General features: G+C 72.5%; 46 protein-coding genes and 5 pseudogenes (1 of these 51 running past the window's edge). 30 read left to right on the forward strand and 21 right to left on the reverse strand.

Annotated elements, in window-relative coordinates:
* Window positions 1-285: 285 nt before the first annotated feature.
* Window positions 286-945 carry a mycothiol-dependent nitroreductase Rv2466c family protein gene (locus ABVB68_RS20035; protein WP_353602442.1) on the reverse strand — a complete coding sequence of 220 codons (660 nt, stop codon included), beginning with the start codon at window positions 943-945 and terminating at the stop codon, window positions 286-288.
* A gap of 141 nt (window positions 946-1,086) precedes the next feature.
* Between ABVB68_RS20035 and pepN (ABVB68_RS20040) the strand changes: the two genes are divergently transcribed.
* The gene (pepN, locus tag ABVB68_RS20040; protein WP_353602443.1) at window positions 1,087-3,669 is read left to right on the forward strand and encodes an aminopeptidase N; all 2,583 of its coding nucleotides are present in this window, start codon (window positions 1,087-1,089) and stop codon (window positions 3,667-3,669) included.
* 207 nt (window positions 3,670-3,876) lie between these two features.
* Window positions 3,877-4,914, forward strand: a complete 1,038-nt coding sequence (locus ABVB68_RS20045) for a hypothetical protein (protein WP_353602444.1) — start codon at window positions 3,877-3,879, stop codon at window positions 4,912-4,914.
* Between the two features lie 77 nt (window positions 4,915-4,991).
* Here ABVB68_RS20045 and ABVB68_RS20050 read toward each other — a convergent pair whose 3' ends face one another.
* The 5 genes from ABVB68_RS20050 to ABVB68_RS20070 form a co-directional block, all read right to left on the reverse strand.
* A complete protein-coding gene (locus ABVB68_RS20050; protein ID WP_353602445.1) occupies window positions 4,992-5,495 on the reverse strand; it encodes a DinB family protein in 504 nt (167 codons plus the stop codon).
* Window positions 5,496-5,542: 47 nt separating this feature from the next.
* Complete coding sequence (locus ABVB68_RS20055) at window positions 5,543-6,769, reverse strand: glycosyltransferase (RefSeq protein ID WP_353602446.1); 1,227 nt, start codon at window positions 6,767-6,769, stop codon at window positions 5,543-5,545.
* A 117-nt stretch (window positions 6,770-6,886) separates the two neighbouring features.
* Entirely contained in the window at window positions 6,887-8,029 is a 1,143-nt protein-coding gene (locus tag ABVB68_RS20060; protein WP_353602447.1) for a serine hydrolase domain-containing protein, read from the reverse strand.
* A gap of 94 nt (window positions 8,030-8,123) precedes the next feature.
* Window positions 8,124-9,875 (reverse strand): TIGR03767 family metallophosphoesterase, encoded by a 1,752-nt coding sequence (locus tag ABVB68_RS20065; RefSeq protein WP_353602448.1) that lies wholly within the window; start codon window positions 9,873-9,875, stop codon window positions 8,124-8,126.
* 211 nt (window positions 9,876-10,086) lie between these two features.
* A complete protein-coding gene (locus ABVB68_RS20070; RefSeq protein ID WP_353602449.1) occupies window positions 10,087-10,557 on the reverse strand; it encodes an NUDIX hydrolase in 471 nt (156 codons plus the stop codon).
* A 103-nt stretch (window positions 10,558-10,660) separates the two neighbouring features.
* On the opposite strand from ABVB68_RS20070, the pseudogene ABVB68_RS20075 reads away from it, so the two are divergent.
* Window positions 10,661-10,989, forward strand: a pseudogene (locus ABVB68_RS20075) (CGNR zinc finger domain-containing protein); the annotation flags it as partial.
* A 154-nt stretch (window positions 10,990-11,143) separates the two neighbouring features.
* A complete protein-coding gene (locus ABVB68_RS20080; protein WP_353602450.1) occupies window positions 11,144-14,446 on the forward strand; it encodes a S8 family serine peptidase in 3,303 nt (1,100 codons plus the stop codon).
* 263 nt (window positions 14,447-14,709) lie between these two features.
* Here ABVB68_RS20080 and ABVB68_RS20085 read toward each other — a convergent pair whose 3' ends face one another.
* Window positions 14,710-16,077 carry a hypothetical protein gene (locus tag ABVB68_RS20085; protein WP_353602451.1) on the reverse strand — a complete coding sequence of 456 codons (1,368 nt, stop codon included), beginning with the start codon at window positions 16,075-16,077 and terminating at the stop codon, window positions 14,710-14,712.
* A 1-nt stretch (window position 16,078) separates the two neighbouring features.
* Complete coding sequence (locus ABVB68_RS20090) at window positions 16,079-16,627, reverse strand: RNA polymerase sigma factor (protein ID WP_503006201.1); 549 nt, start codon at window positions 16,625-16,627, stop codon at window positions 16,079-16,081.
* A gap of 342 nt (window positions 16,628-16,969) precedes the next feature.
* Here ABVB68_RS20090 and ABVB68_RS20095 point away from each other — a divergent pair, with 342 nt between their 5' ends.
* Window positions 16,970-17,989, forward strand: coding sequence for an aspartate-semialdehyde dehydrogenase (locus tag ABVB68_RS20095; protein ID WP_353602452.1), 1,020 nt, complete (start codon window positions 16,970-16,972; stop codon window positions 17,987-17,989).
* A 300-nt stretch (window positions 17,990-18,289) separates the two neighbouring features.
* On the opposite strand, the gene pepN (ABVB68_RS20100) is transcribed toward ABVB68_RS20095, so the two are convergent.
* On the reverse strand, window positions 18,290-20,863 hold the full coding sequence (gene pepN, locus ABVB68_RS20100) for an aminopeptidase N (protein ID WP_353602453.1): 2,574 nt from the start codon (window positions 20,861-20,863) through the stop codon (window positions 18,290-18,292).
* A 112-nt stretch (window positions 20,864-20,975) separates the two neighbouring features.
* Between pepN (ABVB68_RS20100) and ABVB68_RS20105 the strand changes: the two genes are divergently transcribed.
* Entirely contained in the window at window positions 20,976-21,470 is a 495-nt protein-coding gene (locus ABVB68_RS20105) for a DUF1203 domain-containing protein (protein WP_353602454.1), read from the forward strand.
* 77 nt (window positions 21,471-21,547) lie between these two features.
* Here the strand turns inward: ABVB68_RS20105 and ABVB68_RS20110 are convergent.
* Both ABVB68_RS20110 and ABVB68_RS20115 read right to left on the reverse strand, forming a co-directional pair.
* Window positions 21,548-21,904: pseudogene (locus tag ABVB68_RS20110) on the reverse strand (LysR substrate-binding domain-containing protein); the annotation flags it as partial.
* A 2-nt stretch (window positions 21,905-21,906) separates the two neighbouring features.
* A pseudogene (locus ABVB68_RS20115) lies at window positions 21,907-22,215 on the reverse strand (EamA family transporter); the annotation flags it as partial.
* Window positions 22,216-22,408: 193 nt separating this feature from the next.
* Between ABVB68_RS20115 and ABVB68_RS20120 the strand changes: the two are divergent.
* Complete coding sequence (locus ABVB68_RS20120; protein ID WP_353602455.1) at window positions 22,409-22,906, forward strand: MarR family winged helix-turn-helix transcriptional regulator; 498 nt, start codon at window positions 22,409-22,411, stop codon at window positions 22,904-22,906.
* Window positions 22,907-23,033: 127 nt separating this feature from the next.
* Here the strand turns inward: ABVB68_RS20120 and ABVB68_RS20125 are convergent, their stop codons facing one another.
* The 4 genes from ABVB68_RS20125 to ABVB68_RS20140 all read right to left on the reverse strand — a co-directional run bounded on the left by ABVB68_RS20125 (window position 23,034) and on the right by ABVB68_RS20140 (window position 27,383).
* Entirely contained in the window at window positions 23,034-23,315 is a 282-nt protein-coding gene (locus ABVB68_RS20125; protein ID WP_353602456.1) for a hypothetical protein, read from the reverse strand.
* Window positions 23,316-23,500: 185 nt separating this feature from the next.
* Window positions 23,501-25,618, reverse strand: a complete 2,118-nt coding sequence (gene malQ, locus ABVB68_RS20130) for a 4-alpha-glucanotransferase (protein WP_353602457.1) — start codon at window positions 25,616-25,618, stop codon at window positions 23,501-23,503.
* A complete protein-coding gene (locus tag ABVB68_RS20135; protein WP_353602458.1) occupies window positions 25,619-25,864 on the reverse strand; it encodes a hypothetical protein in 246 nt (81 codons plus the stop codon).
* Window positions 25,865-26,846: 982 nt separating this feature from the next.
* Entirely contained in the window at window positions 26,847-27,383 is a 537-nt protein-coding gene (locus ABVB68_RS20140) for an HNH endonuclease (RefSeq protein ID WP_353602459.1), read from the reverse strand.
* Window positions 27,384-27,699: 316 nt separating this feature from the next.
* Between ABVB68_RS20140 and ABVB68_RS20145 the strand changes: the two genes are divergently transcribed.
* From ABVB68_RS20145 to ABVB68_RS20195, 11 genes are all read left to right on the forward strand, one after another.
* Entirely contained in the window at window positions 27,700-28,812 is a 1,113-nt protein-coding gene (locus tag ABVB68_RS20145; RefSeq protein ID WP_353602460.1) for a mechanosensitive ion channel family protein, read from the forward strand.
* A 234-nt stretch (window positions 28,813-29,046) separates the two neighbouring features.
* The gene (locus ABVB68_RS20150) at window positions 29,047-29,874 is read left to right on the forward strand and encodes a hypothetical protein (protein ID WP_353602461.1); all 828 of its coding nucleotides are present in this window, start codon (window positions 29,047-29,049) and stop codon (window positions 29,872-29,874) included.
* Between the two features lie 327 nt (window positions 29,875-30,201).
* Window positions 30,202-31,413 (forward strand): ROK family transcriptional regulator, encoded by a 1,212-nt coding sequence (locus ABVB68_RS20155; protein WP_353602462.1) that lies wholly within the window; start codon window positions 30,202-30,204, stop codon window positions 31,411-31,413.
* Window positions 31,414-31,551: 138 nt separating this feature from the next.
* Window positions 31,552-32,895, forward strand: a complete 1,344-nt coding sequence (locus ABVB68_RS20160) for an ABC transporter substrate-binding protein (protein ID WP_353602463.1) — start codon at window positions 31,552-31,554, stop codon at window positions 32,893-32,895.
* 3 nt (window positions 32,896-32,898) lie between these two features.
* Window positions 32,899-33,867, forward strand: a complete 969-nt coding sequence (locus ABVB68_RS20165; RefSeq protein ID WP_353602464.1) for a carbohydrate ABC transporter permease — start codon at window positions 32,899-32,901, stop codon at window positions 33,865-33,867.
* A 2-nt stretch (window positions 33,868-33,869) separates the two neighbouring features.
* The gene (locus ABVB68_RS20170) at window positions 33,870-34,766 is read left to right on the forward strand and encodes a carbohydrate ABC transporter permease (RefSeq protein ID WP_353602465.1); all 897 of its coding nucleotides are present in this window, start codon (window positions 33,870-33,872) and stop codon (window positions 34,764-34,766) included.
* 6 nt (window positions 34,767-34,772) lie between these two features.
* Window positions 34,773-36,038 (forward strand): 6-phospho-beta-glucosidase, encoded by a 1,266-nt coding sequence (locus ABVB68_RS20175; RefSeq protein ID WP_353602466.1) that lies wholly within the window; start codon window positions 34,773-34,775, stop codon window positions 36,036-36,038.
* A 92-nt stretch (window positions 36,039-36,130) separates the two neighbouring features.
* Complete coding sequence (locus tag ABVB68_RS20180; RefSeq protein WP_353602549.1) at window positions 36,131-37,093, forward strand: N-acetylglucosamine kinase; 963 nt, start codon at window positions 36,131-36,133, stop codon at window positions 37,091-37,093.
* A gap of 191 nt (window positions 37,094-37,284) precedes the next feature.
* A complete protein-coding gene (locus tag ABVB68_RS20185) occupies window positions 37,285-38,715 on the forward strand; it encodes a GlnX family signal transduction membrane protein (protein WP_503006202.1) in 1,431 nt (476 codons plus the stop codon).
* Between the two features lie 14 nt (window positions 38,716-38,729).
* The gene (locus ABVB68_RS20190; protein ID WP_353602467.1) at window positions 38,730-39,758 is read left to right on the forward strand and encodes a glutamate ABC transporter substrate-binding protein; all 1,029 of its coding nucleotides are present in this window, start codon (window positions 38,730-38,732) and stop codon (window positions 39,756-39,758) included.
* Between the two features lie 48 nt (window positions 39,759-39,806).
* The gene (locus tag ABVB68_RS20195; RefSeq protein WP_353602468.1) at window positions 39,807-41,081 is read left to right on the forward strand and encodes a coiled-coil domain-containing protein; all 1,275 of its coding nucleotides are present in this window, start codon (window positions 39,807-39,809) and stop codon (window positions 41,079-41,081) included.
* A 19-nt stretch (window positions 41,082-41,100) separates the two neighbouring features.
* Here the strand turns inward: ABVB68_RS20195 and ABVB68_RS36970 are convergent, their stop codons facing one another.
* Window positions 41,101-41,466, reverse strand: coding sequence for a hypothetical protein (locus ABVB68_RS36970; protein ID WP_503006203.1), 366 nt, complete (start codon window positions 41,464-41,466; stop codon window positions 41,101-41,103).
* Between ABVB68_RS36970 and ABVB68_RS36975 the strand changes: the two are divergent.
* The 5 genes and pseudogenes from ABVB68_RS36975 to ABVB68_RS20215 form a co-directional block, all read left to right on the forward strand.
* A pseudogene (locus ABVB68_RS36975) lies at window positions 41,441-41,560 on the forward strand (serine/threonine protein kinase); the annotation flags it as partial. The gene ABVB68_RS36970 and the pseudogene ABVB68_RS36975 overlap by 26 nt on opposite strands.
* 75 nt (window positions 41,561-41,635) lie before the next feature.
* Window positions 41,636-43,546: a serine/threonine protein kinase gene (locus ABVB68_RS20200; RefSeq protein WP_503006205.1), complete on the forward strand. Its 1,911-nt coding sequence runs from the start codon at window positions 41,636-41,638 to the stop codon at window positions 43,544-43,546.
* 3 nt (window positions 43,547-43,549) lie between these two features.
* Window positions 43,550-44,902 carry a PP2C family protein-serine/threonine phosphatase gene (locus tag ABVB68_RS20205; protein ID WP_353602470.1) on the forward strand — a complete coding sequence of 451 codons (1,353 nt, stop codon included), beginning with the start codon at window positions 43,550-43,552 and terminating at the stop codon, window positions 44,900-44,902.
* Between the two features lie 113 nt (window positions 44,903-45,015).
* Entirely contained in the window at window positions 45,016-46,359 is a 1,344-nt protein-coding gene (locus tag ABVB68_RS20210) for a vWA domain-containing protein (RefSeq protein ID WP_353602471.1), read from the forward strand.
* A 56-nt stretch (window positions 46,360-46,415) separates the two neighbouring features.
* Window positions 46,416-48,215 (forward strand): FHA domain-containing protein, encoded by a 1,800-nt coding sequence (locus ABVB68_RS20215; RefSeq protein WP_353602472.1) that lies wholly within the window; start codon window positions 46,416-46,418, stop codon window positions 48,213-48,215.
* 187 nt (window positions 48,216-48,402) lie between these two features.
* On the opposite strand, the gene ABVB68_RS20220 is transcribed toward ABVB68_RS20215, so the two are convergent.
* Window positions 48,403-49,368, reverse strand: a complete 966-nt coding sequence (locus ABVB68_RS20220; RefSeq protein ID WP_353602473.1) for a methyltransferase domain-containing protein — start codon at window positions 49,366-49,368, stop codon at window positions 48,403-48,405.
* Between the two features lie 80 nt (window positions 49,369-49,448).
* Here ABVB68_RS20220 and ABVB68_RS20225 point away from each other — a divergent pair, with 80 nt between their 5' ends.
* The gene (locus tag ABVB68_RS20225) at window positions 49,449-49,853 is read left to right on the forward strand and encodes a globin (protein ID WP_353602474.1); all 405 of its coding nucleotides are present in this window, start codon (window positions 49,449-49,451) and stop codon (window positions 49,851-49,853) included.
* A gap of 199 nt (window positions 49,854-50,052) precedes the next feature.
* Here ABVB68_RS20225 and ABVB68_RS20230 read toward each other — a convergent pair whose 3' ends face one another.
* From ABVB68_RS20230 to ettA, 3 genes are read right to left on the reverse strand one after another with little or no spacing between them, the layout of a single operon-like run.
* Window positions 50,053-50,730: a DUF8185 domain-containing protein gene (locus ABVB68_RS20230; protein ID WP_353602475.1), complete on the reverse strand. Its 678-nt coding sequence runs from the start codon at window positions 50,728-50,730 to the stop codon at window positions 50,053-50,055.
* Window positions 50,727-51,140: an acyl-CoA thioesterase gene (locus tag ABVB68_RS20235; protein ID WP_353602476.1), complete on the reverse strand. Its 414-nt coding sequence runs from the start codon at window positions 51,138-51,140 to the stop codon at window positions 50,727-50,729. The genes ABVB68_RS20230 and ABVB68_RS20235 overlap by 4 nt, the downstream gene beginning before the upstream one ends.
* 6 nt (window positions 51,141-51,146) lie before the next feature.
* On the reverse strand, window positions 51,147-52,811 hold the full coding sequence (ettA, locus tag ABVB68_RS20240) for an energy-dependent translational throttle protein EttA (protein WP_353602477.1): 1,665 nt from the start codon (window positions 52,809-52,811) through the stop codon (window positions 51,147-51,149).
* A gap of 651 nt (window positions 52,812-53,462) precedes the next feature.
* Here ettA and ABVB68_RS20245 point away from each other — a divergent pair.
* From ABVB68_RS20245 to ABVB68_RS20270, 6 genes and pseudogenes are all read left to right on the forward strand, one after another.
* Complete coding sequence (locus tag ABVB68_RS20245; protein WP_353602478.1) at window positions 53,463-53,969, forward strand: SAV_915 family protein; 507 nt, start codon at window positions 53,463-53,465, stop codon at window positions 53,967-53,969.
* Window positions 53,969-54,271, forward strand: coding sequence for a DUF6317 family protein (locus tag ABVB68_RS20250; RefSeq protein WP_353602479.1), 303 nt, complete (start codon window positions 53,969-53,971; stop codon window positions 54,269-54,271). The genes ABVB68_RS20245 and ABVB68_RS20250 overlap by 1 nt, the downstream gene beginning before the upstream one ends.
* Window positions 54,271-55,536 carry a WXG100 family type VII secretion target gene (locus tag ABVB68_RS20255; RefSeq protein ID WP_353602480.1) on the forward strand — a complete coding sequence of 422 codons (1,266 nt, stop codon included), beginning with the start codon at window positions 54,271-54,273 and terminating at the stop codon, window positions 55,534-55,536. Before ABVB68_RS20250 ends, ABVB68_RS20255 begins: the two co-directional genes overlap by 1 nt.
* Window positions 55,537-55,609: 73 nt before the next feature.
* Complete coding sequence (locus ABVB68_RS20260) at window positions 55,610-56,050, forward strand: hypothetical protein (protein ID WP_353602481.1); 441 nt, start codon at window positions 55,610-55,612, stop codon at window positions 56,048-56,050.
* A gap of 64 nt (window positions 56,051-56,114) precedes the next feature.
* A pseudogene (locus ABVB68_RS20265) lies at window positions 56,115-56,315 on the forward strand (tyrosine-type recombinase/integrase); the annotation flags it as partial.
* A gap of 151 nt (window positions 56,316-56,466) precedes the next feature.
* Window positions 56,467-57,006 carry a hypothetical protein gene (locus tag ABVB68_RS20270; protein ID WP_353602482.1) on the forward strand — a complete coding sequence of 180 codons (540 nt, stop codon included), beginning with the start codon at window positions 56,467-56,469 and terminating at the stop codon, window positions 57,004-57,006.
* 267 nt (window positions 57,007-57,273) lie between these two features.
* On the opposite strand, the gene ABVB68_RS20275 is transcribed toward ABVB68_RS20270, so the two are convergent.
* A protein-coding gene (locus ABVB68_RS20275) for a Cys-Gln thioester bond-forming surface protein (protein ID WP_353602483.1) crosses the window boundary here: on the reverse strand, window positions 57,274-57,671 show its 3' portion. Its footprint extends 988 nt past the window's final position; only the last 398 of its 1,386 coding nucleotides appear in the window; its start codon lies beyond the right edge, outside the window; its stop codon occupies window positions 57,274-57,276.

Raw genomic sequence — 57,671 nt, forward strand, 5'->3', positions numbered from 1 at the left:
TGAACTTCTACAACACTCGACGCCGACACACCGCGCTCGCAGGCCAGCCCCCGATCAGCCGACTGTCACCAACGTCATGACCGAGTACATCTAGGCGCGTGCGTGCAGTTGCAATCCATGTGCAATAAGATGCCGGTGCGGAGGGCCGCCGGCGCTCCGAGCGCCCCCCGGATCGCCCTGCCTCGTGATCGTCTTCTCACCCTTCACGGCGGCGGGCGGATGAAAGAGGACCCCCGCGAGGACGTGACTCGCGGGGTCCTCCACCGCCGGGCCGGCGGCCGGGTCCTACAGGTTGCTGAAGTCGGGGCCCTTGGTGCGGGTCCGCTTGATCTCGTAGAAGCCCGGTACGGAGGCGACCGCCAGGGTGCCGTCCCACAGACGGGCCGCCTCCTCGCCCTTGGGGGCGGGGGTGACGACCGGGCCGAAGAAGGCGATCTGCTCGCCGTCGGCGCCCGGGACCGCGATGACCGGGGTGCCGACGTCCTGACCGACCTTCTCGATGCCCTCCTTGTGGGAGGCGCGCAGTTCGGCCTCGAACTCGAAGTCCTCCTGCTCGGCGTACTCGATCAGCTCGGCGGGCAGGCCGACGTCCGCGAGCGCGCCGGCGACGGCCTCCAGGGTGGCGCCCTCGCCGTTGTTGTGGAAGCGGGTGCCGAGCGCGGTGTAGAGCGGCCCGAGGACGTCCGCCCCGTGCTTCTGCCAGGCCGCGGTCACCACGCGCACCGGCTTCCAGGCCTTGACGAGCAGCTCCCGGTAGTCCTCGGGGAGCTCGTCCAGCCTGTCCTCGTTCAGGACGGCGAGGCTCATGATGTGCCAGCGGACCTCGATGTCGCGGACCTTCTCCACCTCCAGCACCCAGCGGGAGGTCATCCAGGCCCAGGGGCACAGCGGGTCGAACCAGAAGTCGACGGGGGTCTTGTCTGACGAGGTCGTGCTCTCGGACATGGTTCTCCTCGGCCGGCGTGGTCTTTTACAGGGGCAACGACGTCCGCGCGGGCCACATTCCCTGCTGCCGCCTGTCAGGTGCACATGGCAGGATCGGTGCTGTTCAGCCACCACTGACGCGACCACGAGGGAGTGCCGCCCGTGCCCGGTGAGAATCTGTCCCGCGACGAGGCCCGGGAGCGGGCCGCACTGCTGTCCGTCGACGGGTACGACGTGTCCCTGGACCTGAGGTCCGCCGTAGGCGACGGGGACGGCGAGCCGCGCACCTTCCGCTCGGTGACCACCGTCCGCTTCCGCTGCAACGAGCCGGGCGCGTCCTCCTTCGCCGATCTGATCGCGCCGAGCGTGACCTCGGTCTCACTCAACGGCAAGGACCTGGACCCGAGCGAGGTCTTCGACGGCTCGCGGATCGCGCTGGAGGACCTGGCCGCCGAGAACGAGCTGGTGGTCGACGCCCAGTGCGCCTACTCGCGCACCGGCGAGGGCCTGCACCGCTTCGTCGACCCGGAGGACGGCGAGGTCTACCTCTACACGCAGTACGAGCCGGCCGACGCCCGCCGGGTCTTCGCCGACTTCGAGCAGCCCGATCTCAAGGCCCCCTACCGGTTCGAGGTCCGGGTGCCGGAGGGCTGGACGGCGTGGAGCAACGGAGCCGGCGAACTCGTCGACGGCGTCTGGCGGTTCGCGGAGACGAAGCCGATCTCGACGTACATCACGTGCGTGGTGGCGGGGCCGTACCACTACGTGACCGACTCCTACTCCCGCACCTTCGAGGACGGCACGAAGCTGGAGATCCCGCTGGGCGCGATGTGCCGCAAGGGCCTCGCCCCGCACTTCGACGCCGAGGACGTCTTCCTGGTCACCAAGCAGGGCCTGGACTTCTTCCACGACCACTTCGACTACCCGTACCCGTTCGGGAAGTACGACCAGGCGTTCGTGCCGGAGTACAACCTGGGCGCGATGGAGAACCCGGGTCTGGTGACCTTCCGGGAGGAGTACATCTTCCGCGGGAAGGTGACGCAGGCGTCCTACGAGGCGCGGGCCAACGTCATCCTGCACGAGATGGCGCACATGTGGTTCGGCGACCTGGTCACCATGGAGTGGTGGGACGACCTGTGGCTGAAGGAGTCCTTCGCGGACTTCATGGGCACGTACGCGAACGTCGGCGCGACCCGCTTCTCCGACGCCTGGGTGACCTTCGCCAACCGCCGCAAGGCCTGGGCCTACCGCGCGGACCAGCTGCCGTCCACGCACCCGATCACGGCGGACATCCGCGACCTGGAGGACGCGAAGCTGAACTTCGACGGCATCACCTACGCCAAGGGCGCCTCGGTGCTCAAGCAGCTGGTGGCGTACGTCGGCGAGGAGGCGTTCCTGGAGGGCGCCCGCCGCTACTTCAAGCGCAACGCGTACGGCAACACGCGCCTCGGCGACCTGCTGTCGGTGCTGGCCGAGACCAGCGGCCGGGACATGACGGTGTGGGCGCGGTCCTGGCTGCAGACGGCCGGGGTGAACTCGCTGACCCCGCAGGTGCTGCTGGACAGCACGGGCGCCCGGATCGCCGAGCTCGGAATCGTCCAGGAGGCGCCGGAGAGCCATCCGCAGCTGCGCCCGCACCGGGTCGCGGTGGGCCTGTACCGCCGTACGCCCGAGGGAGCGCTGGAGCGGTACGCGCGCGTGGAGACGGACGTGGACGGCGCGCGCACGGTCGTGGCGGAGCTGGCGGGCGCCGAGGCGCCGGAGCTGGTGCTGGTCAACGACGACGACCTCACCTACTGCAAGATCCGCTTCGACGCGACCTCGCTGGCGACCCTGCGGGGGCACCTGGGAGCGCTGTCCGACCCGCTGGCGCGTGCGCTGTGCTGGTCGGCGCTGTGGAACATGACCCGGGACGCACTGCTGCCGGCCCGGGACTTCATCGATCTCGTGCTGCGGTTCGCGGGCCGCGAGTCGGACATCGGCGTGCTGCAGATGCTGCACGCCTGGGCGCACTCGGCGCTGCTGCACTACGCGGCGCCGGCCTGGCGGGAGACCGGCGGGGCGCTGCTCGCCGAAGGGGCGCTGGGCGAGCTGCGGGCGGCCGGCCCGGGCAGCGAGCAGCAGCTGGCGTGGGCGCGGTTCTTCGCGGCCGTGGCCTCGGCCGAGCCGGACCTGAAGCTGCTGCAGGAGCTGCTGGAGGGGACGACGGCGATCGACGGCCTGGTGGTGGACCAGGAGCTGCGCTGGGCGTTCTTGGAGCCGCTGGCCGCGCACGGGGTGGCCGGCGAGCCGGCGCTGGCGGCCGAGCTGGCCCGCGACGACACCGCCTCCGGCAAGCGCCATCAGGTGCGCTGCCTGGCGTCCCGCCCGTCGGCGGCGGTCAAGGCGCAGGCGTGGGCGCAGGTGGTGGAGTCCGACGCGCTGTCGAACGCGCTGGTGGAGGCGACGATCGCGGGCTTCGACCAGCCCTCGCAGCGCGAACTGACCGCGCCCTACGCACACTTGTACTTCGCGGCGATCGAGCGGGTGTGGCGGGAGCGGTCGATCCAGATCGGCATGGACGTGGTCCGGGGCCTGTTCCCGTCCCACCAGGACCGCCGGGAGACCCTCGACGCGACGGACGCCTGGCTCGACGCGCACCGGGAGGCGGCGCCGGCGCTGCGCCGGCTGGTGCTGGAGTCGCGGGACGACCTGGCGCGGGCGCTGCGCGCACAGGAGTGCGACGCGGCGGCCGGCGACCGGTGAGCTTTGGCCTGAGCTCGCCCGGTCGGTGACCGTTACGAAATTCGGGCAAGAGCAGCCGTAACCCCTGGTCCACACCCGATCGGACCAGGGGTTTTCGGTTCCTACTCGGCACCCGAACACCTGACCTTTAGTACCGTCTTGTCCGCATTTCTCGACGACCGTGTAACAGCGGTTAAGGGGAGGACCGGGTGCGGGAAGTTCGTGGCCATGACGCACAACACCCCGCTCTCCCCCCGCCCCCTCCGCCACCTCTCCGAGGCCCACCGCCGGGTGCTGACGGCGGCTCAGCTGCGCGCCCACGGCGTGTCCGCGGCCGAACTGACCGAGCAGTGCCGCCCCGACGGCCCCTGGCGCCAACTGCTCCCCGACGTGGTCCTGCTGCACCCGGGCGCGCCGACCGGCGAGGAGCGGCTGCACGGAGCGCTGCTGTACGCCGCCCGTGAAGCGGCGCCCGCCGTCCCGGCGCAGCCGACGGCCGAGAGCCCGCACCGCCCGCTGTACGCGGAGGCGATGATCACGGGCCTCGCCGCCCTGGCCGTGTACGGCTTCTCGGCCGCGCCCCCGCCGCTCTCGCTGGACCGCGTGGACGTCCTGGTCCCGCGCTCGCGCCGGCTGCGCTCCACGGGTTTCGTCCGCGTCCTGCGCACGTCCGCCCTGCCCACGCCCCGGGTGGTGGCGGGCCTGCCGGTGGCGCCGGTGCCGCGGGCGCTGGCGGACGCGGTGGCGGAACTGGCGGACGCGGAGTCGGTACGGCGCCTGCTGACCGAGGCGGTGCGCGCCGGCCACTGCGAACCAGCCGCGGTGGTGCGGGAGTTGACGCAGGCGAAACTGCTGAACCGGCCGCACGTGGTGGACGCGGTGGACTCGCTGGTGGCGGAGGGCCGCTCGATCGCGGAGGACCGGCTCTACCGGATGGTCCGCGAGTACGGCCTGCCCGACCCGGCCTGGAACGTCGACCTGCGGCTGCCCGGCGGCCCGCACCTCGGCGGCCTGGACGCGTACTGGCCGAACCAGGCGGTCGCCGTGGAGCTCGACACCCGGGCGCCCCGCCAGGACGAGGACGCCCTGTGGTCGGAGTACGCGCGCAAGCGTGAGCACCTGGAGCGCCTGGGCATCACGGTCGTGTACATCACGCCGAAGAAGCTCAGGGACGCGATGGAACAGCAGGCGGCGGTGGTACGCACGGCGCTGATGGCGTCCGGCGACCGCGACCCGGCCGCGTACGTCGTGGTGCTGCCCCGGTAGTGACGGACCGGAGGAGCATCAGGAGGGGAGAGGAGGGGGCTCGCGGACCCGGTCCGCGGGCCCCCTCCTCACGTGCTTCAGTCGCCGGTGGTCCCGTCCAGCAACTCCCGCACGATGTCGAGGTGTCCGTTGTGCCGGGACGTCTCCTCGATGAGGTGCAGCAGCACCCAGCGCAGGTCGGGGTGGCGGTCGTCGCGCATCGTCCGCCGGGCCGCCGTGTCCAGGTCGGTGGCGGCGACCAGCTCGCGGTAGCGGGCGCTCTGCTCCTCGTACTCGGCGAGCAGCCGCTCCAGCGGGACGTCGACCGCGATCCGCATCTCGCGGTCGGGGTCCTCGTCGGTCCACGGCCCCTGGTCCTCCTCGCCGAGGAAGACCACCTGGAACCAGTAGTACTCCACCCAGCGCAGATGGTTGATCAGGCCGCACAGGGTCATGAGCGGGGAGCCCGGCAGCGGGGCCCGGCGGGCGTCCTCCGGCGAGGCACCCTCGCACTTGGCGCGGGCGGTGGCCCGGGCGTAGTCGAGGAAGGTGGTCAGCTGCGTGCGCTCGTCCCAGGAGGAGGGCGTGTCTGTTCTCTTCATCGCTCGGAACACTCGCCCACCGCACACTCGTCCGGCAACCGAATTGATCAGAGGGCGCCCTGCCCGCCGTACGCGTCGGTGCGGGCGGGGTTCGAGGTGTGCACGCCGTCGAGCAGCGTGGCGTAGGCGGCGATCATGCGGGTGCGGCTGAAGCGTTCACGGCCGCGCTCCAGGGCGGGCGCCAGTCCCGCCCGTCCGGCGACCGCCGCCGACCAGGCCGACGCGACGGCACCGGGATCGGGCGGGGTGACGAAGCCGTGGCCGGCGACGATCGCCGCGCTGTCGCCGACGTCGGTCGTGACCGGTACCGCGCCGCACATCATGCCCTCGATCAGGCACAGCGGGGCCGCCTCGCCGGTGACGGAGGTGAGGGCGACGACGTCGCCGGCCGCGTAGACGGCCTCCATGTCGTGCCGGACGCCGAGCGGGTGCACCCGCCCGGCCGGCCCCGGCTCCCCGGCGAAGGCGTCCGTCAGGTCGGCCCGCAGCCCGGGGTTGCCCGGTGTCATCCCGGCGCCGCACATCAGCACGTGCCCGCCGGGCTCCCGGGACAGCCAGGCCCGCGCCGCGCGGAGGAAGAGGGGGACGTTCTTCATCGGGGCGTGGCGGGCCGCGAAGACGATCACCGGGGCGGCGTCCGCGATGCCCAGCGCGGCCCGCACGGCACGGCGCGCCACGGGGTCCGGGCGGAAGCGGAGCAGGTCCACTCCGTTGGGGACGACGTGCAGCAGCTCGCGCGGGACGCCCACGGCCTCGTACGCCGCCCGGGTGGACTCGGCGCAGCACACGCAGGCCACCACGGTGCCGTCGGCGATCGCGGCCTTCAGCTCGTCCAGGGCGGCGCCCTGGTTCTCGGGGTCGGAGCGGTGCAGGCAGACCACGACCGGGCGGCGGGGCAGCCCGCGCTGGTTCAGCAGGGCCAGCGGCTGCTCCTTCAGGGAGAGGACCACGTCCGCCGCGGCCATCGACCGCGCGGTTTCGGCCAGCTCGGGCCCGCTGAAAGCACGCGCCGCGACCGTGCCGTCGACCAGTCCCGCGCTCCGCCCGAGCGAGGTGACGGCGACCTCGCCGGCGGTCAGGGCCCGGTAGCACCGGTCGTCCTCCATACGCTGCCGGGTGGCCTCGCGGACCACCTCGCCGTGGATGCTGAGCACCTGGTGGGACTGGCCGCCCTCGGCCAGCCCCAGGAGGACGTCGCTGTGCAGTATCCGGGCCCCACCGGAGAAGAAACCCTCGTAGACCGACAGAACCCGCAGTCCGTGTCTCGCGCGCACGCGACCACCCGCCTTGCACCTGAAATGAGCCATCCCCGTGAACAGCGGGTTAGCCGATATCAGGCGGTACGGACATTACGTACGCGTGAACGCAAAGCTACGCGAATGAAACGTTGCCTAACAGAATTCCTTTTCGATCACCGCTTCCGTGTCACCCGTCCAGTCCCCGTTGAAATTGAATGCGAGGGAATGCCCGCCGTCCGCCGTCACCACCGCCGAGGACGTGGAGCCGTGAATGCCGCCGTCATGGCCCCAGACATGGACGCCGCAGGTCAGCGTGCGTTCGATGAGACCGAGACCGTACGCCGTGTTCGGCACGCCGGGGATCTTCACGGTGGTCTTCATTTCCTTCAGCTGCGCGGCCGGCAGGAGCCTGCCGCGGAGCAGCGCGCCGTAGAAGCGGTCCAGGTCCGCCGAATTCGAGATCATTTCGCCGGCCGAGGAGGCGAGGGAGGGGTTGAGCGCCGTGACGTCGTAGGTGGGGCCCGTCGTCTCGTTGAATTTCGAGTAGGCACGGCTGCTGGGCCGCGCCACGGTGGTCCTCGTGCCGGGCAGGGAGGTGGCCCGCAGGTGCAGCGGTTCGATGATCCGGTGCCGGATCTCGGTGGCGTAGGAGTGGCCGGTCACCTTCTCGATGACCATGCCGGCGACGACGTAGTTGGTGTTGGAGTAGCTCCAGGACGCGCCCGGGGCGAACTCCGGCTCGTGCCGCATGGCGATCGAGACCAGGTCGTCCGGGGTGTGCGTGTCGTAGCGGTGCCGGAAGAACCCGTCCTTCTGGAAGTAGGCGCGGGTGAAGCCGTCGTCCGTCGTGTAGTCGTAGATCCCGCTGGTGTGGTCGAGGAGCCGGCGGACGGTGATGCGGCGGCCGTCGTGGCCGTGGCCGCGCACCACCCCGGGCAGCCACGTGTCGACCGTGTCCTCCAGGGAGAGCCGCCCCTCCGCCTCCAGTTGGAGCAGGACCGTGGCGACGAAGGTCTTGGTGATGCTGCCGACGCGGTAGCGGTCGGCGGTGGAGCGGAGCCGGTGCGTGCGCAGGTCGCCGACGCCCGCCGTCGTCGACCAGGTGCCGGCGGCGTCCCGCGCGGTGGCGGTCACCCCGGGCACCCCGGCCCCGACCGCCGCCTCGACGGCCTCGCGGGTGGCGGTGTGGCCGTGCCCGGCGGGGCCGGCGGCCCCGGTCGCCGCGACGGCCGGGGCCGCCAGGGCGGCCGAGAGCAGCAGGACGGTGGCGCCCACCGCGGTCGTACGTACGCGCATCTCTTCCCCCAACGTGTGGTGCGTGGTGCGGTCGAGGGAGGGGACCGGCAGTCCTGCGCGAAGGTTGCCCGGATGTGCGCTGGTTGAGTGAGTTTCAGCCCTTCTTCAGCACCAGCTCGGTGTTCCGGTCGGTCTCCTTGCCCGCGAACGTCCTGCTCGCGCCGGGGGCGTTGAAGGCCAGCTCGCGGAAGAGCGCGGCCAGGCCGGTCTGCGAGAGGTCGGTGAAGTCGGTGCGGTGCGGGGCCGCGGACTCGACGAGGGTGGTGAAGACGGAGAGTGTGCCGTCCTTGTTGTCGACCAGTTCGACGATCCGGGCGAGCTGCGGGTGGTCGATGTGCGAGGCGGTGGAGATCTCCCAGAAGGCGCGGCCGCCGGAGGCCCTGTGCGGGGTGACGATGTTCTTGTGGACGTGGCCGTTCACCCAGGCCACCACGTTGTCGTGCCTGGCCAGCAGGGCCACCACCTCGTCACCGGAGTGCCGGCGCTCGCCGGGACGGGCCGGGTCCGGCCGGGTGTTGGTCATCGTCTTGCTGGTGTGGTGGCTGAAGACGACGGCGTAGGAGTCCTTGTTGTCCTTCAGGGTCCTGTCCAGCCACTTCAGCTGGGCGGTGCCGACGGAGCCCTCGAAGTGGCCGCCGGCGTCGTTGGTGTCGAGGCTGATCCCGATCACGTCGCCGGAGATCCGGAAGGAGTAGTACTGGGTGCCGGCGTCGAGGTTCGCGCCGGAGTAGCCGTGGCCGACCGGGCCGGCGCCCTGGTGGGCGGGGTCCAGGTGGGCCTTGAGGTAGTCGGCCTGGGTGTAGGGGGCCCGCTTCTCGTCGGCGGTGACCGGGCGCATGGAGCGCGCGTGGGCCTTGAGGAACTCCCGGTAGCCGGCGCCCGTGGGGTCCTGGGCGTTCCTGTTGGTGTCCTGGAACTTCTTCGCCTCGGCGGCGGAGACGGTCATCAGTTTCCGGCCGCTGATGGCGGCCTCGGCGAGGTAGGGGTCGCCGTGCGAGCCGTAGACGCCGAGCTGGAGGCTGTCGTGGTTGCCGACGGTGGAGTACCAGGGCAGCTTCAGGCCCGGGCTGCGCACGTCCCGGACCGCCGCTGCCAGGAAGCCCTTCAGCTGCGGGAACCCGGCCGTCTTGTCGTGGTCGCGAAGGGCGGAGTCGGGCTGCCAGTACAGGTTCAGGCCGCTGTTCTGGACGCCCTCGTAGTGGCTGGGGTCACCGGAGTCGGGGGCGAAGCGGCCCCCGCTCATCACCTTCATGTACCACTCGAGCTCGCACAGGGCGTTGTTGTCGGTGTTGTCACCGGTGGTCATGACGAAGCCGAGCGGGGTGCCGGTGACGGGTCCGCCGCGCAGCGCGTTGACCCGCTCGACGAGCGAGATGGCGCCCTGCACGGTCAGCGCCTCCTGCGGGCGCCAGGCGTGCGGGTCGGCGGCGCGCACGAACTCCACGCGCAGCGGGTGCTGCACGTCCGTCAGGTGCATGTCGGTGAACTGCACGAACGCCGCGAGAGCCGTACGGCGGCCGGCACGGCCGGTCCTGGGCGTGGCCAGCTCGCTGCGCACGACCCGCCTCCAGCCCGGCCCGTCACCGAGGCGGCGGTAGCCGGAGCCGCCCCGGGGGGTGGCGAGGGACGCGAGCGTCGTGCCCTTGGTGTAGGGGGCGAGCGAGGCCGCCGCGGTCGGCCGCCCGGCGTGGGCGACGGGCTGACCGGTGACGGTGGCGGCCTCGCTGTCGGTGGGCCTCAGTGCGTAGCCGACGCCCGCGGAGAGCGAGACGGCTCCGGCGGCGGCGAGGACGGTACGGCGGTGTACCCCCAGGGCGGAGGTGGCGACAGAGCGTGTGCGCGGCATGGCGCGTCTCCCCGAGTGCGAACGCGGCGGCAGTGGGCCGCGGGCCGTCACAGGCGCCAACGCCCCGCTTGCTCTGGATGTTTGGCATCGGGGATGACCTGTGCGTGAACGCGGCGGCAACGCGCAGCGCCGATCACCGTACGGGGATCTCGGGGTCCCGGGCGCGGCCATGGAGTGGATCGCCGGTGGCCCGGGAGCGGTCACCCCTCGTTCATCCGCCGGGGTAGGGAGGGGCCGCCGGCCGTCCGTCGGCCGGGCGTTCGCGCCACAGCCGCAGAGCCACGTCGACCAGCCGCACGCGGGTGAGCCCGGGGACCGCGTCCAGGTCCTGCCAGGCCGCGAAGTCCGTGGAACCGCCGATCTCGTGGCGCAGTTCGCCGCCCACGACCTCCGCCTCGTAGACCAGGCGCAGGGCGTGATGGTCCGTCATCGGGGTCAGGCCCCGGCGGCGGAAGAGGCGGCGGCGGGAGTCCACGCCGAGCAGACCGGTCACCTCGATGCGGTAGCCGGTCTCCTCGGTGACCTCGCGGCGGACGGTGTCGTACGGGTCCTCGCCGTGCTCCATGCCACCCCCCGGCAGCACCCATTCGGGAGTCCCGCCCGGTCCCGGCGAGCGGGCGAGCAGAAGCTGTCGGTCGCGGACGCACACGGCGTAGGCCGCCACCCTCAAGTTCCGGCGCATGGCCGGACGTTAGCGCGTCCCGTCCGGACCGGCCGGTGAACGGGGGGAGCGGGACCGGCGCGGGGGCGGGACGTGCCCCCGCGGACGACGGAGCCGGCACCTGGAGGCACTGGAGGCCGCGGTGGGCGGATCACCGGCCGAGGCGGCGCCGCTGGTGGACGCCGTGCTGGAGCACGGGCGCATCCGGGCCCGGCTGACCGCCGCCGGTCCGGCCGAGGAGCCCGAGTTCGCCGACCCCGCGTGGCTCGTGGCCCGTGACCATCTCGACCTGCTCGGCCGGGCCCCGGAGCGGATCCGCACCTGCGCCGGCGGCGACTGCGTCCTGCGCTTCTTCGACACCTCCCGCAACGGCACCCGCCGCTGGTGCACCGTGGCCGCGTGCGGCAACCGGCCAAGGCGTCCCGGCATTACGCGCGTTCGAGGGAGAACTGATCAAATACCGGGCTATAGGCGTCCTATCCGCTCACATCACATCGCGGGTTTTCCCCATACGTTGATTTCGATTCGGTCAACAGTCCCCAAACTCGGGGACCTTCGGTAAGGCTGAGCGCTCTCGTCCGCTCGTTCCTTTACCTGAGGGATGCCGATGACCCACACCCCTGAGCGTGATCCCATACCCGGCCCGAGACGCCTGGCCCGCATAGCCGTGACCGTGGGAGTGGTGGCCGCCCTCTCCGCCGCGGGGGCGGTACCCCTGGCCCTCGCCGCGGACGCGCCGCCCGCCCCGGCCGCCGACCCCGGCGTCAAGTCCGCCCACGACAAGCTGGGTGCGGACGACGCCGCCACGCTCGCAGACGCCGAGGCCGACGGCGCCAAGAACATCACGCTGATGATCGCGACGGCCCCCGGGCAGACCGAGCAGGTCGCCGCGAAGCTGGACGCGGTCCCGGGCGGCTCGGTGGGGCGCACCTACGACAAGGTCGGCTACGTCCGCGCCACCGTGCCCACCGGCAGGGCCGACGCCGCCGTCAAGACCGCGGCGGGACTCTCCTCGGTGCACGCCATCGACCTCAAGCGGGAGATCCCGCTCGACGACCCGACGCCGAGCGCGGACACCGCCCGCACGTCCCACGGCGCGACGGGCGGCTACTCGGGACCGGGCAGGAACACCCCGGCGGAGAACCCGTACAACCCCTCCTTCGAGACCGGTGCCGTCGACTTCGTCAAGGACCACCCGAAGGCGGACGGCCGCGGGGTCACCATCGGCATCCTCGACTCCGGCGTCGACCTCGGCCACCCGGCGCTGCAGAAGACCAGCACCGGCGAACGGAAGATCGTCGACTGGGTCACCGCGACGGACCCGATCCTGGACGGCGACGGCACCTGGCGCCGGATGACCAACCCGGTCAGCGGCCCGTCGTTCAGCTACGGCGGCGCGACCTGGAAGGCGCCCGCGGGCGACTACCAGGTCAGCCTGTTCCGCGAGTCGGCCACGGCCGGCGGCGACGCCAAGGGCGACGCCAACCGCGACGGCGACACCACCGACGCCTGGGGCATCCTCTACGACCCGGCCGCCGGCACCGTACGCGTCGACCTGAACAACAACTTCGACTTCACCGACGACACGCCGATGAAGCCGTACAAGGACGGCTACCAGATCGGCTACTTCGGCACCGACGACCCGAAGACCGACGTCGTCGAGCGGCAGCCGTTCGTCGTGCAGATCCGCAAGGACGTGCCCACCGACCCCTACGGCGGCGACTGGGTCGGCAAGAAGGCCGACTTCGTCAACATCGGCGTCATCGAGTCCGAGCACGGCACCCACGTGGCCGGCATCACCTCCGCCAACGGCCTGTTCGGCGGGAGGATGAACGGCGCCGCCCCCGGCGCGAAGATCGTCTCCTCACGTGCCTGCACCTGGACCGGCGGCTGCACCAACGTCGCGCTCACCGAGGGCATGATCGACCTCGTCACCAACCGCGGTGTCGACATCGTCAACATGTCGATCGGCGGTCTGCCCGCGCTGAACGACGGCAACAACGCGCGCGCCGAGCTGTACACCCGGCTCATCGACACCTACGGCGTCCAGCTGGTGATCTCCGCGGGCAACTCCGGCCCCGGCGCCAACACCATCGGCGACCCCGGCCTCGCGGACAAGGTGATCTCGGTCGGCGCCACCATCTCCAAGGAGACCTGGGCCGCCGACTACGGCTCGGCCGTGGCGACGAGGTACGCGATGATGCCGTTCTCCTCGCGCGGGCCGCGTGAGGACGGCGGCTTCACGCCGACCCTGAGCGCGCCCGGCGCCGCGATCAACACCACCCAGACCTGGCTGCCGGGCTCCCCGGTCGCCGAGGCGGGGTACACGCTGCCGGCCGGCTACTCGATGCTCCAGGGCACCTCGATGGCCTCCCCGCAGGCCGCCGGCGCCTCCGCGCTGCTGCTGTCGGCCGCGAAGCGGGAGGGCATCGACCTGACCCCCGCCACCCTCCGCACGGCCCTGACCTCGACCGCCGACCACATCAAGGACGTGCAGGCGTACGAGGAGGGCGCGGGCCTGATCAACGTCGTCGACGCCTGGAAGTCCATCAGGGACGACGCCACCGCCCACGAGTACACCGTGAAGGCGCCGGTCGACACCGCGATCGACTACGCCCTGAAGACCCCGGGCTTCGGCACCGGCCTCTACGACCGCGAGGGCGGCCTGCAGGCGGGCCACAAGAAGACCTACGACGTCACCATCACCCGCACCTCCGGCCCGGACAAGGCCGTCCGGCACGAGCTGCACTTCGAGAACAACGCCGGGCACACCTTCCGGATCCTCGGCGACGACGTGGTGAAGCTGCCGCTGAACCAGCCCGTGACCGTCAAGGTCCAGGCCGCCCCCGCGTCGGCGGGCGTCAAGAGCGCGATCCTGGAGGTCGACGACCCGCGGACCGAGGGCATCGACCGGCAGATCCTGTCCACCGTCGTGGTCTCCTCGCCGCTGCACCACACCTACTCGGCGTCCGGCTCGGTGCAGCGCAACAGCACCCGGTCGTACTTCGTGACGGTGCCCGAGGGCGCGAAGTCGCTCGAGGTCGCGATCGGCGGGCTCAAGGACAAGAGCCAGACCCGCTTCATCGCCATCCACCCGTACGGCACTCCGGTCGACGAGACCTCGACGCCGAAGTGCTACAACAACTACCTCGACGGCAACGGCTGCAAGCCCGACGTGCGCTCGTACGCCGACCCGCAGCCCGGCGTGTGGGAGATCGAGGTCGAGGCGCGCCGCACCTCGCCGCTGCTCGACAACCCGTACCAGCTGGACGTCTCCGTCCTCGGCGCGGCCTTCGACCCGGAGACCGTGACCGTCCCCACGGCCAAGGTCGGCACCCCGGTCACCGCCTCCTGGAAGGTGACCAACGAGTACGCCGCCCTGGACGGCAAGCTGGCCGGCGGCCCGCTCGGTTCGTCCAGAACGACCCGTCCGGCGATCAAGCAGGGCGAGACGCAGACCACCACGGTGGAGGTCCCGGCCGGCGCCACGTCGCTCGACGTCGCCATCGGAGGCGTCTCGGACGCGGGCGCCGACCTCGACCTGACGGTGTACGACGCGAAGGGCACGCAGGTCGCCCAGTCCGCCGACGGCGACTCGGAAGAGGCGGTCTCCGTGCCGTCGCCGGCCGCCGGCACGTACACCATCAAGGTCGTGGGCTACTCGGTCCCGGCCGGCAGCACGGACTACGACTACCGGGACGTGTTCTTCTCCTCCGCGCTCGGTTTCGTCACGGTGGACGGCTCACCGGTCAAGCTCGGCACGGGTGACTCGGCGACGGTGACCGGCCAGGTCACGGCCACCGCCGAGGCTCCGGCCGGCCGCGAGTTCTTCGGCCGCGTGCAGCTGCTGAACGCGCGGGGCACGGTCGCGGGCACCGGCAGCGTGAAGATCGAGAAGGTCACGCCGTAACGGCCTGACCCGATCGTCCGTCAGGGCGGGTGTCCCGGTGGACGTCCGCCCGGAGGGGGCGGGTGCCCCGGTGGACGTCCACCGGGGAGGGGCGGGTGCCCCGGCACACGTACACCCGGAAGGGGCGGGTGCCCCGGCACACGTCCACCCGGAAGGGGCGGGTGCCCCGGTGGACGTCCCCCCGGAAGGGGCGGGTGCCCCGGCACACGTCCACCCGGAAGGGGCGGGCGTCCTTATGGACGCCCGCCCCTTCGTGGCCGGGCTCAGGGCGTTGTGCCGGAGGGGCACGGGGTGTGCCCGGACGCCGGCAAGGCCTCGGTGATCCGGGCACGTTCGGCGGCCACGCGGGCGTCGCCGACGGTCCACCGGGTCGCGTCCGGCCGGCCCGCACCGACCTGGACGAGCACGTGCTGTCCCTTGCGCGGTGCCGGCTCCGCCCCTCCGGCGAGCAGGAAGCCGACCTCCGCCGGTCCGTGGGCGGGCTTGTAGGACCGGATGACGCTCAGCGTGATGCGGCTCCAGGAGGAGGGGGTGCGCGGTGCCGGGCCGGGCGGTGCGGAAGGGCTGGGCGGTGCGGAGGGGCTGGGCGGTTGCGCGCCGGCTTCCACGGCGACGACGGTGCCCTCCACCACCAGCCGGGAGCAGGCCAGGTCGCGCACCGGGTCCGAGGGCCGCCCGCCCTCACCGGACGCCTCGGCCGGCGCGTCGGCGGCACTCTTCGCACCGGCGTCGTCGGCCCGCCCGCCGGACGCGTCGCCCGGGGCGTGCGTCACCAGCCAGCCGAACCCGAAGGCCAGGCAGAAGGCGGCGACCCCGGCGAACGAGCCGAGCGCCACACGCGCCGCCCGGCGGGATCGGGAGGGGCGGCCCGGGCGCCGGGATCGAGGGGAACCGGCGGCACGCGCGCCGCCGCCGAGGCGAGCTGCCCCGGAACGCTGCCCGCCAGGCGGCGAGTCCTGCGGCCCGGCCCCGCCCCCGGGCACCTCCGCCTCGCCGCCCACCACCCCGGCCTCCCACGCCGGCGCCTTCTCCACGACCCCCGGCTCGCGCGCATCCCTCGCGGACGCCGGTGCCTGTGTGCTCTTCGCGGACGCCGGTGCCTGCGTGCCCTTCGCGGACGCCGGTGCCTGCGTGCCCCTCGCGGACGCCGGTGCCTGCGTGCCCCTCGCGGACGCCGGTGTCTGCATGCCCCGCCCGGCCTCCGGTGCCCGCGTCTCCCCCTCGGGCCCCTCTGTCTGCCTCTCCCCTGTCTGCCTCTCCCCCGTCAGTGCCTCCGCCAGCCAGGTCAGCTGGTTCTTCAGCGTGGTCACGTCGGCCTCGGCCGCCCGGTGCTCGGCGCGGCGGAGCGGGTCCTGGAGGGCGTCCTGCGGCAGGGGTTCCCCGGTGATGGCGGCCATCAGGGCGTCCATGCCTTCGTGGGCCGCCACGTCGTAGGCCGCCCCGTCGTAGGCCGACCCGTCATGGGCCACCCCGTCATGGGCCGTGCCCTCGTCGGCCGCCCCCTCGCAGGCCGCGCCGTCGGCCGCCCCGTCGTAGGCCGCCCCGTCATGGGCCGTGCCCTCGTCGGCCGCCCCCTCGTAAGCCGCCCCCTCGTAGGCCGTGCCGTCCGCGCTCTCGTGTCCGGCGGTCACGTCACACCACCTCGTCCTCGTGCAGCCGTGCGCGCAGGGCGCGCACCGCCGTGTGCAGCCTGCTCTTGACCGTGCCCTCGGGGACGCCCAGCTCGGCGGCGATGTCCCGCACCTGCAGGTCGGCGAAGAAGCGCAGGACGAGCACCTGCCGCTGGGCGGCGGGCAGGGCGTCCAGGCCCCGGGCGACGGCGAGCGAGAGCAGGCTGGTCTCCTCGCCGGAGGGGTGGGCGGGCTCGCGCAGCGCGGCCAGCCGCTCCCCCAATCGCTCCTGGCGCCGCTTGGCCCGGTGCCAGTCCATGGCGAGGTGGGACGCGACCACCGCGGCCCACGCCGAAACGTCCCGCGGTGCCTCGCGGCCGCTCGCCGTCCGCTCCAGCAGCCGCAGCCTGACCTGCTGCACCCCGTCCGGCAGGTCCGACTGCGGCACCCCGCCGAGCGCGAGCACCGCCCGCACCCGGCGTTCCTGGGCCGCGTCCAGCGGATCGTCACCGGCCCGGTCCGTGCCGGTGGCGTACGCCCCTCGATCACGGCGCGCTCCTCCGCGCAGCACAAGCCACCCCCCTCGCCTCCGCCCCTACGACGCCGGGGCCGGGCGGAACGTTCGGGCCCGGCCGGAATTTCCCGGGGCCGGCGGCCGAGGCGTACGTCACACCGCCGTGTGGCCGCAATCCGGACGGGCAGGGAGCGGGACAGCACAGCTTTCGGCGTGCACCCTCCATGGAGCGAATTTCTCCAGCTCAGCGGGGTGCCCGACGGAGGTACGGAACCGGCCGCCGGGTGATCGTGTCCTCGTTCCCGGGGCGCGGCACGCAAAGAATTGGACACGCGGACCGGGGTCGGCCGCATGATGGAAAAGCCCCGGTCATGTGAGAGACGGATAGAGGGAGTCACTGTGAGGGTCGGAATCGTCGGAGCCACCGGTCAGGTCGGCACGGTCATGCGCAGGATCCTCGCGGAGCGGAACTTCCCGGTCACGCAGCTGCGCCTGTTCGCCTCGGCCCGCTCGGCCGGGACCGTGCTGGACGGCGTGACGGTGGAGGACGCGACGACCGCCGACTACACCGGCCTCGACATCGTGCTCTTCTCCGCCGGCGGCTCGACCTCCAAGGCGCTGGCCGAGAAGGTCGCCTCCCAGGGCGCCGTCGTCATCGACAACTCCTCCGCCTGGCGCAAGGACCCCGAGGTCCCGCTGGTCGTCTCCGAGGTGAACCCGCACGCCATCGCGGACCGCCCGAAGGGCATCATCGCCAACCCGAACTGCACCACCATGGCCGCGATGCCGGTGCTCAGGCCGCTGCACGAGGAGGCCGGCCTGGAGGCGCTGACCGTCGCCACGTATCAGGCGGTGTCCGGCTCCGGGCTCGCGGGCGTGGCCGAGCTGCACGGCCAGGTGCAGAAGGTGGCCGCCGAGGCGGACAAGCTCACCCATGACGGCGGCGCGGTCGACTTCCCCGAGCCGCAGGTCTACAAGCGCACCATCGCCTTCAACGTGCTGCCCCTCGCGGGCAGCATCGTCGACGACGGTCTGAACGAGACCGACGAGGAGCAGAAGCTCCGCAACGAGTCCCGCAAGATCCTGGAGATCCCCGGGCTGAAGGTCTCCGGCACCTGCGTGCGCGTCCCCGTCTTCTCGGGCCACTCCCTCCAGGTCAACGCCCGTTTCGCCCGGCCCATCTCCCCCGAGCGCGCCACCGAGGTGCTCGCGAAGGCCCCGGGCGTCGCCCTCTCCGAGATCCCGACCCCGCTGCAGGCGGCCGGTCAGGACCCGTCGTTCGTCGGCCGCATCCGCCGCGACGAGACGGTGGACAACGGCCTGGCCCTGTTCATCTCCAACGACAACCTCCGCAAGGGCGCCGCGCTGAACGCGGTCCAGATCGCGGAACTGGTGGCGGCGGAGCTGTCCGGCAAGTAACGGGCCGGGTAGCAAGGAGCCTGCGGGAAGGGGCGGCCACGACCACGTGGCCGCCCCTTCCGCGTCCTCCGGGCTGACCTGACGGGGGCACGGAGACGGGAACGGTACGGAGGTCCGCACAGGTGCGGGCGGGGACGCGGGACAGGTGCCGGCACGGTACGGAGGTCCGCACAGGTGCCGGCGGGGACGCGGGCGCTTCGCCGACGTCACCGGCGGCATGGCCCCGGCGCCGAGCGCGCGAGAGGGCGCCCGGATCGCCGGGCGCCCTCGTCCTGCTCCGCGTACGGCCTACCGGCGGCCCTACTGGGCGGCCGCGTCCGCCGCCTGGGCCTTCAGGGCGCGCTCCACGCCCGCGCGGGACTCCGAGACGAGGCGGCGCAGCGCCGCGTTCGGCTCGGCGGAGGCCAGCCAGGCGTCCGTCTTGGCCAGGGTCTCCTCGCTGACCTGGACCGACGGGTACAGGCCGATCGCGATCTGCTGGGCGATCTCGTGCGAACGGGAGTCCCAGACGCCCTTGAGGACCTCGAAGTACCGGTCCGTGTACGGCGCCAGCAGCTCGCGCTGGTCGGTCTGCACGAAGCCGCTGATCACGGCCTCCTGCACGGCGTTGGGCAGCTTGTCGGACTCGACGACCGACGCCCACGCCTCCGCCTTGGCCTCCTCCGTGGGGCGGGCCGCGCGGGCGGTGGCCGCGTGCCGCTCACCGGCCGCGGTCTTGTCCCGCTCGTACTCGGCCGTGATGTCGGCCTCGTCGAAGTGTCCGACCGCGACGAGCCGCTGCACGAACGCCCAGCGCAGCTCGGTGTCGACGACCAGGCCCTCGATGGTCGTCGCGCCGTCCAGCAGGGCGTCCAGCAGGTCCACCTGCTCCGGGGTGCGCGCGGTCGCGGCGAAGGCCCGCGCCCAGGCAAGCTGGTGGTCGCTGCCCGGCTCGGCGGCACGCAGGTGGGCCAGCGTGGCGTCGGTCCAGTGGTTCAGCAGCGCCTCGCGGGTGGCGGGGTCGGCGTAGAGGTCGATCGCGAGCTTGACCTGGCGGTGCAGCGACTGCACCACGCCGATGTCGGACTCCTTGCCGATGCCGGACAGGACCAGCGAGAGGTAGTCGCGGGTGGCCAGTTCGCCGTCCCGCGTCATGTCCCACGCGGACGCCCAGCACAGGGCGCGCGGCAGGGACGCCTCGAAGTCGCCGAGGTGCTCGGTGACGGTCTTCAGCGACTCCTCGTCCAGCCGGACCTTGGCGTAGGACAGGTCGTCGTCGTTGAGCAGGACGACCGCCGGGCGGCGCTTGCCGGTCAGCTGCGGTACGGCGGTCAGCGCCCCGTCGACGTCCAGCTCGACCCGGTCGGTGCGCACCAGCTTGCCGGAGTCGGCGTCCAGGTCGTACAGGCCGATGGCGATGCGGTGCGGGCGCAGGGTCGGCTCGCCCTTGGCGCCGGCCGGCAGGGCCGGGGCCTCCTGGCGGACGGCGAAGGAGGTGATGACCCCGTCGGCGTCGGTGGCGATCTCCGGGCGCAGGACGTTGATGCCGGCCGTCTGCAGCCACTTCTTCGACCAGGTCTTCAGATCGCGGCCGGAGGTCTCCTCCAGGGCGCCCAGCAGGTCGGACAGGCGGGTGTTGCCGAACGCGTGCCGCTTGAAGTAGGCCTGCACGCCCTGGAAGAACTCGTCCTCGCCGACGTAGGCGACGAGCTGCTTGAGCACGCTCGCGCCCTTGGCGTAGGTGATGCCGTCGAAGTTGACGAGCACGTCGTCCAGGTCGCGGATGTCCGCCATGATCGGGTGCGTGGACGGCAGCTGGTCCTGCCGGTAGGCCCAGGTCTTCATCGAGTTGGCGAACGTGGTCCACGAGTGCGGCCACTTCGAGCCGGGCGCGGCGGCCTGGCAGGCGATGGAGGTGTAGGTGGCGAACGACTCGTTCAGCCACAGGTCGTTCCACCACTCCATGGTGACCAGGTCGCCGAACCACATGTGGGCCAGCTCGTGCAGGATCGTCTCCGCGCGCACCTCGTACGCCGCGTCGGTCACCTTCGACCGGAAGACGTACTGGTCGCGGATGGTCACCGCGCCCGCGTTCTCCATCGCGCCCGCGTTGAACTCGGGCACGAACAGCTGGTCGTACTTCTCGAAGGGGTAGGCGTAGTCGAACTTCTCCTGGAACCAGTCGAAGCCCTGCCGGGTGACCTCGAAGATCGCGTCCGAGTCCAGGAACTCGGCGAGCGAGGGCCGGCAGTAGATGCCGAGCGGCACGGACTGGCCGTCCTTCTCGTACACGCTGTGCACCGAGTGGTACGGGCCGACGATGAGCGCCGTGACGTACGACGAGATGCGCGGCGTCGGCTCGAAGGCCCAGACGTTGTCCTTGGGCTCGGGCGTCGGGGAGTTGGAAATGACGGTCCAGCCCTCGGGCGCCTTCACGGTGAACCGGAAGGTGGCCTTCAGGTCCGGCTGCTCGAAGGACGCGAAGACGCGGCGGGCGTCCGGGACCTCGAACTGGGTGTAGAGGTAGGCCTGTTCGTCGACCGGGTCGACGAATCGGTGCAGGCCCTCGCCGGTGTTGGTGTACGCGCAGTCGGCGACGACCCGCAGGACGTTGCGCCCCTGCAGCAGCCCGGGCAGGGCGATCCGGGAGTCCTGGAAGACCTCGGCGGCGTCCAGCTGGTCGCCGTTGAGCACCACCTCGTGGACGGCCGGCGCCACCAGGTCGATGAACGACTCCGCGCCGCCCCGCGCGGCGTCGAAGCGCACCGTGGTCACGGACCGGTAGGTACCGCCCTCCTGCGCGCCGGAGAGGTCGAGATCGATCTCGTACGAGTCAACGGTGAGCAGCTCGGCCCGCTGCTGTGCCTCTTCGCGAGTCAGGTTTGTGCCAGGCACGCGGTCATCTCCTCGATATGTGTCGGTTGCGTCATCCTTCCATGGGACCGGTGGGGAACGCGATGTCCGGTTCCCGCCGGTGAGCGCGGCGGCGCGGCGCGACGCTGGGCACATGACGACATACACCGCACGGCCCGTCACGGCCGGGGTCCTCAAGGAGCTGCGCGAGGCCGACGACGCGGGCCGTCCGCCGCTCCCGTTCGCCGACGAGGAGGGCGGGGCACCGCTGCGCTGCTGTCTGCGCCGCAGCACCCCCGGCGAGCGGATCGTCCTGGTCTCCTACGCGCCGCTGCGCCGCTGGGCGGCCGAGACGGGTGCCGACCCCGGTGCCTACGACGAACAGGGCCCGGTCTTCGTCCACGCCGACGACTGCCCCGGCCCGGACGGGGCCGCGCTGCCCTTCACCGAGGTCCACCGCACGGTCCGCCGCTACTCGGCCGACGGCCACATCCTCGGCGGCCGCCTGGTCCGGGACGGGGCCGGCTTCGAGCCCGCCTTCGCGGAGGCCTTCGCCGACCCGAAGGTGGCCCTGCTGCACGTCCGGGCGGTGGAGTACGGCTGCTTCCTCTACGAGGTACGGCGGACCCCGGACACGTCCGCCACCTGATCACCGGGGCGGTCCGGGCGAGCGGCAGCCGTGTCGGCCAGCGCCCGGAGCACCTGATCACCGGGGCGGTCCGGGCGAGCGGCAGCCGTGTCGGCCAGCGCCCGGAGCACCCGGGCCACGGCCCGGCCCGTCTCCGCGCCCCTGCGGACCGCCGCCACCACGTGGCGCACCGGACGCTCCGCGCCCAGCTCGCGCAGGATGACACCCTCCCGGCGGCCGGCCACCATCCGCGGTACCAGGGCGACCCCCATGCCCGCCTCCACCATGGCGAGGATCGCGGTCCAGCCGGAGGCCGAGTGGCCCTGGTGGGGGCTGAAGCCGGCCGCCTCGCAGGCCCGGCGGGTGATGTCCGACCAGGGCCCGCTGCCGCCGAAGATCCAGGGCTCCCCGGCGAGGTCGGTCAGGGCCAGGGCGTCGGCACCGGCGAGGGGATGGCGTAGACCGCCACGCCGAGCAGCGAGGCCAGCAGGACGTACCGGCCGTGCCGGCGCAGCAGCGCCCGCTGCCGCCAGGCCTGCCGGGCGCCGAAGGGGGCGACGGCGATCAGGGCGATCACCCAGCGCCAGAAGGCGTGCTGGACGGGCGGGACGCTGTCGTGCAGTCCACGGGAGGTGACGAAGCTGCCGGACCAGACGACGGTGGCGAGCGCGGCGCAGGCGACACCGAGGAGCGGGGCGGCGGCCGTGCGGGCGGGGCGGGTGGGGCGTGAGTTCGAGGCGGTGGTCCGGGGCAGGACGTCGGCCACTGGGGTTCCTTCGCTGGGGCTAGGGGGATCGGGTGGGTGCGTCCCTACCGTCCCAGCGGCGAACCTGTCAGGTCCATCGAATCTTCACGACCATTCCCTTCAGGGAAACCGAATGGTCGGCGGCTGTGGACCGCCCGCGAGCCGCAGGAGCCGCTTTCTTGCCGTCGCCCCGGCCCCCGCCGATACTCACCGCATGCAGCAGCGCAAGGACCCCGTCGACGCGATCATCGATGAGTGGGCGCAGGCGCGGCCCGACCTCGACACCAGGGCGATGGAGATCTTCGGCCGGGTCTTCCGGCTCAGCCGCGCCATGGGCGACCGGCTGGAGAAGGCGTACGAGCCCTATGGCATCTCCCGCGGCGAGTTCGACGTGCTCGCCGCCCTGCGCCGGGCCGGCGAGCCGCACACCCTCTCGCCCCGCCAGTTGTCGGCCGCCCTCATGCTCACCACCGGTGGCATGACCGGCCGCCTCGACAAGCTGGAGCGGGCCGGTCTGGTACGCCGCTCCCCCGACCCGCACGACCGGCGCGCTCTGCAGGTGACGCTCACCGAGGAGGGCCTGCGGCTGATCGACGAGGCGCTCGGCGCCGGCCTGGCCGAACAGAGTGCCGCCCTGACCGCCCTGACCGCCGAGCAGACCGGCCGACTGGCCGACCTGCTGCGGGACCTGCTGGACGGCACCGCGAAGTAGCCGGACCCGGACGGGCGCCGCTCAGGAGGCTCCGGAGAACGCCGAGGGCGCCGGTCCCGTCCGGGTACGGCGGGTGCGCGTACCGGCGGGGGGACCGGCGCCCTGGGCGACGGAGACCACGGTGCGGTCAGGCCTTGACGTCGGCTCCGGGCCTGACGTTGATGTTGGACGAGGTGTCGTCCTTCTTGCGGTGGGACCGGTCCAGCGCCATGACGAGGCCGGCGATCACCACGAACAGGGCCACCGGCAGGAACACGTAGAGACCCAGCGTCTGGATGACGCTCAGGCCCGGGCCGGGGTCGTCGCCGTCGTCGCGGGCCAGCGCGAGCGCGGGAGACGACATGAGCAGCATCATCAGCGTCGTACCGGCGGCCAGGGCGCCGGCGCGCAGGGCGTTCTTCTTGTCCACGCTCTCAAGTTAGCGAACCGCCGCGCGGGGTGCGCGCGCGGGGTCCGGTAGGGGGTGCGGGGCAGGGCGGGGGTGCGGGCGCGAGATCCGGTAGGGGGTGCAGGCAAGGGCAGGACGCGGGGCGGGGCCGGGAGAAGTGCCGCGGCAGCGGCCCGGCCCTCGCGCCCCGCCTCCCCTCGCCCTCCTCAGGCCTGCGGCGGGTCCGCGGGACCGCCGTGCCGGAGGACTTCCAGCAGGGCCCGCAGGCGCGGCGAGGCCGTCAGCTCCTCCAGTGGCACCGGCCTGCCCTCGTGGTCCGCGATCGGCAGCCGCCAGTTCGGGTACTGGTCCCAGGTGCCCGGCAGGTTCTGCGGGCGGCGGTCGCCCACGCCGTCCGGCAGCCAGACGCCGAGCAGCCGGGCCGGGGTGCGCAGCAGGAAACGGTGGACGGCGCGGATCTCCTCCTCCTCGTCGGAGCCGGGCGGTCCGGCGGCCGGGCTGTCCAGCAGTCCGAGGCTGCCGAGCAGGGCGAGCCACTCCGCCGCGTCGGCGGCGGCCTCGGCGTGCTCCTCGGCCGCCGAACGGGTGAGCAGGCCGAGACGGTCGCGCAGCCCGACGTGGTCGCCGGTGAGCCGGGCGGCGGTGGGCGGCAGATCGTGGGTGGTGGCGGTGGCCAGGCAGTCGGCCCGCCAGCGCTCGGGCGGCAGCGGGTGCCCGTCGCCCTCCCAGTCCCGTTCGAACCAGAGCACGGAGGTGCCGAGCACCCCGCGCCGCTGCAGCGTCTCGCGCACGCCGGGCTCGACGGTGCCGAGGTCCTCGCCGATGACGACCGCGCCGGCCCGGGTGGCCTCCAGGGCGAGGAGGGCGAGCATGGCGTCGGCGTCGTAGCGGACGTAGGTGCCCTCGGTGGGCGGGCTGCCCTGGGGCACCCACCAGAGCCGGAACAGGCCCATGACGTGGTCGATGCGCAGGGCGCCGGCATAGCGGAAGAGGGCGCGCAGCAGCTCGCGGTAGGGGGCGTGGCCACAGGCGGCGAGCCGGTCGGGGCGCCAGGGCGGCAGGCCCCAGTCCTGTCCGCGGGCGTTGAAGGCGTCCGGTGGGGCGCCGACCGAGGTGCCGGCGGCGAACACGTCCTGCTGGGCCCAGGCGTCGGCGCCCACCGGATGCACGCCGACGGCGAGGTCGTGCACGATCCCGACGGGCATCCCGGCCTCGCGGGCGGCACGCTGGGCGGCACGGAGCTGGCCGTCGGTGAGCCAGGCGAGGCGGGCGTGGAAGTCGACGCGGTCGGCGAGCCGGGCGCGGGCACGGGCCGTCTCGGCCGAACGCGGGTCGCGCAGCCCGTCCGGCCAGCGGTGCCAGTCGGAACCGTGGACCTCGGCCAGGGCGTACCAGGTGGCGTGGTCGTCGAGCGCCTGCCCGTGGGCGGCGCGGAAGTCGTCGTAGGCGGCCTGCCGGCCGGGCCCGAGGGGGACCGCGAGGACCAGTTCCAGTGCCTCGCGCTTCAGCTCCCACACGGCGTCGCGGTCGATGAGGGCGCCCTTGTCGAGGACGGTGGCCCGCAGCCGTTCGGCCCGCTCCAGCAGTGTGTGCAGCCGCTCACGGTCCTCGACGTACCCGAACTCGCCGATCTCCTCGATCCGCAGGTGCACGGGGTCGGGGAAGCGGCGGGAGGAGGGCCGGTACGGCGACGGGTCGGTGGGGGCGCCCGGTACGGCCGCGTGCAACGGGTTGACCTGGACGAACCCGGCACCGGCGGTGCGACCGGCCCAGCCGGCCAGCTCGGCGAGGTCACCGAGGTCGCCCATGCCCCAGGAGCGGCGGGAGAGCAGCGAGTACAGCTGGACGAGGAGGCCGTAGGAGCGGCCCGGCGGGGCGGGCAGCCGGTCGGGGGCGACGACGAGGTGGGCGTGACCGGTGCGCCCGTCGGGCGCGGTCGCGGTCAGCCGGTGGACGCCGAGGGGGAGCCCGTCGGTCCCGTTCCGCTCCTCGCCCTCCTCGGTCTCCACCAGCAGCCGGGTGCCGGGGGGCAGTGCGGCGAGGGCGGCGGGGGGCTCGGCGCCGGCCCACCGGACCAGTGTCGGCGGCAGCAGGCGCTCGCGCAGTTCGCGTTCCCGCTCGGTGAGCGCGGCGCGGACGGCGTCCGGGGTGCCCGCGTCGACGCCGAGGGCGGCCAGCGCGGCGATCACGGCGGAGGCGGGGACCGCGACGGTACGGTCCGGTGCGGGGCTGTAAGAGCCGGCGACCCCGTGCAGTTCGGCGAGCCGGGACAACTCGGGGCCCGCCGTCGGGGGCGGCTCCGTGTCGTCGTACGCCGCGGCCATCTACACCCCCGCGGTGAAGAAGTCGGGGATCGGGTCGGACTCGCTGGTCAGCGAGGCGGTCTCGGCGAGCGGAGGCTCACTGGTCAGGGGCTCGGCGTCCGGCAGCGGCGGTTCGCTGGTCAGCGGCGCCTGCGTGCACGCGCTCTCGGAGCTGAAGACGCACAGCGGCGCCTCGTCGGTCTCGGCGGACTGCTCCGCCTCGGGTTTCCACTGTGCGGGGAGAAAAAGTCGGGCCGGTGCGGCCACGGGGGCCTCCTTGTGGATGCGTCGGTGGGGGCGGGTGAGGGGTGGGGGGAAAGCCAGTGCGGGTGATCGGTGGGGGCGTCGGTGTGGGTGCTCGGTCGGGGGGTCGGTGCCGTGTCGGACGGTGCGGGGGCGGTGCGGTTCTCGGTCGGGTTACGGCAGGCCTACCCCGTGACGGCGCCCGCACTCACGGCCGCCGGCGGAGCACCTGATGGAGTGGCCGTGATCCGGAACCGGCCCGGTGATCGACAGAAGGGTCGTGAAACCGCTCCGTCCCATGGGGACCGGCGGGGGCAGGACGCCGGTGCCTGCACGGACGCGGCGCTGCTGTGGGCCGTCGCCGCGAGGAAGGTCACGGACCACTTGATGGAGTGGCCGTGATCCGGAACCGACCGGTGACCGACGGAAGGGTCGTGAAACCGCTCCGCCCCGTGGGGACCGGCGGGGGCAGGACGCCGGTGCCTGCACGGACGCGGCGCTGCTGCGGGCCGTCGCCGCGAGGAAGGCGACGGTCACGGACGAGCCGAGGGACGTGCAGAACCTGCCGGTGCGCTGGGCGGACCGGCCCGGCGGACCGCCCAGCGAGGAGGCCGGGCCGCCGGATCGGGGGCGGGCACCCGGGGCACACGCCACGCACCGCGCACACACGCATCCCGGGTACACATCGGCTGCCGCACGCCCCGAGCACGCACCTGAGGCACACACGTCGCCCCGGCGCACGCACGGAACACACGCGTACCTCGGGCACACACGTCACCGCCGCGCACGCCCCGGCACACACGCACCCCGGGCACACACGTCACCGCCGCACACGCCTCGAGCACACACGTCGCCCCGGCGCACGCACGGAACACACGCGCACCCCAGGGCACACACGTCACCGCCGCGCACGCCCCCGGCACACACGTCACCCCTGCGCGCGCCCCCGCACCGTACGGCCCGGACACCGTCCCGGCCGTCCCCCGCACGCAACCGGCCCGGACGGCTACGCCGAGATGCCGTCGATCCGGGCCATGGCGTCGTCCGCGCCGTAGGGCTGCAGGTAGGGCAGCCAGCGCGGGTCCCTGTGGCCGGTGCCGATGATGCGCCAGGCCAGTCCGGTGGGCGGAGCCGGTTTGTGGCGCAGCCGCCAGCCCAGCTCGACCAGATGCCGGTCGGCCTTGACGTGGTTGCAGCGGCGGCAGGACGCCACCACGTTGTCCCAGCGGTGTTGGCCCCCGCGGCTGCGCGGGATGACGTGGTCGACGCTGGTTGCGACGCCACCGCAGTACATGCACCGGCCCCCGTCGCGCGCGAAGAGCGCTCGCCGGGTGAGGGGGACGGGCCCGCGGTAGGGGACCCGCACGAATCGCTTGAGCCGGACCACGCTGGGTGCGGGGACTGTGACGGTTGCGCTGTGCATATAGGCGCCGGATTCCTCGAGGGGAACGGCCTTGTTCTCCAGGACGAGGACGAGCGCGCGGCGAAGCGGTACGACGCCGAGCGGCTCGTACGACGCGTTGAGGACCAGGACATGCGGCACGGGTGCCTCCTTGGGCGTCGGCGGCGCGTGGCTCGCGCCGGGACGATCTGCAGTCAGTCTCCCCTCATGCCTGGTGAACGCGCCACCATGTCCCGGTAACGGGCTGGGAGTGTTTTCGACCACACCCGATACATCCCCAGGACGACGGCCTGTTCAAGCCGGGGTGAGCCCCGTCTCTCCTGCGGCCCTCCTCGCCGGATCCGCGGGAGGCACGCGCAATGCCCCGTTAGTGTGGTGGTCCCGTCCGTCCGGTGACCTTTTCGTGACCTTGACCGCCCGCCGGTGCGGATCGCGCAGCACCTTGGAGGTACCTGCCGTGTCGTCCTTGCCCGCCGCCCTGTCGGCCGCCGGTGCATCGCCGTCCCCGTCGCCCTCCCCCTCGGGGTCGACGTCCCCGGCCGTGCCGACGCTCCAGGACGCCCAGGACAGCGCGACGAACGCGGCGAGCTGGGTCGAGCAGAACTGGTCGACGTGGCTCGCGATGGGTCTGCAGATCCTGCTGGTCGTGGTGGTGGCGATCGCGCTGAGGGCGATGGTGCGGCGGGCGATCACGAAGCTGATCGACCGGATGGGCCGCACCGCGCAGGCCGTGGACGGCAGCCCGCTGGGCGGCCTGCTGGTCAACGCCGAGCGGCGGCGCCAGCGCTCGGCGGCGATCGGGTCGGTGCTGCGCTCGGTGGCCAGCTTCCTGATCCTGGGTACGGCCGCGCTGATGGTGCTGGGCACCTTCAAGATCAACCTGGCGCCGTTGCTGGCCTCGGCCGGTGTGGCCGGCGTGGCGATCGGTTTCGGCGCCCGGAACCTGGTCACGGACTTCCTCTCCGGTGTGTTCATGATCCTGGAGGACCAGTACGGCGTCGGGGACGTGATCGACGCCGGTGTGGCCTCCGGAGAGGTGATCGAGGTCGGTCTGCGGGTGACCAAGCTGCGCGGCGACAGCGGTGAGATCTGGTACGTCCGCAACGGCGAGGTCAAGCGGATCGGCAACCTCTCGCAGGGCTGGGCGACGGCCGGGGTCGACGTGACCGTGAAGGCGAGCGAGGACCTGGACCGGGTCAAGGCCACGCTGGACGAGGTCGCCGAGAAGATGAGCAAGGAAGAGCCCTGGAACGAGCTCCTGTGGGGCCCGGTCCAGGTGCTCGGCCTGGACTCGGTGCTGATCGACTCCATGGTGGTCCGCGTCTCGGCCAAGACGATGCCGGGCAAGTCGGTGACGGTCGAGCGGGAGCTGCGCTGGCGGATCAAGCGGGCCTTCGACGCGGCGAGCATCCGCATCGTGGGCGGCGCGACGGCCGCGGAGGACGTGGAGGACGCCCCGGACCCGACGGCCGCCGTCGCGGCGCCGGCGGTGTACGCCAGCGCGGACTCCCCGCAGACGGCGGCGACGGCCCCGATCGGCACGCAGCGTCCGGCACCGCCGGCGAAGTAGGGGAACGAGCCGGCCGAGCCGGTCAGGACGCGGTGGGACCCCCTCGGTGGCGCCCCCGTGACCGGCGGCGCCGGTCCCCGTGCTGGACGTGCGGCGACCTTCCGGACACGGAGCCTCTTCACCGGCCCCCCGCACTTCCTCCGCAACCGGTGATCCTCTAGGGTCGCGTCTCAGCGGGCCCTTGTTCTGGAGCGCGACGCCGCGCCCGGGGGCCCGTGTCGAATGTGGGGAAACATGCGAAAGCTCGCCATAGGCACCGCGCTGTCCGGTGCCCTGGCCCTGGCCGGAGTGGCCGCGCCCGCCGCCTCGGCGGCCGGTACGCCGGACCTGACGTTCTCCGGCGTGACCGTGAACAACGGCAAGCCGGTCGTGATCGGCACCGGCAGGACGGTGACCGTACCCGTCACCTACACGCTGACCCTGGCCAAGGGCCTGGTGATCGACCAGAAGAAGAACGTCCAGCTCGTGGCGCTGTACCGCGGCTCGCTGCAGTCGGTCGACAACGACCTGGGCCCGGAGGCCCCGCCCGTCTGCAAGCAGACCGCGACGACCGACACGACGGTCACCGAGAGCTGCGCCGAGAAGATCCTCGTCGATCCGCAGGAGTCGCTGCACGACGCCGCCGACGCGAGCACCTGGAAGGCCGCCGGCGTGTTCGCGCACCACGACGGCACCGCCTCCGACGACTACCTGCACGAAGAGAACGCCGTGACGGTCTGGGGCAACCTCGCCTCCGTCAAGGTGCAGCGCGCCGCCCGGCTGACGGTGGACGCCGCCCCGGAGCCCGTGGTCAAGGGCAGGACGCTCACCGTCAAGGGCAAGCTGACCCGGGCGGACTGGGAGTCCGGCAAGTACACCGGCTACAAGGGGCAGAAGGTCGTGCTGCAGTTCAAGGCGGACGGCGGCTCCTACGCGAACGTCAAGGGCATCACCTCCGGCACCGGGGGCGCCCTGTCCACCACCATGAAGGCGACCGGGGGCGGCACCTACCGCTTCGTCTTCGCCGGCACCGGCACCACGGGCGCGAAGACGTCCGCCGGTGACCACGTGACGGTCAAGTAGCCGCACCCCGCACCGCCGGAGCCCCCGCACACACGCGGCCGGCGACGCCCCGGCACCCACGCGGCCGGCACCCCCGCACACACGCGGCCGCGCCCACCCCACGGGCACGTCCCACGCCGGCCACGGCCACGGCCCCGCCCCCGAGGTAACGACTCTGTTGCCTCGGGGGCGTTGTCTATTGACGCCCCCTTCGTCCTGGGCTTACGTTCCTCCCACCCCAATAGGAAAGTTTCCTAACAATGATCTCCTGCGGGCCGGTGATCGACACTGGACTCCGCGCGGGGATCGCTGAGACCCTGGGCGGCTGGAAAGGCAGGTGTCGACCCCATGGCAGGAACCGCCGGTACGCCGGGCACCCCGCGCGTCCTGCGCGCCATGAACGACCGTGCCGCCCTGGACCTCCTGCTGGAGCACGGCCCGCTGTCGCGTACCCGGATCGGCAAGCTCACCGGTCTGTCCAAGCCGACCGCCTCCCAGCTGCTGGCCCGCCTGGAGGCGGCCGGGCTGGTCCGGGTGACCGGCACCAGCGAGGGCCGGCCGGGCCCCAACGCCCAGCTGTACGCGGTCGATCCCGGTGCCGCGTACGCCGCCGGGCTCGACGTCACCCCGGACCGCATCCGCGCCGCGGTCGCCGACATCACCGGCCGCACGGTCGGCGAGCACGAACTGCCCACCCCCGGCCGGCGTCCGGCGCGACCCGTCGTACGCCAGGTCACCGACGCCCTCGACGGCGCGGTGAAGGCCGCCGGGCTCGCCCGGTCCGATGTGCACCGGCTGGTCATCGGCACCCCCGGCGCCTTCGATCCGGGCACCGGGCGCCTGCGCTACGCCTCCCACCTCCCCGGCTGGCACGCCCCCGCGCTGCTCGAGGACCTCGCGGCGGCGCTGCCGATGCCGGTGGAGTACGAGAACGACGTCAACCTCGTGGCCATCGCCGAACAGCGGCTCGGCGCGGCCCGCGGGCACGGGGACTTCGTACTGCTGTGGAACCAGGAGGGCCTCGGTGCCGCCCTGGTCCTCGGCGGCCGGCTGCACCGCGGCTGGACCGGCGGCGCCGGCGAGGTCGGCTTCCTGCCGGTGCCGGGCACCCCCCTGGTACGCCAGGTGACCAGGGCGAACAGCGGTGGCTACCAGGAGCTGGCCGGCTCCCAGGCGCTGCCCCGGCTGGCCCGCGAGCTCGGCATCACGGACCTGCCGTCGGGGCCGTACACCGAGGCCGCGGCCGAGCTGGTGGCGCGCGCCGCCGATCACGCGGGCGGCCCGCACCGGGAGCTGCTCCAGACCTACGCGACCCGGCTGGCCACCGGTCTGGCCTCGCTCGTCTCCGTTCTCGACCCCGAACTCGTCGTCCTCAGCGGCTCCGCCCTGACGGCCGGCGGCGAGGTGCTGCGCGCCCTCGTCCAGGCCGAACTGGAGGAGCTGGCGGCGGCCCGCCCCCGGCTGGTCGTCGGGGAGGTCCGCGAACACCCCGTCCTGCGCGGCGCGTTGGAGTCCGCGCTCGCCACCACCCGCGACGAGGTCTTCGACACCTCACGCTGAGCCCGCCGTACCCAGCCCGGCACCTCGACCCCGCTCCGGCAGCACCGCCGCACCACCCCGGCTCCCCCTCACCACCACCCCAGCAGCACCTCGGTAGCACCTCCCCTCTCACCCATACCGCCCCCGGGAGACCTCGCCATGCCCGATGTCACACCCACCGTCGTCCGAAAGACGGCTTTTGCCCTGACCGCGTCGTTGGCCCTGCTCACCACCGCCTGTACCGGCCAGTCCGGCTCGGGTGCCACGGACGACGCGTCGAAGGACACGACGATCAACTTCTGGCACGCCTGGAGCGCGCCGAACGAGGTCAAGGCGGTCAGGTCGCTGGTCGCCGGTTTCGAGAAGGCGCACCCGAACATCCACGTGAACATCGTCGGCAACATGACCGACGACAAGATCAACCAGGCGCTGCGCTCCGGCGGCGGCAACGCCCCGGACGTGATCTCCTCCTTCACCACCAACAACGTGGGCAAGTTCTGCTCCTCGGGCGCGCTGGTGGATCTGAACCCCTTCTTCAAGAAGTCGGGCATCGATCCGGAGGCGACCTTCCCGAAGCCGATGAACGAATACACCCAGTTCGACGGGAACCGCTGCACGGCCCCGCTGCTCGGTGACGCGTACGGGCTCTACTACAACAAGACGGCGTTCAAGAAGGCGGGGATCGCGCATCCGCCCAAGACCTGGTCCGAGTTCGAGGCCGACGCCAAGAAGCTGACCATCCCCGAGGGCGACGGTTACCGGCAGCTCGGCTTCATGCCGAACTACCACGGCTGGGAGTCCACCACCGAGCACTATTTCGGGCAGTTCTCGCCGCAGTACTTCGGCAAGGACGGCAAGTCGAACGTCGCCACCGACCCGGCCTTCGAAAAGGGCTTCACCCTGCAGAAGAGGCTCGTGGACGAACTGGGCGGATTTCAGAGGCTGGAGAGGTTCCGCGCGACGCTCGGCGACGAGTGGGGCCCCAAGCACCCCTTCCACACCGGTCAGGTGGCCATGCAGCTCGACGGCGAGTGGCGGCTCGGGATGGCCGAGGAGGCCAAGCCGAAGTTCGAGATCGGCGTGGCCCCGCTGCCGGTGCCGGACGACCGGGCCGCGCAGTACGGCAAGGGCTACATCACCGGCACCATCACCGGCATCGCCGCCACCAGCCACAAGCAGAACGCGGCCTGGGAACTGGTGAAGTACATGACGACGGACACCGACGCAGTGGTCGGCTTCGCCAACGACATCCACAACGTGCCCTCCACGCTGGCGGCGCTGAAGTCCCCGAAGCTCACTTACGACCCGCGTTTCAAGACGTTCCTCGACATCGCCGGCAACCCGGACTCCACCACCTCCCCCGCCTCGATCAACGGCGGTGTGTACCTGGTGACGATCCAGCAGTTCGGCTATGACTACGAGAGCGGCAAGGTCACCGATCTGAAGGCCGGCCTGAAGAAGACGGCCGCGCAGATCGACACGGACATCGCGCAGGCGAAGTAGCCGATGAGTACGGTCACTTCGAAAGCCGAGCGCCGCCGGTCCGGCCTCGCCGCGAAGCAGCGGAGAAAGGCCCTGCGGACCCTCGCCTTCATGTCGCCCTGGCTGATCGGCTTCGCGGTCTTCTTCGCGTACCCGATGATCTCGACGGTCTACTTCTCCTTCATGCACTACGACGGTTTCCGGCCGCCGACGTGGAGCGGCGGGAAGAACTGGTCCTACGTCTTCGAGCACTACCCGCTGTTCTGGCCCGCCCTGCGCAACACCCTGTGGCTGGTGCTGATCACGGTGACCCTGCGCGTGGCCTTCGGACTGGGCATCGGCCTGCTCATCACCAAGATCAAGACAGCCACGGGCGTCTTCCGCACCCTCTTCTACCTGCCCTACCTGGCCCCGCCGGTCGCGGCGACCATGGCCTTCGCGTTCCTGCTCAACCCCGGTACGGGACCGGTCGACTCGATCCTGGAGAAGGCGGGGATCCCGGCCCCGGGCTGGTTCAACGACCCCACCTGGTCCAAGCCGGCCCTGACCCTGCTGGCGCTGTGGGGCGTCGGCGACCTGATGGTGATCTTCATGGCCGCGCTGCTCGACGTGCCGACGGAGCAGTACGAGGCGGCCTCCCTGGACGGCGCCTCGGCCTGGCAGCGCTTCCGCTACGTCACCCTGCCGAACATCTCCCCGATCATCGTGTTCGCCGTCGTGACCGGCGTGATCCAGGCCATGCAGTACTACACCCAGCCACTGATCGCCGGGAAGGTCGCCTCGGGCGTGATCCAGGGCGCGGGCACCCAGTTCGAGCCCGGCTACCCGGACAAGTCCACGCTCACCCTCCCCCAACTCGTCTACAACCTCGGCTTCCAGCGCTTCGACTACGGCTCGGCGTGTGTCGTCGCCCTCGTGCTCTTCGCCCTGTCGATGGCGTTCACCGCGCTGCTGATGCGGCGCCGGGGCGGACTCGTGCAGGCAGGTGACTGATCATGACCCACGTACTGGACCAGCCGGTGAAACAGGCGCCCACGGTGCCCCGCGGCGCCGAACGCACGGCCCGGCGCCGCGCCCTGCTGGAGTGGATCGCGGTCCACGCCCTGGGGGTCGCCGCGGCGCTGTTCTTCGTCCTGCCCTTCGTGTTCGTGTTCCTGACCTCGCTGATGAGCGACAGCCAGGCCCTCAGCCGCGACCTGATCCCGCACACCTGGGAGTGGGGCAACTACCGGAAGGTGTTCGACACCCCCGGCTTCCTGACCTGGTGGCGGAACACGCTGGTGTACGCCGGCCTCGGCACGGTCCTCACGGTGGTGTCCTCGACACCGGTGGCCTACGCGCTCGCCAAGTTCCGCTTCCGGGGCCGCGATCTGTCGCTCATGCTGGTGATCTCGATGATGATGCTGCCCCCGCAGGTGGTCATCATCCCGATGTACCTGTTCTGGGCGAAGCAGCTGGACCTGTCCGGCACGCTGTGGCCGCTGATCGTCCCGATGGCGTTCGGGGACGCGTTCTCGATCTTCCTGCTGCGCCAGTTCCTGCTGACGATCCCGAACGAGTACCTGGACGCGGCCCGCGTCGACGGCTGCGGAGAGCTGCGCACCCTGCTGAAGGTCGTCCTGCCCATGGCCCGGCCGGGCATCGCCGCCGTGGCCCTGTTCCAGTTCTTCTACGCCTGGAACGACTACTTCGGCCCCCAGATCTACGCGTCCGAGAATCCCGGCGCCTGGACCCTGAGCTACGGCCTGGAGTCGTTCAAGGGCGCCCACCACACCGACTGGAACCTCACCATGGCCGCGACGGTGCTGGTCATGGCCCCCGTGATCCTCGTGTTCTTCTTCGCCCAGAAGGCGTTCGTCGAGGGCGTCACGCTCACCGGAGTGAAGGGTTAACCACGTATGAAACTCACCGTGGTCGGCGGAGGCTCGACCTACACCCCCGAACTCATCGACGGCTTCGCACGCCTCAGGGACACCCTGCCCATCGAGGAGCTCGTCCTCGTGGACCCGGCCGCGGACCGCCTGGAGCTGGTGGGCGGCCTGGCCCGCCGCATCTTCGCCAAGCAGGGTCACGACGGCCGGATCGTCACCACCGGCGACCTGGACGCGGGCGTCGAGGGCGCCGACGCGGTCCTGATCCAGCTGCGCGTCGGCGGGCAGGCGGCCCGGCAGGAGGACGAGACCTGGCCGCTGGAGTGCGGCTGCATCGGCCAGGAGACGACCGGCGCGGGCGGCCTCGCCAAGGCGCTGCGCACGGTCCCGGTGGTCCTGGACATCGCCGAGCGGGTCCGCCGTACCAACCCGCGTGCCTGGATCATCGACTTCACCAACCCGGTCGGCATCGTGACCCGCGCCCTGCTGCAGGCCGGCCACCGGGCGATCGGCCTGTGCAACGTGGCGATCGGCTTCCAGCGCAGGTTCGCCGGTCTGCTGGGCGTGGCCCCGGCGGACGTCCACCTCGACCACGTCGGCCTCAACCACCTCAGCTGGGAGACCGGGGTCCGCCTCGGCGGCCCGGAGGGCGAGAACGTGCTGCCCAAGTTGCTCGCCGAGCACGGGGACGCGATCGCCGACGACCTGCGCCTGCCCCGGCCGCTGCTGGACCGGCTGGGCGTCGTCCCCTCCTACTACCTGCGCTACTTCTACGCCCACGACGAGGTCGTACGCGGCCTGCGCGGCAAGCCGTCCCGGGCGGCCGAGGTGGCGGCCGTGGAACGCGAACTGCTGGCGATGTACGCCGATCCGTCCCTGGACGAGAAGCCGGCCCTGCTCGCCAAGCGCGGCGGCGCCTACTACTCGGAGGCGGCCGTGGACCTCGCCGCGGCCCTGCTGGGCGGCGGAGGCAGCCCCTACCAGGTGGTGAACGCGCTCAACAGGGGCACACTCCCCTTCCTCCCCGACGACGCGGTGATCGAGGTGCAGGCGGCGGTCGGCCCGAGCGGCGCGGTGCCGCTGCCGGTGCCCGATCCGGACCCCCTCTTCACGGGCCTCGTCGCCAACGTGACCGCGTACGAGGACCTGGCCCTGGAGGCGGCACTGCGCGGCGGCCGCGACCGGGTCTTCCGCGCCCTGCTCGCCCACCCCCTGATCGGCCAGTACGAGTACGCCGAGACCCTCACCGACCAGCTGATCGCACACAACCGGGAGCACCTGGCGTGGGCCTGACCGCACCTGAGACCGCGCGCCGCACCGTCCCCGGGAGCGCGAGCGCCACCGCTCCCGGGGCCGCCGGCACCGCCGGCCCCGGGAGCGCGGGCGTGCTCGCCATCGACGCGGGCAACAGCAAGACCGACGTGGCCGTGGTCACCGCCGCCGGCGAGGTCCTGGCCACGGCCCGCGGCGGCGGCTTCCGGCCGCCCGCGGTGGGCGTGGCGGCGGCGCTGGACGCGCTGGCCGAACCGGTCGCGCGGGCGTTCGCCGAGGCCGGTGTGGCCTCGGTCGCCCATGTCTCGGCCTGCCTGGCCAACGCCGATCTGCCGGTCGAGGAGGAGCAGTTGGCGACCGCCCTGCGGGAGCGGGCGTGGGGGCGGTCGGTGGAGGTCCGCAACGACACCTTCGCGATCCTGCGCGCGGGGGTGGCCGAACCGCGCGGCGTCGCGGTGGTGTGCGGGGCGGGCATCAACTGCGTCGGCATGCGCCCCGACGGCCGTACCGCCCGCTTCCCGGCGATCGGCCGCATCTCCGGGGACTGGGGCGGCGGCTGGGGCCTGGCCGAGGAGGCCCTCTGGTACGCGGCGCGCGCGGAGGACGGCCGGGGCGAGCCGACGGCCCTGGCCCGCACCCTGCCCGCGCACTTCGGCCTGCCCACCATGTACGCCCTCATCGAGGCCCTGCACCTGGAGCACGTCGAGCACGACCGCCGCCACGAACTGGCCCCGGTGCTCTTCGCGACGGCCGCGGCCGGGGACGCCGTGGCCCGCTCCCTGGTCGTCCGGCTCGCGCAGGAGGTCACGGTGATGGCCACGGTGGCCCTGACCCGCCTGGACCTGCTGGCGGAGGAGACCCCGGTGCTGCTGGGCGGCAGCGTCCTGACCGCCGGTCACCCGCTGCTCGACGACACCATCCGCGATCTGCTGTCCGCCCGGGCCCCCGCGGCCCGTCCCCGCGTGGTCACGGCCAGCCCGGTGCTGGGGGCCGCCCTGCTGGGCCTGGACCGCCTCGGGGCGGGGGCGGAGGCGGGCGAAAGGGCCCGCGGGTACTGGGAGTCGGGAAGGGTGTGACCGCAGAGGACCAGCCCCGCGACGGAACCGGTCCGGCGCCTCCCGCGTGTTCATGAACAGGGGGTGGTGTGCCCGGCGTGCGCGCTCCCACGGGCACGCTGCGATCCGATCAAGATCCAGTGAAGGCCGGTGCGCGAGCCGGTCCGGACGGTGATACTGGGCGGCGAACGGATGACCATGGGGGAGGTCGAGTGACACACCCGCCGAAGAGCAGCGCGGCGCCACCGGTGCCGCGGGCCGCCGCCCCCGGCGTGCCCCCGCAGCGGCCGGTCCCGCCGGCGCCCCCCGTGCCGCCCGTGGCCCCGGCCCGCCGTACCGCCTTCGCCGAGGGTGTGGACCGGCTGCGGGCCGCCGCGACCACCGAGCCCGGGCGGCTGCGGATCATCGGGGCCGTCCTCGCGCTGCTGGTCGTCGCGTTCGGTGCCGTCACCGCCTGGCAGACCGGCGAACGGGCGGCCGCCGCCGACGACGTGCTGCGCCGCAGCCAGCCGCTCAGTTCCGGTGCGGCCGGGATCTACCGTTCGCTGGCGGACGCCAACACGGCGGCCTCCAGCGGCTTCCTCGCGGGCGGCCAGGAGAGCGCCGCCACCCGGGACCGGTACGAGAGGGACATCCGCGGCGCCGCCGGCGGCCTCGTGACCGCCGCGTCGAGCGCCGAGCCCGGCTCGGCCGCCGAGGCGGCCATCACCCGGCTGAACCGGCTGCTGCCCGAGTACAAGGGCCTCATCGAGCGGGCCCGGACCTACAACCGGCAGGGCTACCCCGTGGGCGGCGCCTACCTGCGCTACGCCAACGAGAAGATGCAGCAGGACATGCTCCCGGCGGCCGAGGACCTCTACACCAAGGAGAACCAGCGGCTCGACGCCGACTACGCGGACGCCACGCCCTACCCCTGGGCCGCCATCGCGCTCGGCGTGGTCGCGCTCGCCGCGCTCGGCTGGGCCCAGCACCGCTCGTACCGGCGCACCCACCGCGTCCTCAACCACGGCCTGGTCGCCGGCACCGCCGCCACCACGGTCGTGCTGCTGTGGCTGGTCGTCGGGCACATGGTCGCCCGGTCGGGCCTGGACGGCTCCTACGAGCACGGCATCCGTTCGCTCAGCGTCCTGCACGACGCCCGGATCGCCTCCCTGAAGGCACGCGGGAACGAGAACCTGAGCCTGGTGGCGCGCGGCGCCGAGACCGTCACGGTCGGCGGCAAGGCGTACGACGCCTACTACTACGACTTCGACAAGGACATGGGCGTGCTCGGCAAGCGGCTGACCGAGGCCGGCGCCCTCGCCGACGACGGCGCCGGCACCACGCCGATCAAGGCGGCCGAGGGCAACATGGCGGTGTGGAAGCAGCGTCACGCCTCGGCGCGCGCCGAGGACGAGAACGGCAACTACCAGCAGGCGCTGGACAAGGTGATCGGTGCCAAGGGGGCGACCGGTGAGTGCTTCGACAGCGTCGACGCCAACCTCGCCCGGGCCATCGACCACGAGCAGAGCGAGTTCCAGCAGGCCGCCGGTGACGGGCGGGACGCCATGACGGGGCTGCCGGTGGGTGCGGCCGTCCTCGCGGTGCTGGGCGCGGCCGGCGCCGTGGCCGGCATCGGGCGCAGGCTTTCGGAGTACCGGTGACAGGGGGCAGGGTGATGTACGGGACGCGTGCACGGGCCTCCCTGCGGGGCTGGGGCGGCGTCGGCGCGATGGCGGTGCTGTGCGCGCTGGCGCTGGCGTTCGTGCTGTTGCTGCCCCGCACCCAGACGCCCGCCGAGGGCGGGCCGGCCGGACAGCGGGTGACCACGGGCAGCCAGGCGCGCGCCGACGGCTGCACCGACTCCGAGGCGCAGAAGCAGACCCTCGCCCCGTCCGGCGCGGACGGTCCGACGATCGACGCCATCAAGGGCCGCCCGGGCGCCAGGCGCAAGCTGATCGTCGGCGTCGACCAGAACAGCTACCACTGGGGCTACCGCAACCCGAACACCGAGGGCGCTGAGCTGGAGGGCTTCGACATCGACCTGGTGCACCGGATCGCGCAGGACATCCTCGGGGACCCGGACGCCGTGCAGTTCAAGGCGATCCCGACCAGCCAGCGCATACCGGCCATCCAGGGCGGCCGGGTGGACATGGTCGTGCGGACGATGACGATCACCTGCGACCGGCTGGCCCAGGTGGCCTTCTCGACGCCCTACTTCAAGACCGGTCAGCAGGTGCTCGCGCCCAAGTCGTCAGCCGTCACGGGCTACGACGACTCCCTCGCACACAAGAAGGTGTGCACCGCGGCCGGTTCGACCGCCCACACCAAGCTGGACGCCGACAGGAAGGCCGGCGAGCTGCCCGCCTCCACCGACATCGCCGCCACCGTGCCGAACCAGCTGGACTGCCTGGTCCGGCTGCAACTCGGCGAGGTGGACGCGGTGGTGACCGACGGCGCGCTCGCCGCGAGCCAGGCCGCCCAGGACCCGGCCGTGGAACTCAAGGGCAAGGCGTTCACCACCGAGTACTACGGCGTGGCGATGAAGAAGGACGCCACCGATCTGGTGCGCCGGGTCAACCACATCCTGGCCGACTACCGCGCGCACGGCTGGCAGACGTCGTACGACACCTGGCTGTCGGCGACACTGGGGAAGGACTCGGCGGCCTCCGAGCCGCCCGCGCCGCAGTATCTGCGCACCAGCTGAACCCCGCCAACCACGACAGGCCGACCAGACAGCAGCGAGAGGTGATCGATGGGCGTCACGGACCCCGCCGGGCCGGTGATGGACCGGGACGAGGTGGACCGTGCGCTGGCGCGGCTCGGCCAGGAGCACGAGGCGATCGAGACCTCGCTGCTGGCCCTGCAGGACCACGCGGGCCGCAGACTCCTCGAAGGCGCCGAACTGACCGGTGTGACCAGGGAACGCTGGCAGACCACGGAGAGCCGGATCACCCTGCTGTGGGGGTACTTCGACGCCTACGCGGCCGCGCTGCGCTCCGCCCGCGAGATCCGCTCCCGGCGCCGCTGGTCCAGCCGCGAGGACCTGGTCGAGCTGACCGGGCTGCTGCGCGGCGAGTCCGTCACGGTCGCCGGGGACGGCACGCTGAGCGAGACGTTCTCGCTGACCGCCCTGGTGGACCGGATGAACGAGCTGTACGCGACGAGCCTGGACCTGGTCGTCGCCGCCGACGCGGTCTGGTCGGCGCTGCCCGCGCGGATCGACCTGCTCGCCGCCGAGCTCCAGCGCACCCGCAAGCTCGCCCACTCCGTCGGGGTCCGGCCGGGCGAGCACCCGGCCGGTGACGACCTGGAGCGGATCACCCGCACGCTGACCAGGCTGCGCGAGGAGGTCGTCTCCGACCCGCTGGCGTACTGGGTGCCGGCCGAGGGCAGTTCGGCGCCCGGCGGGGGCCGCCCGGACACCACGGTGTACGACCGTGAGGCGCGCGCCCTGGAGGACGTGCGGCGGGAGATCGACGCCGTGCTGACCGTCCGGCAGGACGCGGAGGCGCGGCTGATCCGGCTGCGGGACCTGCTCTCGCGGGCGGACCGCACCCTCGCCGAGGCCCGCACGGCGCGCGGCGAGGTGCTGGCGAAGATCGCCGCCACCGAGGTGCCCGTCGTCAGCGGGCCGCCGACCGTGCTGCAGGAGCAGCTGGCCACCGCCGCCGAGTACCGCAGGCAGGCACGGTGGCACCGGCTGTCGCCGCTGCTGGAGTCCCTGGAGCAGAAGGCGGAGGACGAACTGCTGCGCGCCCGCGAGTCGTTGACGGCGGTCACCGCGCCGCTCGCGGTCCGCGCCGAACTGCGCGGCCGGCTGGACGCCTACCGGGCGAAGGTGGCCCGGCACGGCCTCGCCGAGGACCCGCTGCTGATCGAGCGCTACGACGCGGCCCGGCGGATGCTGTGGAGCGCGCCCTGCGACCTGCGCGTCGCCGAACAGGCCGTGCTGCGCTACCAGCAGTCGGCCGCCGAGCAGCTCGGCAGCGCCGCCGCGCCGCAGGACCGTGAGGGGGACCGGTCATGAGCCGGCCGGGACAGACCTGTCAGCGGCCGGGCTGCGCGGGGACGTACGAGGACGTCGGGGGCGGCGAGCTGTACTGCGACACCTGCGGACTCGCGCCGGTCGTCGCGGCGGGCGGCATGGTGGGCTCGCCGCCCACCGGAGTCACCAGGGGCTCGGCACAGAGCGGCAGTTCCCGCAGCTCCCGCAGCTCGCGCACGTCCTCCCAGTCGTCGAAGTCGCGCCGCTCGGTGTCCGGGCGGCTCTCCCGGTCCCTGTCGGGACCGTCCACCGGCCGGTCGGTGTCGGTGCGCAGCTCCGGTTCGTCCTCGGGGGCGTCGACCCGCGGCCGGCTGGGCGCCGGGCTGGTCAGCGTGCCCCAGGTGCCGCGGCCCGACCCGCGCGCCATGGTGCTGGACCACCCCGAGGTGCCCGAGCGGAAGCGATTCTGCTCCCGCTCGGACTGCGGGGCGCCGGTCGGCCGGGCCCGCGGGGAGCGCCCCGGGCGGACGGAGGGCTTCTGCACCAAGTGCGGGCACCCGTACTCCTTCGTGCCCAAGCTGAGGGCCGGGGACATCGTGCACGGCCAGTACGAGGTCGCCGGCTGCCTCGCGCACGGCGGGCTCGGCTGGATCTACCTCGCCGTGGACCGGGCGGTCTCCGACCGGTGGGTGGTGCTCAAGGGCCTGCTGGACACCGGCGACCAGGACGCGATGGCCGCCGCCATCTCCGAGCGGCGCTTCCTGGCGGAGATCGAGCACGCCAACATCGTGCGGATCTACAACTTCGTGGAGCACCTGGACCAGCGCACCGGCTCCCTCGACGGCTACATCGTCATGGAGTACGTCGGCGGCAAGTCGCTCAAGGAGATCGCCAACGGCCGCCGCACCGCCGACGGCAGGCGGGACCCGCTGCCGGTGGAACAGGCCTGCGCCTACGGCATCGAGGCCCTGGAGGCGCTCGGCCACCTGCACAGCCGCAACCTGCTCTACTGCGACTTCAAGGTCGACAACGCCATCCAGACCGAGGACCAGCTCAAGCTCATAGACATGGGCGCCGTCCGCCGCATGGACGACGAGGAGTCGGCGATCTACGGCACGGTGGGCTACCAGGCGCCCGAGGTCGCCGAGGTCGGCCCCTCGGTGGCGAGCGACCTGTACACCGTGGGCCGTACCCTCGCGGTGCTCACCTTCGACTTCCAGGGCTACACGAACGTCTTCGCGGACTCCCTGCCCGACCCGGACACCATCGACGTCTTCCGCCGCTACGAGTCCTTCTACCGGCTCCTGGTGCGTGCCACCGACCCCGACCCGGCCCGCCGGTTCGCCTCCGCTCAGGAGATGGCCGAGCAGCTGACCGGTGTGCTGCGCGAGGTCGTCGCGCTGCAGAGCGGGCAGGCCAGGCCCGCGCTGTCGACGCTGTTCGGGCCCGAGGTGCGGGTCGTGGACAGGGAGTTGTTCCCGCGTCTGGACGGCGAGGTGTCCCGGCTGGGTGCCCGGCCGGTGCGGAGTTCCGCGGCCGGTCCCGCCCTTCCCCCGCCGTCCCTCGTCAGGCCGGTCGAGACCCCGGCCGCGGCGCAGGCCCTGCCGGTGCCGCTGGTCGACCCGGGCGACCCCAACGCCGGTTTCCTCGCGGGCCTCATGGCCTCCGCACCGGCCGAGCTGATCAGCGCGCTGGAGGCGGCGCCCACCCGGTCCGTGGAGAGCCGGCTGCGGCAGGTGCGCGCCCGGCTGGAGAGCGGCGACCACCGGGCCGCGCTGGCGAGCCTGGCCGAGCTGGACGAGGAGCGGCCCGACGACTGGCGGGTGGTCTGGTACCGGGGCGTGGCCGCCCTGGTCACCGGCGACTTCGAGGGCGCCGCGCTCGCCTTCGACGCGATCTACGACGCCTTCCCCGGCGAGGCCGCGCCCAAGCTGGCACTGGCCCTGTGCGCGGAGGTGCTGGGCCAGCTGGACAACGCCGCCGAGTACTACCGCCTGGTGTGGGCGACCGACCCGAGCTATGTGAGCGCGGCCTTCGGTCTCGCCCGGGTGCAGCTCGCGGCCGGGGACCGGCGGGGCGCGGTGGCCACGCTGGAGTCGGTGCCGGAGTCGTCCATCCACTACACGGCCGCCCGGGTCGCCGCCGTCCGGGCCCGGCTCAGACAGCGCACGGCGAGCGCCGGTGACGTACCGTTCCTGGACGACCTGACCGCCGCCGCCGGGCAGGTCGAGGCGCTGGACGCGTACGGTCTGGACCCGGTCCGGCGTGAGCGGTTGTCCGCCGAGGTGCTCGGCTGTGCGCTGGACTGGATACTCTCCGGAGGCCAGGACACCGCCCGGCCGGCCCCCGGTGGGCAGGTGCTGCTGGGCACCGGTCTGGACGAGCGGGGCCTGCGCTTCGGACTGGAGCGGGCCTACCGGACGCTGGCCCGGCTGGCGCCCGGCGGCGAGGAGAGGATCGAGCTGGTGGAACGGGCCAACCGTTACCGCCCCCGGACGTGGGTGTAGTTGATGTCGCAGATGCCCCAGCAGACCGCACTGCCGAAGTGCCCGAGCTGCGCGGAGCCCGTCGAGCCGGGTGACCTCTTCTGCGGAGCGTGCGGTCACGACCTTTCGGTGGTGGCCGCTTCTTCGCAGGACCATCCGACCCTCACCATGACCGGCTCGGCCGGGCCCGGGGACGCGGCGGGCTGGCCGGCCGCGGGGCCGCCCGGCTCCGGCGGCACGCCGGCGGCGCACCTGCCGACCGACCTGCCGGGCACCGACTCGGGCGGCCGGCCGCTGCCCGCCGGGGAACCGGGGGAACCGGCGCGACCGGGGGAACCGGCCGCTGCCGGCGTCCGCTTCGACCGGCCCGCCGAGCCCGACGAGTACCCGCTGCAGGCGCCGGACCCGCGCGCGGCCGTCGACGCCGCCGCGGCCGCACCGGACGGCCCGGCCGCGGATCCGGCACAGGTCTGCGTGGCCTGCCGGGCGGGCCGGGTCGACGACGACGGGTACTGCGAGAACTGCGGGCACGCCCAGCCCCGCGAACGCGACCACATGGAGCAGGAGTCGGGCCCGGTCGCCGCCGTCAGCGACCGGGGCCTGCGCCACCACCGCAACGAGGACGCCTTCACCGTCGGCCACACCACCCTGCCCGACGGCGGCCCGGCCGCGCTCGCCGTCGTCTGCGACGGCGTCTCCTCGGCGACCCGCCCCGACGAGGCCTCGCTGGCCGCCTCCCGGGCGGCCGGGGACGTCCTGCTGGCCGCGCTGCCGCGGGGCACGCACCCGCAGCAGGCCATGCACGAGGCGATCGTCGCCGCCGCGCAGGCCGTCAACGCTCTCGCCGAGGAACCCGCCACGGCCCGCGAGCACACCCCGCACCAGAACGCCCCGGCCTGCACGATCGTCGGCGCGGTCGTCACCACCGGGCTGCTGGTCGTCGGCTGGGTCGGCGACAGCCGCGTCTACTGGGTGCCCGCCGACCGCGCCACGCCCCCGGCCCGGCTGACCGAGGACGACTCCTGGGCCGCGCAGATGGTCGCCGCCGGGCTGATGAGCGAGGCCGAGGCGTACGCCGACGAGCGCGCCCACGCGATCACCGGGTGGCTCGGCGCGGACGCCTACGAACTGGAGCCGCACACCGCGGCCTTCAAGCCGGACCGGCCCGGTGTCGTGGTGGTGTGCACCGACGGCCTGTGGAACTACGCCGAGACGGCCGGGGAGATGGCCGAGGTGGTACCCGCGGACGCGGCCGCGCGTCCGCTGCACGGCGCCCGCGTGCTGGTCGGTCACGCCCTGGACGGCGGGGGCCACGACAACGTAACAGTGGCGGTCCTGCCGTTCCCGGCGGCGTCGCAGGGGGAAGTATCGGCCTGAGGCCGTACAAAACGCCGGATCGACGGAAAGCCGCGGCGGGCCGGAGGGGACCGGTCCGCCCACATCCACCGCCTCGCGTCAGCGGGGTGCTTTCAAGGGGGAGTCGAGCAAGCATGGCCAATTTCGCGAAGTCGAACGTGCCGCAGTTCTCGGTGGACGTCTACCAGAACGAGTACCTGCCGGAGGGCGGCCGCGAGGTCGACGCCATCGTCACCGTGACGGCGACGGGCGGCGGCACCGTCGGCAGCGCCGTCGCCGCACCCGTGTACACACCGGGGCAGCGGCCCTCCGCCGCGGTGGCGGTCATGGTCGACTGCTCGGGGTCCATGGACTACCCGTCGACCAAGATGCGCAACGCCCGGGACGCCACGGCCGCCGCCGTCGACACCCTGCGCGACGGCACCCGCTTCACGGTGATCGGCGGCACGCACGTGGCCACGGAGGTCTACCCGGGCGGCGGACGGCTCGCGGTCGCCGACGCCACCACCCGGGAGCAGGCCAAGCAGGCGCTGCGCCGGCTGACCGCGGGCGGCGGTACGGCCATCGGCACCTGGCTGCGGCTCGCCGACCGGCTGCTGTCCTCGGCGGACGTCACCATCCGGCACGGCATCCTGCTGACCGACGGCCGCAACGAACACGAGTCGCCGCAGGATCTGCGGGCCACGCTGGACGCGTGTGCCGGCCGGTTCACCTGCGACGCCCGGGGTGTGGGCACCGACTGGGAAGTGAAAGAAGTCACAGGGATCGCCTCGGCGCTGCTCGGCACCGCCGACATCGTCGCCGATCCGGCGGGCCTGGCCGCCGACTTCACGCGGATGATGGAGTCGGCGATGGGCAAGGAGGTCGCCGACGTCACCCTCAGAGTGTGGACGCCGGTCGGCACCACCATCAGATTCGTCAAGCAAGTCGCCCCCACCGTCGAGGACTTGACCGGCCGGCGCACCGAGGCCGGACCACGCGCCGGGGACTACCCCACCGGCTCCTGGGGCGACGAGTCCCGCGACTACCACCTGTGCGTGGAGGTCCCGTCGGCCGGGCTCGGCCAGGAGATGCTCGCCGCCCGCGTCAGTCTCGTCGTCCCGCAGGCGGACGGCGGGGTGCGGAATCTGGGTGCCCAGGGCCTGGTACGGGCCGTCTGGACCGACGACATGGCGGCCTCCACCTCGATCAACCCCCAAGTCGCGCACTACACGGGGCAGGCGGAACTGGCACAGGCCATCCAGCAAGGACTCGACCTTCGCAAAGTCGGCGATTTCGATGGAGCAACGGCCAAACTGGGGCGCGCGGTTCAGCTCGCGAGCGCCTCGGGGAACGCCGATACTGCGAAACTGCTTGCGAAGGTGGTGGACGTGGTCGACGCGGCGACGGGTACTGTGCGGTTGAAGACGAGGGTCGCGGAGGCCGATGAGATGACTCTGGAGACCCGGTCCACCAAGACTGTTCGAGTGAAGAAGTGACGCTGCCACGCGGCGGCGCATCCAGCCGGACCCTCAGGAGAAGGGGAAGCACCGACATGCCGACCTGCCCGAACGGACACCAGTCGGGTTCCGACGACTGGTGCGAGGTCTGCGGTCACCGCATGGCCGGTGCCGTGCCTCCGCCGCCCCCACCGCCGCCCGCGGGCGGCGGCTACGGATTCCCGCCGGCCCAGGGCAACCAGCCCGGCGGCCGCCCGCAGGCGCCGGGTGCGCCCGAGGCGGAGCTGTGCCCGCAGTGCCGTACGCCCCGGGAGGGCGGCGCGCCGTTCTGCGAGGAGTGCCGGTGGAACTTCCTGACCAACACGGCCACCTCCTACACCCCGGCCGCTCCGCGTCCGCGGCAGCCCCGCTTCGAGCCGCCGAGTGCCACGTACGGAAACGGTGACTCGTACGAGTACCAGGGCTCGCGGCCCTCTCAGGTGAACCGGCCCGCCGAGCCGATCCCGTCCTTCGGCAGCGAGCCGTCCGGCCCGACGCCGTTCGGCGGCGACCGCGGCCCGTCCGGCCCGCCCACCTCACCGGGCCCCTCCGCCTTCGGCGGCGAACGACGCCCCACACCCCCACCGCCCGCCTTCGGCACGGTCCCCGGCCAGAACCAGGGCCCCGGCGCCCCTTCCGCCTTCGGCGGCGGCCAGAGCCAGGTCCCCGGCCAGGCTCAAGGCCCCGGCTCCGGCGGCCCGTCCGGCTTCGGCGAGGCACGGGGACCGGGCCAGGGCCCGGGGTCCGGTGGTCCCTCCGGCTTCGGCGGGGGACCGGGTCGGGGTCCGGACACCGACGGTCCGTCCGGCTTCGGCGGGGGACCGGGTCGGGGTCCGGACACCGACGGTCCGTCCGGCTTCGGCGGGGGTCGGGGTCCCGGTCAGGGGCAGGGTCAAGGTCCCGGTTCCGGCGGGCCTTCCGGGTTCGGTGGAGGTCCTGGCCAGGGCCCCGGACAGGGACCCGGTCAAGGCGCCGGTTTCGGGGGTGGCCCGGGGCAGGGGGCCGGTGGGCCTTCCGGGCAGTCGCCGTTCGGCCGTGAGCCGTCCGGTCCCGGTGGCCGGGTTCCGCCCGGCACTTCCCAGGGTCCCGGCGCTTCCCAGCGTCCCGGCGCGTCCGGTCCCTCCGGCTTCGGGGGCGACCCGTCGCGCGGGGGACCGCCGTCCGCGGGTCCCGGTGGCGCCCCGCAGGCGTTCCAGCAGTCCGGACCGCCCGCTCCCCCCGCCTTCCCGCAGGAGACCGGCCGGCCCACGGCCGGCGTTCCCGGCTCCGGCGGCCCGTCCTTCGGTGGGCCGTCCTTCGGTGGCGGTGACGACGACTGGGTACTCTCCCCGCCGTCGTCCACCGGCCCGTCCGGGCCCGGCCAGGGACCGGGGCAGGGCCCCGGTGGTCAGGGCGGTGGGTACGGCTACCCGCAGCCCGGCGCCGGCTTCCCGCAGGCGCCGCAGCAGCCGGCCACCTGGACCGCGACCATCGGTCCGGACCGCGAGTACTTCATGGCGATGATGCAGCGCTCCGGCCCCGAGGCCGCGGGGCTGAACCTGCCCGCGTACTCGCCCGAGCAGCAGCGCACGCTCACCGGCAACCAGATCACCATCGGCCGCCGCCGGCACTCCACCGGCGACACCCCGGACATCGACCTGGCCGTGCCGCCGGAGGACCCGGGCGTCTCGCACCAGCACGCCGTGCTGGTCCAGCAGCCGGACGGCACCTGGGCGGTCGTCGACCAGAACTCGACGAACGGCACCACGGTCAACGGCTCGGACGAACCGATCCAGCCGTTCGTCCCGGTCCCGCTGCGGGACGGCGACCGCGTGCACGTGGGCGCCTGGACGACGATCACCGTCCACCGGGGCTGAGAACGACCGGCCGACGGGCCGGCCGGGGAGAGTCCGATCCGGGAAGGGCCGGTCCCGGAAGGGCCGGTCCCGGAAGGGCCGGTCCCGGAAGACACTTCGGGGACAGAGCCGGTCCGGGAGACGCGGCCCGGCGAAGCGCCCGCCGGGGAAGCGCCCGTAAAGGAAGGGCTGGTCAAGGGAGGGCTGGTCAAGGGAGGGGCCAGAGATACGGCCCCTCCGGGTCGTCCAGCCAGGCCCAGGCCCGCTTCCCGGCCACCGTGACGCCGTACCGTTCGCGGGCCGGTTCGTCCTCGCGCTCCCACAGCTCGTAGGCCGCCCGCGGTTCGAGGGTGCCCCGGACCAGCGTGAGCATGAAACGGAACAGGGCCCGGTCCGGCAGCCCGGTCAGGGACGCGCCCTCCGGTTCCGCCCGGCCCTCGCCGCGCAGCGGCACGAAGTAGGCGGGCGTGGACAGGAAGCGGCCCTCGGCGTGCTCCGCGTCCCGCACGGTGAGCGCCAGCAGTCCGGTGGCCAGCGGGGTCAGGATGCGGGCGCCGGGCCGGCACTGGGTGAGCCAGGCGCGCGGCACCCTGGGCAGCGCGCAGGTGGCGATGATCCGGTCGAAGGGGGCGCGTTCGGGTACTCCGCGCGCGCCGTCGCCGGTGACGACGGCCGGCCGGTACCCGGCCGCGGTCAGGTGCTGCCGGGCCGATTCGGTGATCTCCGGTTCCAGGTCGATGGTGGTGACCAGGTCGTCGTCGCCCAGCCGGTGCGCGAGCAGGGCCGCGTTGTAGCCGGTGCCGGCGCCGACCTCCAGGACCCGGTCCCCCTCCCCCACCCGCAGGGCGACCAGCATCTGCGCCATCAGGGAGGGCTGGCTGCTGGAGGAGAGCAGCTCGCCGTCGCGCAGCCGGGTGGCCAGCGGCATGTCCTCGTAGGCGCCGCGCACCCAGAGCTCCCGGGCCTCGGCGTCCTGGCTCTCGCGCCAGCGGCGCTCGTAGCCGCCCTGCCCCGTGACGTAGTAGTAGGGCACGAACAGGTGCCGGGGCACCGTCGCGAACGCCTCCCGCCACACCGGTTCCGCCGCCCAGGCGCCGTCGGCGTCGATCTCCCGCACGAGCCCGGCCCGCGCCGCGGCGGCCAGCTCGTCGATCTCGGTGTCGTAGGCGCCCATGGCTCCACAGTAGGGGCGAGCCGTCGTACCCGGGTCCTAGGCCTTGGGTCCTCGGTCACCCGGTCTGAGACCATGTAGGGGTGAATGAGATTCGGCGCGGCACGCTTCAGGAGCAGACCTTCTACGAGCAGGTCGGCGGGGAGGAGACCTTCCGCCGGCTCGTCCACCGGTTCTACGAGGGAGTGGCCGGGGACCCGATCCTGAAGCCGATGTACCCGGAGGAGGACCTCGGCCCCGCCGAGGAGCGGCTGACCCTGTTCCTCATCCAGTACTGGGGCGGCCCCACCAGGTACAGCGAGAACCGCGGCCATCCCCGGCTGCGCATGCGGCACGCCCCGTTCACCGTGGACCGCGCGGCGCACGACGCCTGGCTGAAGCACATGCGGGAGGCCGTCGACGAACTCGGCCTGTCCGAGGAGCACGAGCGGACGCTGTGGAACTACCTCACGTACGCCGCCGCGTCGATGGTGAACACCGCGGACTGATCACCGGGGACTGAACCGGGGGACTGAGCACCGCGGCCCGGGTGGGCACTGGGGCCCCGGCGCGCACCGGGGCCCGGACCACTGGGTCCCGGACACCGCCCGGCGGGCACCGCGGCCGAGGCGCTGCGGCCCGGACACCACCGAGCGAGGCACCGCGGGCCGGGGCGCTGCCGAAACCGCCCGGCGAGGGGATGAGCCTTCAGCGCACGCTGACCCCGAGGGAGCCCAGCCCGGAGCGGCGGACGGCGACGGAGCCGTACGGCGTACGGAGTCTGAGCCACGCTCCCGAGGAGAACAGCCCGGTGTCGGCCGGCTCGGTCCCCGGGCGCAGGAAGCCCAGGGACTGTGCCGCGTGCACGGCCCGCACCGGAAGCCGGGTCCGCCCGATCTGCCGGGACCAGATGTCCGCTCCGATCCGGTCCAGTTCGGCCCGGCCGCGCCGCTCGGGCGCCAGTTCCTCGGTGCGCGAGCGGAACTCGGTGACCGCCGCGGCGACGGTCGCCCGCAGCGTGTCGGGAGCCGGCAGTCCGGGCTCGGGCCGCCAGCCGCCGCGCGGCGGCAGCACACCGGCCCACGGCGGACCGGTGACCGCGTCCGGCACGGCGGCGGTGGCCGCCCGCTCCTCCACGGACTCCAGGAACTCGCCGGCCGAGACGGTGACGTCGAGGGTGAGGTCGAGCCCGTGCTCGTACGGCTTCGCCAGCCGCACCGCGCGGATGGCCAGCACCTCGAAGGACGGCGGCCGTCCGAAGACGGCGAGTGCCGTGCCGGCCGCCTGCAGGCGCACCGCTGCTCCACGGTCGTAGTGGAGCAGCCGGGACAGGAAGGCGGCGAGGTCCGCCGCCTCCGTCTCGTCGCCGAGGTGCAGCACCGTCATGCGGCGACGGCCCGTCCCTCGGCGTCGTCCCGGTACTGCCCGAGGAACTCCCGCTCCTCGGCGGTGATCCGGCGCGGCCGCTGGGTCTCGAAGTCGAACGGGACGATGACCGTCGAGGCCTGCACGTAGACCTGGTCGTCGTCCTTCACCTCGCAGGAGACGGTGAAGGACGCGGCCTTGATCTCCTTGACCCACAGCTCGATGTCCACGGGCGTGGGCCGGTGGACGAGCTGGCGCTTGTAGTCGATCTCGTGGCGTGCCACCACGGACCCCTGCTTGGACTCCTTGCCCCGCAGGGACAGGAAGTCGATGCGGGCCTCCTCCAGATAGCGGAGGAAGACCGCGTTGTTGACATGTCCGTATGCGTCCATGTCGGACCAGCGCAGAGGGCAGCGGTAGATGTGGCGCAAGACCGATCAGCCCCGGGTGAGCTTCTTGTAGGTGGCGCGGTGCGGACGCGCGGCGTCCGCGCCCAGCCGCTCGACCTTGTTCTTCTCGTACGACTCGAAGTTGCCCTCGAACCAGAACCACCTCGACTCACCCTCGTAGGCGAGGATGTGCGTGGCGACCCGGTCCAGGAACCACCGGTCGTGGGAGACGACGACGGCGCAGCCGGGGAAGTCCAGCAGCGCGTTCTCCAGCGACGACAGGGTCTCGACGTCGAGGTCGTTGGTGGGCTCGTCGAGGAGCAGCAGGTTGCCGCCCTGCTTCAGGGTCAGCGCCAGGTTGAGCCGGTTGCGCTCACCGCCGGACAGGACGCCGGTCGGCTTCTGCTGGTCCGGGCCCTTGAAGCCGAAGGCGGACACGTACGCCCGGCTCGGCATCTCGACCTGGCCGACGTTGATGTAGTCGAGCCCGTCGGACACGACCTCCCACAGCGTCTTCTTGGGGTCGAGGTTGGCGCGGGTCTGGTCGACGTAGGAGATCTTGACGGTCTCGCCGACCTTGATGTCGCCGGAGTCCGGCGTCTCCAGGCCCTGGATCATCTTGAACAGCGTGGTCTTGCCGGCGCCGTTCGGGCCGATCACGCCGACGATGCCGTTGCGCGGCAGCGTGAAGCTGAGGCCGTCGACCAGGACCTTCTCACCGAAGGCCTTGTTCAGCTTGTCGACCTCGACGACGACGTTGCCCAGGCGCGGGCCCGGCGGGATCTGGATCTCCTCGAAGTCCAGCTTCCGCATCTTGTCGGCCTCGGCGGCCATCTCCTCGTACCGCGCGAGGCGGGCCTTGGACTTGGCCTGGCGCCCCTTGGCGTTGGAGCGGACCCACTCCAGCTCTTCCTTGAGCCGCTTCTGCCGCTTGGCGTCCTTCTGGCCCTCGACCTTGAGGCGGCTCGCCTTGCTCTCCAGGTACTTGGAGTAGTTGCCCTCGTAGCCGTGCAGTCGGCCGCGGTCGACCTCGCAGATCCAGCCGGCGACGTTGTCCAGGAAGTACCGGTCGTGGGTGACCGCCACGACGGTGCCCGGGTACTTGGCCAGGTGCTGCTCCAGCCAGTTCACCGACTCGGCGTCGAGGTGGTTGGTGGGCTCGTCGAGGAGCAGCAGGTCGGGCTGCTCCAGCAGCAGCTTGCAGAGCGCGACGCGGCGCTTCTCACCACCGGAGAGGTTGGTGACGGGCCAGTCGCCGGGCGGGCAGCCCAGCGCGTCCATGGCCTGCTCGAGCTGGGCGTCGAGGTCCCACGCGTTGGCGTGGTCCAGCTCCTCCTGGAGCTTGCCCATCTCGTCGAGCAGCGCGTCGGAGTAGTCGGTCGCCATCAGCTCGGCGATCTCGTTGAACCGGTCGAGCTTGCCCTTGACCTCGGCGACACCCTCCTGGACGTTCTCCAGGACGGTCTTCTCCTCGTTCAGCGGGGGCTCCTGCAGCAGGATGCCGACGCTGTAACCGGGCGAGAGGAAGGCGTCACCGTTGGACGGCTGCTCCAGCCCCGCCATGATCTTCAGCACGGTCGACTTACCGGCGCCGTTCGGACCGACGACGCCGATCTTCGCCCCCGGCAGGAAGCTCAGGGTGACGTCGTCGAGGATCACCTTGTCGCCGTGCGCTTTGCGCGCCTTGCGCATGGTGTAAATGAACTCAGCCAAGAGAAACCGTCCGGCAGCTTGAAATCTGGCAGTGGGCAGATACACCCCATCTTGCCGTACCGCCACCCCTGAGCGGAAACCCGTTAGGCACGGGGGCTCTGAACTGGGGTTTCGCGCTCGGCGCCGTTGCCTCACCTGTCGCCGTCGGTCGTCATCGATCGGCCTCGGGCACCCTCGCACGACCAGAGACGGCCCGGCGTGGGCACGGATCAAGCACTGGAGGGGCAGGCTCAAACCAAACCCATGGGGCATCGGGCGGCAGGCTCGCCGTCGACCCGCGTCGTACCCGATGAAGTCCTCGTACGCGATGGGTGTCCGGCGCGGTCGACGGCTCGGCGGGCGATCAGCCGGTGGCCGTCGATGCCCGCCCCGGTCGAGAGGCCGGGACCTCTTCGGTGGTGGGGGCCTGCGTCGCGCGGTGATGGGCTCGGCGCGCCAGGCCCTGCCGGTGGTCCTGTGTGTGCCGCGCCGCCTCCTGGCCCGCGCTGCGCTGGTTCATCAACAGGTCAAGGGCTGATCGGTGTACGGCCAAGCCGCCGTATGGGTTCCGTGCGCACCCTGATCGGCACCCCGACATAGGAGGATTTGCTCCGATGCTCGCTGGCTACTGTGGTCGGGCTCCATCATCCACGGGGAACCACGGGGGAAGAGGTGACGGCGGTGGGAGCGCCGATACGTTCGCGTCTGTTCGACTACGCCGAGCCGGATTCGGTCGCTCCGTCCAGACCGGCGCCCGAGCCGCAGCGATCGCGTTTGCTGGACTTCGTCGAGGAGGCGCCGCCCGGGCGGCATGATGCGGACGACCGTCCGGGACCGAAGCCGGGTGTTCCGGCCTATCACACGCCGGTGTTCGTCCCGGCCCATCCGCGGTCTGTGGTCGCGACGGGCGCCGGGGGCAGCCTGGCCCGCGTGCCGTTCATCGTCTTCGAGCTCTTCGCGCACCCCTCGCACGGCACTGTGGCCTTCGCTTTCACCACGCCGGAGAAGCTGGTGGAGGCGCTCGGGGAGTCACAGCCGTGGGTCGCCACGTCCATCGGCCCGCTTGCCGAGGGGGTCCGTGAACAGGGCGTCGGTGTCCTGTTCGACCCGCGGGTCGTTCCCGGACACCACAACTGGCAGCCGGAAGACCTGGCCGCCTACGCCCAGGAGGTGCGCTGATGTCGGCTGACTTCAAGGCGATCTACGGCGACCTCAGCACGATGGCGACGACGTTCCACGACCAGGCCACCGAGTGGCGCAGGCTGCACTCGGACGTGGCGCCGCCCATGGGCAGCGGGGGCGATCCGGGACTGGACCACGCGATCAAGGAGGTCGCCGACCTCATCATCGGGCTGCACATCGGCCTGGCGGACAGGTTGGACGAGCACGGGGACAAGGTCGGATACGCGCGGGACTCCTTCCACCGGCACGACATCGACGTGCATGGGCTGTTCGACGACCTGCATCTGGAGGAGGGCTGATGGGCGACAGCTGGGTCGGCGGCGACATCGGCGCGCTGCGCACGATGTCCGACACGTACAAGAACGCCAAGGAAAAGCTCGACGGCGTGGTGAAGCCGCTCACCCGTGTCGTCGACGAGCTGGCCACCGACGCCAGCTGGAAGGGCGAAGCCGCGAGCACCTTCCGTGGGCAGTGGACGGCCGACGCGATCACGGCCGGCGCCTTCGCCACTCTCGTGTACGACGCGGGCAAGATACTCGGAGACCTTGCCGACGCCCTCTCCACCTGCGACACCGCTCTGAAGAACGCCGAGCACGTCGCCACGCGCAAGGGCGTGCCGACGGGGGGAGGAGGCGTCGTCGCTCCGACCGTCACCTCCGACCCCACGACGGCGGCCGCCGTGAAGGAGTACGAGACGGCCCGCACCGAGATCCTGCACACTGCGCAGCATGCCCGGCTGGTGGCAGCGGACAAGTTGCGGGGGTTGTACCTGCAGGTCACGAAGAAGGATTCCTCGGTGTCCACGGGCGACAAGATCACCATCGACGACTTCCTGCGCGGCCTGTACGCCTACTCCGCCGAGGACACCCGGGCCGACGGCAAGAAGGCCCGCACCCAGATAGACGCGGCCAAGGCCGAGGAGCGGGCCGCCAAGAAGCAACTCAAAGCCGAACGCAGGGTGTTCCAGCAGCAGGGCCGCAGGATGCCCGACGATCTCCCCGCCAAGAGCGCTTACGACGATGCGGTAGGCAAGGTCAAGGCGCTGGAAGACGACATCCTGGCTGCCGACCACGGCGGCGACAGGCTGCCGCTTGACCGCGCGCTGAACGTCAAGATGGTCGACGCGGCGCATGCGTTGCGTGTCGGGGAGGGCGTCGAGAAACTCCCGGACTTCCTGAAGGAGGTCCCCGTCCTCGACGTCGCCGCGGCAGGCGCCTGCGGTCTGCTGGAGGCGAAGGACGACCACGACAAGGGCTGGTCCTGGCAGCACTCCATCGTCGTGGACGGCGGCGCCGCGCTCGGCGGCCTGGCCGTCGGCGCGGCCATCACAGCGGCACTCCCGGTGGAGGGTGCCGCCGCCGTCTGCGTGGTGGGCACGGGGGTGATCATTGGTGCTACCGGCATCATCGACCACTCGTTCCACGAGCACTGGAGCGAGGACATCCACGACCACGGTGTGGTCGGCGGTCTCCTGCACGGCTCCGGCCACGTCCTCTCGCAGACAGGGGACGACTTCGTACGACTGAAGGACGACGTCTGGCATGGCATCAAGAGCTTCCTCTGACACGGCCGCTTCCCGAAACCCGGTTCAGATCCCGTCCCTACCGGGGCTCGGCACCTCCTGGTACAAGCGCGGAGTGCGCTACTGGCTGCGCAGGGTCTTCACGGGACTTCTCTGGCTCGCCTTGCTGGCCTTTCTCGGTTACATCGTGGTCCGGCTCTACCAGTCGTTCCGAGTCGACCTGTCGTCCACTCTGCGCCTGGTGTGGGACTGTGCACAGGTGGCCCTGTCCTGTGTGGCGCTGGTCTCGGGATGGGTGGCAGGGCGCCGACGGCACGAGAAGGCGCTCCTGGACCCACCCACGCCGACAGAGACCCGTGCGGCGCGACGTACGCGGGCCGGCCGCAATGTGGGGCTGGCCTTCGTAGCCCGCATCCTCTGGCTGGTCGTGATGCCCGTCATGCCTGCGGTGTTCGCGTACGCCATCGGCGAGTTCCTCGTCGTCCTGACCGTTCGGGAGTCCGCCGCCGAGGTCGGCGCCCGCGCATGGGTGGAGAAGCATCGGTTGGGATCTTGACGACGAGATCGGCCCGGATCCCGTCCGCCGCCGCGCCGTCCCGCTGCCCCCGGACCGTGATCAGGGCGAGCGTTACGCTGCCGCCCGCGAGCACGGCAGGCACGCCCTCCGCCACTTCCACGCCTCGGTCCTCCTGGACGCCGGAGAAAGCATCAAGGCCCTGAGTCCCTACCTCGGCCACAGCGATCCGGGGTTCACCCTCCGCGTCTCCACGCACCGCATGCCGTCCAGTGAGACGCGGCGGATCAAGAACTGGAGACGCTAGCCCGGCACCGGACCCGTGGGGCATCGGGCGACAGGCTCGCCGCCGGCCCCGACAGTCTTGGTGATGCTGGCACGCGGTCTGTTGACGGTGCGGTCCATACGGCGTTGGATCTTCCCTGCCCGTGCGGGTGTACGGGTAGAGAGCTGGGACGATGACCGAGGACGCCAGACCCGGGCTGATAAGGGTGGCGTACTTCCAGCGGGCGTGCGCATTGATGATGGGCGGCGGCACGGTACTGTCCGAAGGGTTGCTCCTGGTCTTGATCGGTACGGCTCGCCGGCTGGAGACCCTCCTGGTGGGAGCAGTTGCGGTGGCTCTTGTGTCCCTGGTGCTACTGCCGCTGCGCTTCCGTCTCCGCGCCCGGCTTCGCCGCACGTACGAGCATGCCGTGCGGATCGACGGCGCCGAAGAACAAGCGCACACCGGCCAGAACGCGGCGCAGCGGCTGTCGCTGCGGCGCACGGCCGGATTCGTGGGTGGAGCGGTCTGTTGGATGACGCTCATCGGCCTGGCATCGCATCAGCTGATGCCGCCGCTCATGCTGGTTCCGGTGGCCGTGGCCCAGTGGGCGCAGTCCCGGGCGACCGCGAGATGGGAGCGGGTGAACGGGGCAGACCTGTGGCAGACCGTGCCCGGGCTGCTGGGTGCCCGAGGCCCGGTGTTTCGTGTGCCGGCAGAGCGCCGTATCTGAAACCACGGCCTTGGGGGCCGCCACTCCCCGCACCATTTCAGGAGCGAGGTGGGGCGACCCTGCGCGTGACCTGCGGATTCGCTACCCCGTGTCGGGCCTGGCCGAACTCGTCCCCGTGAACCCAGGTTCCCCGAGAGTCCGTCCGTTCTGGCACGAGAGCGGCACGATCCTGGGGCCGTGCCTCGGCCTCGCTGGGAACTTGGGTCATCTGGCTCCGCACCTGATCGACCGCACAGTTCCCAGTCGCTGCGGCGCGGGTGACGCCGGTCAGGCGTCCGTCTGTTCGCGCTTGCGGAGCAGTACCAGGACCGCGCCGCCGATGACGACCAGGCCGATCGCCACCCCCGCGATCAGCGAGGTGATCGCGGAGCCGCCGGTCGCGGCCAGGTCGGTGCTGTCCGCGGCGGCGACGCCACCCACCGTGGCCGGGCCCGGCTGGTTGTGGATCCGGGTGGTCCCGGTCATGATCGCGCCCTGCGTCTTGCAGTCGAGGACCCCGGTGAAGCGGTGGCTGAAGCCGTTCGGGCCGGTGATCGTGAAGTCGTACGCCTGGTCCTCCTGGAGCGGAACGGTCACCGTGCGGGAGGCGCCCGCGGCGATGGTCTGCTCGGTGCCCATCAGCTCGAAGGTGAACGGCTCGTCGCCCTTGTTGGACGCGACGACGT

Source organism: Streptomyces sp. NPDC096012, assembly GCF_040426375.1.
GTDB lineage: Bacteria > Actinomycetota > Actinomycetes > Streptomycetales > Streptomycetaceae > Streptomyces.

Bases quoted from the DNA above. Each gene is read 5' to 3' on its own strand.
- ABVB68_RS20080 (WP_353602450.1), top strand. From the start codon at position 11,144: ATGACCCACACCCCTGAGCGTGATCCCATACCCGGCCCGAGACGCCTG.
- ABVB68_RS20155 (WP_353602462.1), top strand. From the start codon at position 30,202: ATGGCAGGAACCGCCGGTACGCCGGGCACCCCGCGCGTCCTGCGCGCC.
- ABVB68_RS20205 (WP_353602470.1), top strand. From the start codon at position 43,550: ATGTCGCAGATGCCCCAGCAGACCGCACTGCCGAAGTGCCCGAGCTGC.
- ABVB68_RS20065 (WP_353602448.1), bottom strand. From the start codon at position 9,875: ATGCCGCGCACACGCTCTGTCGCCACCTCCGCCCTGGGGGTACACCGC.
- ABVB68_RS20060 (WP_353602447.1), bottom strand. From the start codon at position 8,029: ATGCGCGTACGTACGACCGCGGTGGGCGCCACCGTCCTGCTGCTCTCG.
- ABVB68_RS20220 (WP_353602473.1), bottom strand. From the start codon at position 49,368: ATGGGCGCCTACGACACCGAGATCGACGAGCTGGCCGCCGCGGCGCGG.
- ABVB68_RS20045 (WP_353602444.1), top strand. From the start codon at position 3,877: ATGACGCACAACACCCCGCTCTCCCCCCGCCCCCTCCGCCACCTCTCC.
- ABVB68_RS20195 (WP_353602468.1), top strand. From the start codon at position 39,807: ATGGGCGTCACGGACCCCGCCGGGCCGGTGATGGACCGGGACGAGGTG.
- ABVB68_RS20175 (WP_353602466.1), top strand. From the start codon at position 34,773: ATGAAACTCACCGTGGTCGGCGGAGGCTCGACCTACACCCCCGAACTC.
- ABVB68_RS20190 (WP_353602467.1), top strand. From the start codon at position 38,730: ATGTACGGGACGCGTGCACGGGCCTCCCTGCGGGGCTGGGGCGGCGTC.
- ABVB68_RS20210 (WP_353602471.1), top strand. From the start codon at position 45,016: ATGGCCAATTTCGCGAAGTCGAACGTGCCGCAGTTCTCGGTGGACGTC.
- ABVB68_RS20035 (WP_353602442.1), bottom strand. From the start codon at position 945: ATGTCCGAGAGCACGACCTCGTCAGACAAGACCCCCGTCGACTTCTGG.
- ABVB68_RS20070 (WP_353602449.1), bottom strand. From the start codon at position 10,557: ATGCGCCGGAACTTGAGGGTGGCGGCCTACGCCGTGTGCGTCCGCGAC.
- ABVB68_RS20215 (WP_353602472.1), top strand. From the start codon at position 46,416: ATGCCGACCTGCCCGAACGGACACCAGTCGGGTTCCGACGACTGGTGC.
- ABVB68_RS20160 (WP_353602463.1), top strand. From the start codon at position 31,552: ATGCCCGATGTCACACCCACCGTCGTCCGAAAGACGGCTTTTGCCCTG.
- ABVB68_RS20050 (WP_353602445.1), bottom strand. From the start codon at position 5,495: ATGAAGAGAACAGACACGCCCTCCTCCTGGGACGAGCGCACGCAGCTG.
- ABVB68_RS20170 (WP_353602465.1), top strand. From the start codon at position 33,870: ATGACCCACGTACTGGACCAGCCGGTGAAACAGGCGCCCACGGTGCCC.
- ABVB68_RS20250 (WP_353602479.1), top strand. From the start codon at position 53,969: ATGTCGGCTGACTTCAAGGCGATCTACGGCGACCTCAGCACGATGGCG.
- malQ (WP_353602457.1), bottom strand. From the start codon at position 25,618: ATGGCCGCGGCGTACGACGACACGGAGCCGCCCCCGACGGCGGGCCCC.
- ABVB68_RS20255 (WP_353602480.1), top strand. From the start codon at position 54,271: ATGGGCGACAGCTGGGTCGGCGGCGACATCGGCGCGCTGCGCACGATG.
- ABVB68_RS20230 (WP_353602475.1), bottom strand. From the start codon at position 50,730: ATGACGGTGCTGCACCTCGGCGACGAGACGGAGGCGGCGGACCTCGCC.
- ABVB68_RS36970 (WP_503006203.1), bottom strand. From the start codon at position 41,466: ATGGCGCGCGGGTCGGGCCGCGGCACCTGGGGCACGCTGACCAGCCCG.
- ABVB68_RS20105 (WP_353602454.1), top strand. From the start codon at position 20,976: ATGACGACATACACCGCACGGCCCGTCACGGCCGGGGTCCTCAAGGAG.
- ABVB68_RS20165 (WP_353602464.1), top strand. From the start codon at position 32,899: ATGAGTACGGTCACTTCGAAAGCCGAGCGCCGCCGGTCCGGCCTCGCC.
- ABVB68_RS20150 (WP_353602461.1), top strand. From the start codon at position 29,047: ATGCGAAAGCTCGCCATAGGCACCGCGCTGTCCGGTGCCCTGGCCCTG.
- ABVB68_RS20270 (WP_353602482.1), top strand. From the start codon at position 56,467: ATGACCGAGGACGCCAGACCCGGGCTGATAAGGGTGGCGTACTTCCAG.
- ABVB68_RS20120 (WP_353602455.1), top strand. From the start codon at position 22,409: ATGCAGCAGCGCAAGGACCCCGTCGACGCGATCATCGATGAGTGGGCG.